Source organism: Kitasatospora sp. NPDC057940, from assembly GCF_042887425.1.
Lineage (GTDB): Bacteria > Actinomycetota > Actinomycetes > Streptomycetales > Streptomycetaceae > Kitasatospora.
Genome location: NZ_JBHVPH010000003.1, coordinates 56,808 through 114,478 on the forward strand (window position 1 = coordinate 56,808; position 57,671 = coordinate 114,478).

Sequence of the window (57,671 nt, forward strand, 5' to 3'; positions counted from 1 at the left end):
TAGGCGGGAACGCCGGACACCAGGTGCTCGGGGACGGACAGGTGGTCGTACCCGAGGGTCTCCGCGGTCGCCGCGAACGCGCGGAGTCCGGCGGGTGACAGGGCCGTCGGGACGGTCCAGCCGAGGCGGAGGGTCATTTGCGGAAGGCCTCCGGGTCGGCGGTGGAGACGAACACCGCACGCGGGCGCTCGGCGGGCAGCAGCTGGGAGTTGAGGAGGTGGCGCAGTGCCTTCTCGCCGCCGGGGAGGGTGCCGGTGACGGACAGGTGGACGTGGAGGACCTGCGTGCCGTCCTCGGTCACCACCTCGGGCACGCAGTGCACGACCCCCGGGATGGCGTGTGCGGCCTGCCGGACGGTGTTCAGCGAGACCTTCTCACCGCGCAGGACCACGAAGTCCGACAGGCGTCCGTGGAAGGTCAGGTAGCCGTCGTCGATCGAGAAGGCGTCCCCGGTGGCGATGGTCCGCGGCCCGAGCAGGACTCTGCTGCTGTGCTGCCCGACCCGTCGCAGCAGGACGGTGCCGGACTCGACCAGCAGTTCGCCCACGTCGCCCTGCACCCCGCGCAGCGACGCGCGCACTCCCGGCAGCGGGCGGCCGACCGAGCCGTGCCGGTGCGCGGGCTCGGCGTGCGCGGCCAGGGTCGACACGCGCGGTCCGGCCTCGGTGAGCCCGTAGGTCAGGTACAGCTCCGCAGAGGGCCGCGCGGCCAGCAGGCGGGCCACCTCCGCCGGTGCGAGCCGGTCCCCGCCGACCGCCAGGGCCCGCAGGCCGCCTGGCACGAGCGCGGCGTCGGCCAGCAGTTGGCGGGCGATCGTCGGGGTCACCGCCGAGTGGGTGACCCCGCGCGCGGCGACCGCCTCGCGGTACCCGGCCGGCGAGAACGGCGGCCCGTCGAGCACCAGTCGCGCCTTGGTCACGTACGCGGCGAGCGCCTGCGCCACGAGGGCGTAGGAGTAGTACAGCGGCAGGTTCACCAGCAGGGTGTCGGCCGAGGTGATGCCGGTGGCCCCGGCGTGCAGGCGGGCGTTGTGCAGGAGCGAGGCCACCCGGTGCACGCACGCGCTGAACATCCCGGAGGTGCCGGAGGTGGACAGCAGGATCTCGCCCGGCCGGTACGGGGTGGCGGGGTGCCCGGTCGGCACGGCGAGCGCGCCGCCCACCGGCAGCTGCGGCCCCGCGCCGGCCAGCCGGGTGGTCACCACGACGCCGGCCCCGACGTGCCCGGCCAGCGCGCGCACCCGCTGCCACGGGGTGCTCGGCGGCACGGCCAGCGGCACCAGGCCCAGCAGCAGCGACGAGAGCAGCACGCGCAGCAGTTCGACTCCGTTGGCGAGGCAGAGCACCACCGCGTCGCCCGGTGCCAGGCCCAGCCCGGCCAGGTCCGCCAGCACGTCGTCCACCCCGGCCGGGGCGCCGCCGCCCGTACTGGCCGGGATCGTCTCGACCCGGGTCAGGAAGTCGGCCACCTCGGACCGGGTGAGGCCGTTCACCGCTCGTCCCGGGCGCTGGTCAGGACCAGGCAGCGGCACAACTGCCCCTCTCCTGGGGCGGGTTGCAGGCCGACCAGGAGCACGTGCCGGGCGTGGCCGTCCGCGAGCCAGCCGCCGAGCACCGTGAACGCGACGGGGGTGGCCCGGTCGGGGTGCGCCGCCAGCAGCAGGGACGGCCCGCGCAGCCCGTGGCGCAGGGCGGGCAGCCCGGCCAGCACGCCCGGGTTCGCTCCGGCGAAGCGCAGCGGCGACACCCGGGACCTCGGCACCGAGTCGGCGATGCGGCGCATCGTCCGTTCGCTCCCGGTCGCGCTCATGACCAGGATCCCGGTGTCGGCGGCGTCGTCGAGCACGGGTTCGGCGCAGTCCGCGAATGCCCGGTCCACGGTCTCGGCGACCAGCCAGGCCGCCGGGTCGGCGTAGAAGGACGGTTTGTTCACCGCGTACTCCTCCGGGTCGTCGGCGAGCACCGTCGCCGAACCGAGCACCCGGGTGCCCCTCGGCACGTGTGTCACGTCCTCACCCCTTCGAACAGCAGGCACGTGTTGAACCCGCCGAACCCCAGCGTCAGGCTCAGTCCGGCGCCGGGGCCGACCGCTCGCGCCGATCCCGCGGCCAGCCGCAGCGGGGCCACCGGATCGCGCAGTCCGAAGACCGGTGGGGCCTGACGGTGGCGCAGGGCCAAGACCGTCGCCACGGCCTCGACGGCCCCGGTCGCGCCCAGGCTGTGGCCGAACGCCCCCTTGGTGGCGAACACCACCGGGCCGTCGGCTCCGAACAGCTCCAGCAGGCTGCGCGCCTCGACCTCGTCGTTGAGCGGTGTGCCGGTCCCGTGGGCGTTGACCACCGCGACGTCCGCGGGTGCCAGGCCCGCGGAGGCCAGGCAGCGTTCGACGGCGCGCAGCACGGCGCGCCCGGACGGGTCCGGTGCGGTGAGCCCGGCGGCGTCGTTGGCCGCGCCGGCCCCGCGAAGCCGGGCGTGCACCCGGGCGCCGCGCTCCCGGGCGGAGTCGGGGTGCTCGACCACCACGAAGGCCGCGCCCTCGCCGAGCAGCATCCCGTCGCGCGCCCGGTCGAAGGCCCGCAGTCCGGTGGGGCTCATCGTGCCCAGCGCGGAGTGCCCGAGCCGCTTGGCCTCGGTGACCACGTCCACCCCGCCCGCCACGCAGACCCGCCGCTCGCCCGAGCGCACCAGGGCGTGCGCGACGGCGATCGCGTCCGACCCCGCGGAACAGGCGGTCATGACGCAGACCGGCGTGCCCGGGTGCCCGATGCCCGCCGCCGCGTCGTCCGCCCAGGCGTGCAGCGTCGGCTCCGCCTCGTCCAGGCAGGCGCCGAAGCTGGTGCCCAGGACGAGGCCGACCTCGGGGTCGGTGGTGGACAGGCCGGCGTCCGCGAACGCGGCGGACAGCGTCCGCCCGGCGAGCGCGCGCTGGCGCTCGCCCGCCCGGGTCCCGTACGGCGGCGACGCGACGACGGCGGCGGCGGTGTTGCGCAGGGGGTGCGGCGAGTGGACGGGCGCCAGCGCCGAGTCGCCCGCGCACAGCCGTTCCCACACCGCCTCCTGGTCCCGGCCCAGCGGGGTGTCCCAGGCCAGTCCGGTGATCACCGGGGTCACCACGGCCGGGCCGCCGCGGGATCGACCTTCGTCCGGCTCATCGCGCCGCGGAACCCGGCGACCGAGCGGCCCTCCACGGTCACCACGGCGGAGAAGGCGAAGGTGGGGCCGGACAGCCGGTCCGCGCGGACGTCGAGCACGACCTGGTCGCCGGGCACGACCGGGGCGAGGAACCGGGACTTGACCGTGCCGACCAGGGTGACCTCGTCGTCGGCGAGCGGATCGCTGCTCAACTGGTAGAGCAGGACGCCGGACTGGGCGAAGGCCTGCATGGTGTGGCTGCCGGGCAGGATCAGCCCCGGGGTCAGGCCGCGCTCGGGCAGGTGCCCGGACAGCGCGCCCATCTCCGCCGAGACGGCGAACATGCTGCGCAGGAACACGCCGGGCTCATGGTCCAGCACCCGGTCGATGAACAGGCGGGGGTGGCGTCCGCGCACCAGGGCCGCGATGGCCGAGGTGCCCAGCGGACGCGCCTCGCGGACCATGACGGGCGGGGGTGCCGTTTCGTTCGGGTGTCGCATCCGGGACGATTCCTCTCAGGGCCTGTCGCAGCGGTGCCGGTAGGGGCACCACGCGCCGGGTGTCGGGGGCGACGGCGGCGAAGACGAGGTCGCCGGCCACCAGCGGGGTGCGGGTGCCGTCCTGCTCCTCCCGCAGCAGACGTACCGCGAGGGCGAACCAGGCCGCGCCGACGTGGTCGACCCGGGTGTCCCCGATGATCACGTCGCGGTACACGGCGCTGTTGAGGTAGGTCACCCGCAGGTCGGCGACCACCAGGTCGACGTCGGCCGCGCCGAACGCGGTCAGGCCCGCGCCGTGCGCTTCGAGGTGTTCGGTGCCCGCGGTCTCCATCAGCGAGGTGTAGCGGGAGAAGTGCACGATCCCGGTCGCGTCGGTGTCGACGTGCTCGACCCGGGTGCGGAACTCCGCGCTCACCACAGGGCCCGGGCGCCTGCCGCCACCCGGTCCACGATCTCGTCGGCCTGCGTCCCGGTGGTGATCAGCGGCAGCACGATCCGCAGGGTGGGGTGGACGTAGCGCCGGCCGCCGGAGCGTCTGCCCGCGCCCGCCATGAACTCCGCGTACACGCCCGCTTCGATCAACTCCCGGCGCAGCGCGCCGATCCGGTCCGCCGCGGCGGCGGTCAGCTCCACGCCGAGCATGACCCCGCTCCCGCGGACCTCGGTGAACACGTCCGGGTGGCGGCCCACCAGGGCGTCGTCGAGACGCTTGGCCAGGTCCACGCCGACGTCGGCCGAGCGTCGCAGCAGCCCTTCGCTCTCGATGTGCTCGATGCCGTCGCGGATCACCGCGCAGTTCGGCGGCCGCAGGTCGGAGGTGGTCACGGCGCCGGAGGAGCGGACGGCCAGCTCCTTGCGGGCGATCACCATCGAGGTGGACACCGTGCCCATGCCCAGGAACTTGCCGATGACGGTGATGTCGGTGGGCACCGGTCCGTCCGCGTCGCGCATGGCGAACCAGCTGCCGGTCTTGGCGAACGTCAGCACCTCGTCGGCCACCAGCAGCACGCCGTCGGCCGTGCACCGCCGCGCGAGTTCGCGCAGGTATCCGGGCGGAGGCGCGAGGATGCCCGCGTCGCCCTGGATCGGTTCGACCACGACGGCCAGCAGCCGGTCGGCGGACTCGGCGAAGTACTCCGTCAGGGCGTCGAGGTCGCCGAACGGGATGTGGTGGACCCGGACGCCGTACGGGCCGGTGGTGTCCGCGCCGGGCAGCCCGGCCCGGTAGTACCTGCGGTTGAGCAGCTGCACCAGCCCGCTGGTCCAGCCGTGCCAGGCGCCGTGGAAGGCCAGGACGGTGTCGCGCCGCTCCTTGCCCGGGCGGTGGGACAGCCGCCGGCCGTCGAAGCGGGACTCCAGCACCAGCCGCAGGGCCAACTCGTTGCCCTCCGAGCCGGAGTTGCGTCCGCTGACGTGGTACCGCCCCGCGGGGAAGTGGTCGGTCCACAGCCCGCCGGGGCCGAAGAGCCGGTCGAGGAGCTCCGCCCGTTCCAGCGAGCCCAGTTCGTCGGTGACGTTGCCGACTCCGGTGCTGCGCGCGAGCGCCGCTCGTACGACGGGGTGGTCGCCGCCCAGGGTGGCGCTGGCGTAGCCGCCGCTGGCGTCCAGCAACCGCAGCCGCCTGCCCCGGTGTTCCCGGCTCAGGTCGACCACGTCGAGGTGCAGGCCGCTGCCGCCCACGCAGGCGAACGGGAGCCGGGTGGCCCCGTAGTGGTTGAGGTGCAGGTCAGTGCCGCGCAACAGCACACCGGTCGGGTCCCCGGGGTGGTCGTCAGCGGTGACCGGGGCCGTGCTCACGCGGTGGCCGGGGGGCGGTCGGCCCCCGACAGCCGCTCGACCAGCGCCAGCACATCGCCGAGGGTGGACAACTCCCCCGCCGCGATGGCCTCGTCGGGGATGCTGATGTCGAACGCCTCTTCACACTGCACGCGCAGTTCCACGAAACCGAGCGAGTCCATGCCGTAATTCTCGCGCAGCCTGTCGTCGAGTCGCATCCGGTCGATCGGCACCTCCACCAGCACCTCGGAGTGCAGAATTCGCTTGATGGTCTGCAAAGGATTCACCAGAACTTCCCCTCTGGGTGGGTTCATTCGAACAGGCGGCGACCGGGCGTCCGGCGTGCGGAAAGGCGAGTGAGATCGCGGAAACGGTCGGGCCGAAAGCGGGCCGACGCCGATCGAAATACAAGGCGGCGTCGGCCATTCACGCTTTATCGAAGCTAGCCGAGGCCTTATCACCTGTCAATGGTCAACGATTTACCCGTCACGCACCTTCGAACACCGGATTCGAGAATTCTTTTGCACGTTAGTTCGACGGCGATTCGGCCATTTCCGGGCGCACGGTCCGTACACCCGCGAAAATCGGCCCGCAACGCGCCTCCCGAGCGGGCCGGCGTCGACGACCGGGCGACAGAATGCACCTTTTGTGAGATTTGAGACGCATCTCCGTCTGGCGCATATGCTTCTTGTCCTGGTGAATCATCCCGAACTAGCCTGAGCTCGTCCATTTGTCTGGAGGACGCAGAGCGCGGGAACGGCGCACCCCATCGGGCTCCCCGGCGGCAGCGTCAGGCCTCACCCCCGGCTCCCTCCCCGTTCACCGCAAGCGCACCATCCGATGGCGCTGACCATTTCTGTCGATAGCGCTGACCATTTCTGCTTCCTGCCGACCGAAGTCCGCCTCCTCGCGCGGCCGTCGGCAGACTCCTTCGAAGGAGCTTCGAAACGCCATGAAAGTCACCCCCGACGCCCTGCGCGGCGTCACCGTGTTCGTCGGCGGCCCGATCCAGCACGCCCTGGTGCCCGGCGGGATGGCCGCGCCGATCCACGATTTCCTGAGACTGACCATCGACCAGTCGCGGCAGGCCGGCGCCACCGTGCTGTCCGCGCACGTGGCCGAACGATTCGGTGCCGACACCGCTTCGTTCACCCCCGAGGAGGTGTCCGTGCGCGACTACGCATGGATGCTCGAATGCGATGTGTTCGTGCCGGTCCTGCCGGTGCTCGACGGCACCCTGCTGCGCACGGACGGCACGCACATCGAACTGGGCTGGGCCAGCGCGCTGGGCCGCCCCATCGTAGGCATCACCGACCAGCCCTTCTCCGAGTCGGCCAGCCACCTGCTCAAGGGACTCGCCCAGGTCGCCGCCGCAACGTTCCTGTCCGCCAAGGAGATCGCCAAGGACCCGGCACTGCTGGTCGACGGCGTGCTCGCGGCGCTGGGCCGGACCAGGGCGGCGGCCTGACATGGGGGCCCCGACCCACCTGCTGGGAATGCACCTGGCCAATCCGGTCGTGGTGGGCTCCGGCCTGCTCACCGACCAGGAGCGCAACATCCGCAGGCTGCTGGACGCCGGCGCGGGCGCGGTGGTCACCAAGACCATCCACCCCAACCCGCCGATCGGCCTGGACGAACGCCTCGTCAGACTGCCCACCGGAATGATCAACAGCACCACCTACTCCAAACGGTCCGTCGAGCACTGGGTGCGCATCCTGCGCGACCTGACGCAGGACGGGCTGCCGGTCATCGCGTCCCTGCACGCCGACAGCCCGACGGAGCTCGCCGAGTTGGCGGCCCGCGTGGAGGCGACGGGCTGCCGGGCACTGGAACTGGGCATCTCCTGCCTCAACGAGGAGGACGGCCTCGACGACACCCCCGAGCGAGTGCACGCCTACACCGCGGCCACCCGCGCCGCGACGCGGGTGCCGTTCTCGGTCAAGCTGGCCAGCGGGGAGGGCCTGCACGCCCGGGCCTTCGCCGCCGCCCGGGCCGGCGCCGACGCGGTGACCATCAGCGACACCCTGCCCGCCGCCGCCGTGCACCCGGAGACCCGCGACCTCCAACTCGGCGGCGTGTTCGGCTACTCCGGACCGGGCATCAAGCCGCTCGTGCTGGCCTCCCTGTGGAAGCTGCGCCGAGCCGGGTTCACCCTCCCCGTGCTGGCCTCCGGCGGCGTGCAGTCGGGCCGGGACGTGCACGACTACCTGGCGGTCGGCGCGGTGGTGGCCCAGATCTACACCGCGCTGCACACCGACATGTACCCCACGCTCGCCCGGATCGTGGCCGAGACCACCGGAACGGGGAACACCGGAACGGGCAACACTGGTACGGGGAACACCGACGCGGGGACCACCGACGCCGGGAACACCGGCCTGGCCCTCGAACCCGCCACCGGCGCGAACCGATCCGGGCAGGTGCGGCCATGACCCCCCGCAGCGCCGGACCGCAGCTGTGCGACCTGAGCAGCGCCGACGTCCTGGCGGTCACCGCCGGCCGAACCGTGGTGTGGCCGGTGGGAGCCACCGAACAGCACGGTCCGCACCTGCCGCTGTCCGTGGACACCGTACTCGCCGAAGCGTTCGCCCGGCAGATCGCCTACGAGCTCAACGCCCTGACCCTGCCGACGCAGTCCATCGCGGCGCGGTCGCTGCCGCAGAGCGGCGGCGGCCTGGCCTTCCCCGGCACCGTCTACGTGCGCGGCCGGTCCCTGCTGGCCTTCCTGGAGGACGCGCTGGAGTCGCTGTGCGCCCTGCCGTGGCGCCGACTGCTGGTCGTCAACGGCCACTTCGAGAACGAGCCGTTCCTCTTCGAGGCCCTCGACGAGGTGGGCCGACGGCCGGCCGCCGCGGGCAAGGAGTTCATCGCGCTGAGCTGGTGGAGCCTGGTCGACACCGACTGGCTCGCCGGGCGGGTGCCGCTCTTCCCGGGGTGGCACGCCGAGCACGCGGGGATCACCGAGACCAGCCTGATGCTCTACCTCCGCCCGGAGCTGGTCTCGCCCGCACGGCCCGACCACGCCGACCCACCCCGCCCGGGGATCTACCTGCACCCCGCCGACGTGGGCCGCACGACCAACCAGGGCGTCCTGTCGAGCACTTCGGGCTCCACCGCCGCCCTGGGCAAGGAGCTCTTCTGGCACGTGGTCTCGGCCGCGGTCGACCTGGTGTCGAAGAACAACGGACTGCTGCACGAGGAGAAGAGATGACCGTACCCACCCTCTGCGTGAGCAACGCCGTCGACACCCTGCGCGACTTCGCCGTCCGCGCCGACGACGTCGACGAGTTGCTGTCGGAGTGCTACGCCCAGCAGGACCAGGCGCTGTTCTGGGGGCCGCTGGACAAGATGCTCGTCACCTACGAGCCGATCGGAGAACTGGACTGGCAGCGGAAGTTCCTGGAGATCGACGGTGTGGTGAACCTCAGCCCGGCGGGCCGCACCGGCTCGCTGTTCGCCGACATGCTCGCCGATCCCGAACTGATGGCCGCCGTGGCCGCCCACGCCGGGCCGGGCCGCAGACTCCGGCTGATCCCGCACACCACCACCGCCGACCTGTGGCGGTTCACCGAGGCCCTGCGCACCCGGTACGACGTGGTGACCGAACTGCCGGAGAGCCCGCCGCAGCAGTCCCTGCGCGACCTGCTGGACACCAAGACCGGCCTGCGCGACCTGGCCACCGACCTCGGCATGACCGACGGCCCCTGCCGCATCCCGCCCGGCACGCACTGCGCCGGGAAGCAGGACGTGCCGGCCGCCGTCCGGGACATCCTCGCGACCGGCACGCCGTGCATCGTCAAGGCGGACCGCGGCGAGGCGAGCCTCGGCCTGCTGATCTTCCGGCCCGGCGACGACGACATCGCCGAACGCCTGGCCGGAAGCACGTTCTACGACGAAGACGCCGTGGTCGTCGAGGAGTTCCTCCACGGCGACATCACCTTCCCGTCCGTGGAGTACATGGTGCCGGCGGACGCCCCGCCCCACCTCTGCTACACGACCGACATGCTGTTCGAGGGCGCCACGCACCTGCGCGGCAACGTCACCGCGCGCGAGCTGCGCCGCGCATGGTGGTACCGCCCGCTCACCGAGGGCGGACTCCGGCTGGCCGAGGAGATGCAACGGCGCGGCTACCGCGGGCGCTTCGGCATCGACGCGATCGCCCGCGACGGCGTCGTCTACCTGCACGACCTCAACGCCCGCCGTACCGGCTCGAGTCACGTGCACGAGTTCGGCGAGCACCTCATCGGCCCCGGCTACCTCGACACCCACGCGGTCGGCAACTACGACTTCTACGGCCTGCCGACCGGGATGTACCTGCCGGAAGTGCTGCGCCTGCTCGGACCGCTCGTGGCCTCGCCCCGACACGCCGACCGAGGTGTGGTCCCGACCGAGCTGACGGACCTTCAAACTGGCAGACTGAGCTGCATGTTCTACGCACCCAGCCTCGCCGAACTGCACGACCTGATCGACCGAGCCAGGACGGCTCTGGACCTCGGCCGGTGAGCAGTACGCTGCCCGTGGTCGGGACGGCCCGGCGCTGGCTGGTGCTGACCGTGGTGCTGCTGTGCTTCCTGCCCGCAGCCGTGGACGTCACCATCCTCACCATCACCGTCCCGACCCTCGCCCACGAACTACAGGCCTCCCCGACCGAACTGCTGTGGGCGGTCGACGTCTACTCGCTCCTGATGGTCGGACTGGTGCTGGTCAGCGGGCCGTTGGGCGACCGGATCGGACACAAGCGGCTGCTGCTGGCCGGACTGGGCGTCTTCAGCGCGGCCTCCGCGCTGTGCGCGGTGGCACCCGGTCCGCCGGCCCTGATCGGCGCCCGGGCACTGCTGGCGATCGGCGCGTCGATGATCATCCCGGCCACGCTGGCGCTGATCCGGCAGACCTTCGGCGACGGCCGCGACCACGCGGTGGCCATCGGGGCGTGGAGCGCGGTCGCCGCCGGCGCCTCGGCGCTGGGGCCGGTGGCCGGCGGCTTCCTGCTCCAGCACTTCTGGTGGGGCTCGATCTTCCTGGTCAACCTGCCGATCGTGGCACTGGCCGTGCCCGCCGTGGCACTGCTGCTGCGCAACGAGGTCGAGTCCGAGCGGCAACCGTGGGAGGCCACCTCGCCCCTGCTCTCGATGGTGGGGTTCCTGGGCTGCGCCTACGCCATCATCGCCTTCACCCACGACGGCGTCGGCATCCCGGAGGTGGTGCTGCCGGCGGCGGGCCTGACCGCGCTGGTGCTGTTCGTGCGACGGCAGCAGCGGATGCCGAACCCGATGCTGGACCTGTCCCTGTTCCGGCTGCCCGGGCTGCGCGCCGGAGTGGTGGCCTCGGTGCTGCCGGTGCTGGTGATGGTCGGCTTCGAACTCCAGCTGGTGCAGTACCTGCAGATCGCCAAGGGGCTGTCGGCGGAGGCCGCCGCGCTGTACCTGATCCCGATGCCGTTGGCCGCGACGGTGGCGGGGCCGGTGGGCGGACTGCTCCTCTCCCGCCTGGGACAACCGCGCGCGGGCGTGCCCGCGGGGCTGCTGCTCGCGGCGACCGGATACGTCCTGGCCGCCTCCGGCACGGTCGTCCCGCTCGGACTGGCCCTGATCGGGTTCGGCCACGGCCTGGTCCAGATGGTCGCCTCGAACCTGATCATGACCACCGCGCCGTCCTCCCAGGCGGGCGCGGCGGCGGGCATCGAGTCCGTCGCCTACGAGGCCGGCGCCGGCCTGGGCATCGCCGTCTTCGGCACGGTCACCACCGTGGCCTACCGGCTGCTCCTCCCCCCGGGCACGTCATCGTCCCCACTCGACGCGGGCGCCTCCCCTGAAACCGCCCAGGCCTTCACCGACGCCTTCCACACCACCACCTGGCTGGCTGCCGCCCTCACCCTGGCCACGATCCTCCTGGCCACCCCGACGCGGACGTCGACGCGGTCCGGCACGGCCACGAACGCCTCGGCTCCCCCGGCCCCACCGGATCCGGGGACGAGCAGCACACCGGGCAGGAGACAGCCGAACAAACGCACCTGACTGCGCGGACGGAGGTCCTCCACGACTGTCCGGCGGGGCGGCGCAGAAGCGGGGTGGCTCAGGGCCCGTGTGCACGGCGGCCCTGGCGGGATGATCCTGAAGAGCAGGGGCAGCGACACGCGAGGCGGCGATGGACACCACACACGCAGCACCGGGAGAGACCGAGGCCTGGGTCGTGGAGCGGCCCGGGCCCGTGGGTCCGGCGCGCCCGGGGCCGTTGGTGTGGGAGCGGCGGCCGCTGTCCGCGCCCGGACCGCAGGAGATCCTGGTGGAGGTGGAGGCGTGCGGGGTGTGCCGTACGGACCTGCACCTGGCGGAGGGGGATCTCGCTCCCCGGATGGCGCGGTGCTCACCGGGGCACGAAGTGGTCGGGCGCGTGCGGGCCGCCGGTCCCGCGGTCGAGGAGTTCACCGTCGGGGACCGCGCCGGGGTGGCCTGGCTGGCCCGGACCTGCGGCAGCTGCGGGTACTGCCGGACCGGGCGGGAGAACCTCTGCCCGGATTCCCGCTACACCGGCTGGGACCGGCACGGCGGCTACGCCCGCCACGTGGTCGCGGACGCCCGCTTCGCCTACCGCCTGCCCGAAGGGCCGCCCGCCGAGGAGCTCGCCCCGCTGCTGTGCGCCGGGATCATCGGTTACCGGGCGCTGGAGCGGGCCGAGCTGCCGTCGGGCGGGCTCCTGGGCATCTACGGCTTCGGCGCGTCCGCGCACCTGACCGCCCAGCTCGCCCTCGCCCGGGGCGCCCGGGTGGCCGCGTTCACCCGGGGTGCGGAGGCCCGACGGCTGGCGCTGGAGCTCGGCGCCGAGTTCGCCGGCGACTCGTACGACCCGCCCCCCGAACTGCTGGACGCCGCCGTCCTGTTCGCCCCGGTCGGCGAACTGGTGCCGGTCGCCCTCGCGGCGCTGGACCGGGGCGGCACGCTCGCGGTGGCCGGCATCCACCTCAGCGACATCCCGCCACTGAACTACCAGCGGCACCTGTTCCAGGAGCGCACGCTGCGCAGCGTCACCGCCAACACCCGGGCCGACGGACGGGCCTACCTGGCCGAGGCCACCCGGACCCGCCCGGTGGTCCACGTGCGCCGCTACGGGCTGCGGCACGCCGACGCGGCCCTCGGCGACCTCGCCGCGGACCGCGTGACCGGAGTCGCGGTGCTCGTCCCGGAGTAGGTGTCCGATTCGCGACGAGCCGACCCGCCGGGCCCCGAGGACGGACCCGTCCCCGGGGCCCTGGGCTCAGGCCTCCACGCCGTAGTACTGCGCGAGGAAGCCGATCACGTCGTCCGCGTGCGGGAGCAGCTCCGGCAGTTCCCGGGCCAGCGTGGTGCGGGTGGCCTCGGCCAGTTCGGGCAGGCCGGTGGCCGCTCCCTTCACGTACGGGTCGAGGCGGCGGACGAGTTCGTAGTTGCTCTCCACATCCAGCTGCCGCATCGCCTTCTCCAGCGGGGGCGCGTCGGCCGGCGGGATGTCGGGCAGGACCCGGCTGACGAAGGTGACCCGGTGCAGGACCCGCCAGCACGGCGGCTTGCGGTCCGACTGGCGGGCCTGGCGCAGCGCCGCCGCGTTGGGGTCGTGCCCGTTCTCCAGCCAGAGGGGGTCGACGACCTTGTGGAAGAAGCTGTCGAAGTGCTCGCTGTCCTCCCCGAGGTAGAAGCTGAGGAAGCGGTAGGCGTCGACCTTGCCGGGCACCTTGACGGGCTGTCCGTCGCGGTCGAAGACCGGGTTGCGGTCGCCGTCGTAGCTCTGGAGGTTGCTGCTGGGCGCGACCTCGACCTCCAGGCCGAAGGAGCGGGTGGCCTCCTTGCCGCGGGCCCGGGTGGTGGTCATCCCGCCGCCGACGGAGGCGTCGAGCTGGGCGCCGATGCCGATGCCGGCGATCTGGAAGGAGGTCCCGATCGAGGTGCCCACCGAGCCGGAGAGCGAGTACGAGCCGGCCGTGGTCTCGCTGACGACGTCGGTGGTCTCGGTGGTCTCGGCGAAGAAGCCCCCGGCGGCCGTCCACACGTAGGTGTTGACCAGGTCGCGGCGGGAGAAGCCCTGCCCGGTCGCGCTGTCGGTGGCGTCCCGGCCGCGGGCCGGCGAGGCGTCCGCGCCGATCGCGCCGCCGAGCACCCGGCCGGCCCGCTGGGCGAGCGGGTCGGGGGCGTGGGTCTCGGTGGAGACGCTGTCGTAGTAGCTGTGCAGGCGCTGCTGGTCGCGCTGGATGCGGCGCTTGAGCGCGTACGCCTCGCGGGGCTTGAAGTAGCTGTACTCGCCCCGGTCGCGGGCCCCCTGGTAGTCGGGGTCGGCGACCTTGCCGCGGGCGTCGAATCCGACGGTGCCGTCCAGGGTGCCCTGCTTGGTGTAGCGCGGGTTGATCGGGAAGGGGACGACGTTCCAGTCCTTGGGGATGTCCGGGTTGGGCTGGATGCGGTAGGCCACCAGCGCGCCGCTGTGCGCCAGGCGCAGCGCGAAGACGTCGGCGGTCTGCGACTGGACGACGGCGAAGCCGGTGTTGGCCGGGACGTACCGCCGCCCGGCGGTGGGGTTGAGCACCCGGCCCGGGTCCTCCCAGTGACCGGTGAGCGAGACCTTGGTGGTCCGGGCGGTGTTCTCGCCCTGGGAGACGGAGGTGTCCTCGGCCCAGCTGTTGGAGAACTCCAGGTTGCCCCGCACGCTCGCCGAGACCCCGCCCTTGGCGATGGACTTGGCGATGCCGAAGCCCAGCGGGGCGGTGATCATCCAGACGTCGACGTCCACCTCGTTGGAGAGCGCGAAGCCGAAGGCGGCGTCCACGCTGCGCTCCTTGGCGGAGGAGAGTGAGCGGACGACCTGTTCGGCCTCGGTGAGTTTGACCGTGGAGGCGCCCTCGAAGGTGTCGCTGCCCGGGTCGGTCAGGCCCGCGGTGAGGTTCTCCGAGGGGATCGGCGGGGCGCCCTCGACGTAGCCGATCAGCTGCGGGTCGAACTGGATCTGGCTGACCCACTCGCTGACCAGCTCGCCGACCTTGTAGCCGGTGACCAGGTGCCAGCGGCCGTCCTGGAGGTAGCTGTAGGCGCGCTTGAGGACGCCGAACGCCTCGCCGCGCGAGCCGTACTGCATGTCGGCGTACTCGGCGACCGCCGGGGCGGCCGAGATGCTCTGGTGGAACGGGGTGCGCAGGCCGGCCAGGGCCGAACGGACCTGGGCGGCGTCGTTGGAGACCGGTGCGCTGGACAGCACCGTGCGCGGGCGGGTGGCCTCCGGGCCGAACTCCAGGTGGTTGCCGCGCAGGCCCTCGTCGCGGACCTGGGCGGTGCGCGCCTCGGTGGAGTCCCGGTCGAACGGCCAGTAGGCGACCAGGTCCTCCTTCTCGCCCTTGAGCCGGGTGAACAGGTTGTCCAACAGCTGCTCGTGGGTGCGGGCGGTGCGCCAGATCCGCACTTCCTCCAGCACGCCCTCGAACGCCTGGGCGGGCTTGCCGCGCTTGAGCACCGCGCCCAGGGTCAGCTGCGCCTCGCTGTTCTCGGCGAAGGCGGCGGTGTCGGGCAGGCCCGGGGTGGCGGGCAGCCCCGGGGCGTCGGCCGGGTCGCAGGCCACGGCGACGCCGTTGCGGTACAGCCGGAAGACGCTGCCGCGCGGGTCGGGGTTGCGGACCCAGCGGGCGCCGCGCAGCCGGGCCGGGTGCGAGCCGGTGGCGTCGGCCGTGGTGCTGCCCGCGTTCTCCTCGAAGCGCCAGTGCGCGACCAGGCCGCGGTCGCGGGCGGTGACGGCGGTGCCGAGCCGGGCGGCGTCCCGGGCCGCGCCCCAGATCCGGACTTCGGCGAGCACCCCGGTCAGCTGCTGGACGGTGGCGCCCTCGCGTGCCCGGCCGAGTTCCAGCGGCGCGTCGTTGCCGCGCGGCCCGGGGCCCTCGTAGCGGCCGGCGCCGATCTCGCGGCCGTCCAGGTGGAAGCGGATGTCCTGCCACTCGCGCACGGCGAGCGACTCGACCAGCTCGACGCTCTGGGTGACCGGCTTGCCGTCGGCGCCGGTGGCGGTGATCTGCTGGGTGCCCTTCTGCTCCTGCATCGAGCGGCCGCCCTTGCGGACCACGGCGATGCGGTGGAACTGCCCGGCCCGCACGCCCTCGGTGGAGGTGAAGCGCACGGCCCGGCCGTCGGGCTCCTCGAAGGCGAACTCCAGCCGCCCGTCGGGGAGGACGGCCAGTCGGTAGGGCACGCTGCCGCCGATGCCGTCGGCGGTGCGGCCCTTGGAGAGCAGGCCCTGGGTCTCGCCGAGGCGGTCGACGCGGGCGAACACCTCCAGGGTCAGGTCGTCGGCGATGTCCAGCGCGTCGTCGTCCGGCACCTCCAGGTGGGCGTCGCCGGTCAACTCGACCGCCCAGGACTGCTGGTAGGCCAGGGCGAGGTGGCTCCACTCGCGCAGCGGGAAGGTCTCCCGGCTGACCACCCGGCGGTCGCCGACGGCCGCGACGGCCCGGCAGCCGGCGTCGGCGATCGGCGCGCGGGCCGGGACGGGCTTCGGCATGCCGCGCAGTTCGGCGTGCCGGTTGTTCGCGGAGCGGTCGGTCAGGACGGCCGGGGTGCCGGGAGCGGGCGCCGTGTACGTCCAGTAGCCGAGCAGCCCTGCCTCGTTGCCGCTCAGCCGCCGCCCCTGGTCGGCCCGCAGCTCGTCGCCGCCGCGCGCCTTGGACCAGAGCCGGACCTCGTCCAGCCGGACGGAGGCGAAGTCGGTGGGCCAGCACAGCACGGTGCCCAGCGAGAGCCGGCCCTGCCCGCGGTACGGGGCGTTGGCGGTGCGCCGGGCGATCTCCTGGCCGTCCAGGTAGATCACCTGCTGGCGGGTCTCCCGCTGGAAGACGCAGGCCCAGTGGTGCCACTTGGTGTCGGAGAACCGCTTGGTGGTGTCCAGGTCGTCGTCGTAGAAGGCGAACGTGAAGAAGCCGTTCTTGCGGAAGCCGATCTGCAGGGTCTCGTTGGCGCGCCCCTCGGTACCGCTGTGCCCGAGCAGCATGTGCGGCCGGCTGTCGACCTTGGTGCGCTGGGCCCAGAACTCCACCGTGAAGTCGCCGTCGCCGAAGCCGAAGGCGTCGGGCACCACGGCGGCGTCGTCCGTGCCGTCGAAGACCAGCCCGGAGGTCGCCTGGGTGCCGAGCAGGCCGAGGCCGTACGGGGTGTCCCCGGCGTTGGCGTGCAGCAGCCGCACCGGACCCTCGACCCGCTCCGGGTTGACCCAGGCCTCCAGGGTGAGGTCACCCGGGGTCGCCGCCCGGGGCAGCTGCCCGGCGGGCAGGGCCAGGAAGCGGCCCTTGCCGTCGAAGGCGTAGGCCCGGCCCGGCATGTCGGCCCGCCAGCGCCCGCCGTGGCCGCGCACCAGGCCGTCCGCGCTGCCCAGCGGCAGTTCGGCCAGGCCCCCGGGGTCGACGGTGATCAGCCGGGAGCCCTCGGCGAGGGCGCTGCCGGGCTGCGAGGACTCGGACCAGCGGTGGTCGTAGCGCACCCGCTGCACGCTCATCCCGGGCTTCAGCAGGGCCTGGTCCGCGCCCGCGCCCAGGCGCAGGGACTTCGACCCGGCGGGGTGGCTGCCCTCGAAGCGGAAGCCGTGGCCGCCGACGGTCACGAAGCCGGGGCCGGACAGCGGGGCGAGGGTGCCCTCGGTGAACTGCACCACGTCGCCGTCGATCCGCAGCACGGTCGCGATCGTCACCGGCTGCTCGGCCGCGCCGTTGACCACGGCGGCGAAGTCCTCGGCCCGGCGCGGCAGGTGCGACCACTTCTCGGTCTGGCCGTCGTGCCGGACGGTGAGGGTGACCTGCGTCGGACCGTCCCCGGCCTCGACGGTGATCGCGGTCGCGGTGAGGTCGGTGTTCGCGTCCCGGGCCGTGAAGGAGACCATCCGTCCACCGGCGGCCAGCTGCCGGGAGGAGCGCAGCACCTGGGTGTCGTAGTAGGCGGCGAAGAACTGGCCGTTGGCGCCCCGGAAGTAGAGCACGACGTTGCCGGTGGCACTGTCCAGCAGGAACGGGCGGTCGCCGGCGCGGGCGAAGCCCAGCAGCGCGCCGGAGCCGCTCAGCCCGGTGCGGTCGACGGCGAGCTGGGGCACCGGCAGGGCGATGTCGTCGGAGCCGCGCACACCGCCGGTGAGCCGGCCCAGTTCGTCCTGCTTGGCGGCGAGGCCGGCCTGCTGGGCGGTCAGGTCGCGGCGCAGCTGGGCGAGCCGGTCCTGCTTGATGGCGAGGAGTTCCAGGCGCTGGGTGAGCTCGGAGATCTGCCGGCTCAGCCGGTCGGTGGTGGGGTTGGACTTCAGCGAGTTGTCGATCCGCTCCAGGATGAGGACGCCCTCGCCGGAGTCCTTCGCCGCCTGGTAGTCGTACTGGACGATGCGGTCGCCCTGGCTGTCCCGGGCCGCGATCAGCTGGTAGCTGTGCCGGGCCACCAGGCTGTAGCCGTTCCAGCCGTCGAGCGCGAAGTGGGTGGCGGCGTTGTCGGCCTCCCGGCGGTACTGGATCAGGGGGATGTCGTTGCCGGTCCTCCGGTTGTCGACGTTCATGTCGAGTCCGGAGTTGACGTTCTTGACGAAGCAGCAGGCGAAGCCGTTGATCGTGGTGCCGGTCGGCTCGAAGGTCCAGATCGTGGACGCGGCCTGCCGGTCGGCGGTGCGCACCAGCGGGGCGACGCTGTCCTTGCGGTCGCCCTGCACCGCGAGGTACTGGTCCTTGCCGTCCTTCTGCAGCTTGAACCGCAGCCGGTAGCGCCAGTAGGAGTAGTCGCTCTCCAACTCGGTGCGCACCTCGGCGCGTTGGCGCTCGACGTCGGGGATCTCGGCGGTCTCCAGCTGGAGGCGGGTGATCTCGGCCTCGGTGGCGGCGATGTCCCGGGCCAGCTTCGCCACCTGGGCGTCCACCTCCCCGGCCGCGTCCACGTTCCCGCTGGACTCCGGCGCGGCCAGCACCGGCAGGGCCAGCTCCTCCGGGACCTGCGCCAGCCGGCCGTCCCGGCCCACGCCGAGGTCCAGGGTGGCGACGTAGGCCTCGTCGGTGGCCTGGCCGGTCACCGGGTCGGGCCCGCCGGTGGTGCACGCCAGCAGCACCCTGGCCTGGCGCTTGACCGGCTTGGACGTCTGGTCGTAGCCGGCGGGTGCGGCCTCCTGCTGGTGGTGCAGCAGCGCCGACAGGCCGGAGACCACCCGGCGCCCGGTGAAGGCGAAGCTGCTGCGGCTCACCCCGGAGTCCTCGCCGACGGGGGCCTCGGAGGTGACCCAGACGGGGCCGCCGCTCAGCTTCGCGTGCCGGCCGTGGTCGGTCTGGTCGTGCAGCGTGGTGCCGGAGCCCTCGTCGAAGCGGTAGTAGACGGCCAGCCCGGGTTCGTTGCCGATCAGACGGCGGCCGCGGTCGGCGGCGATCTCGGCGCCGCTGCGAGGGCGGAGCCAGATCCGCACCTCGTCCAGCTCGCCGCGCCCGAAGGAGCGGGCACCGCGCCCCAGGGTGAGCGGACCGAGGCCGCCGTACGGCATGTCGGTGGTGCGGCGGCCGACCTCGACGCCGTCGCGGTAGACGACCTGCTCGCGGGTGTCCCGGGCGAAGACGCAGGCCCAGTGGTGCCAGTCGGTGTCCGTGGTGCGCTGCGGGATGTCCAGGTCGTCGTGGAAGAAGGCGAAGGTGAAGGTGTCGTCCGGGCGGAAGCCGATGTGCAGGGTGCGCAGCGGGACGCCCTTGGAGGCGCCGTGGCCGATCAGGAAGTCCTCGCGGCCGCCGGTGGCGGTGCGCCGGGCCCAGAACTCGACCGTGAAGTCGGAGTCGGCCAGTTCGAGGGCGCTGGTCGGCAGCTCCGCCGCGTCGTCCACGCCGTCGAAGCGCAGCGCCGTCCCGGCCCGGCCGCCCTCGCCCGCCGCGGGGACCAGCGGACGGCCGGTGAACGGGCAGGCGCCGGGGGCGGTCTCGTGGACGGCGCTCCGGTAGCGCGGGTCCGGGCTGGTCCAGGCCTGTGTGCCCTGGGTGTTGAACAGGCCGTCCCCGCTGCGCTCGACGCTGAAGCCGTCGATCCGGCCGGTGACGTCGTTGTGGGCGAAGATCTGCCAGCGCTCCCGGCCGTGCACGGCGGTGGGCGCCAGCAGGGCGGTGAACCGGCCCTCGGAGAGGTTGCGGACGAAGGACAGCTCCTGGGTCGGCTCGACGAACGGCTGCCCCTCCATGTCCTGCGTACCGAGGCTGTCCTTGGCGGAGTCCGGGCGGCCCTTGTGCCGGCTGCGCCGGTAGCGGACCTCCAGCACCGGCTTCAACTCGCCGCCGGCCAGCACGAACCGGTCGCACAGCAGGGTGGCGTCGACCACCGCGACCTTGCCCTCGCCCCCCTTGGCCAGGTAGTCGGTGCGGGCCGGGTCGCCCGAGGAGCCGGCGCCGTCGGCGAGCCGGAACACCGCGTCGGCGTGGTCGGCGCGCACCGACTGGCGCAGCACGTACACGTGGGTGCCGTCGGACAGGACGTGGAAGGGGGCGGCGGCGCCGAGCCGGGCGGTGCTGGACAGGAACCGGTCCAGCTCCTGGTCCTCCAGCCGCTCCGTCGCGCTCGCCTCGACCCGGCCGCCGCGCTTGACGACGGGCATCCGCACCGCGCCCGCCACCGCGTAGCCGACCCTCGCCACCTCCGTCGGGAAGCGCAACGCCAGCGGGTCCTCCGACCAGTACGCCGCGTCCGCCTCGCCCTTCGCCTCGTCGTGCTGCGACAGGTCCAGGACGCTGTAGACGATCCGCCGTTGGTCGTCCATCGCGAACGCGACCGTACTGCCTTGGTGCCGCACGGTCGTGGTGTGCACGTAGGCCCGGTCGCTGTAGACCTTCGCCAGGTGCTGCGTCTCCGTCAAGCTGCCACCTCATGCCGGGTGGCCGAAGGGCTACCGACGGCCACGCGATCAACACAGAACGTGTCCACGCTTTCACCGGATGTGACTGATCATCAAGACACTTTCGGGCCACGGAACATGACCGATCACGCCATCCGCTCCGACTTGCACACGCGCCCTTATCGTCCTCCTCGGCGATGCTCCAGCAACCGCCCCGAGCCCGCACGACACGTCCGCCGTCGCGTTCACCGCCCCCGCCGCGCTGTCCGGGATGGCTCGCGAGCACATCCGCGACGGCTCCCTCGAAGGCGTTTGAGGTCGGCCGCGCCCTGCGGCTGGCGGGGTCGTCGGGATCGTCCGCGCCCGCCGAGAAGCCCAGGCCGGGGAGCAATCCCGACCTGGGCTTCGGTGTCTTCGGTGTGCTGTCAGCGGCGGGTGGTCATCGAGATCCGGGCGAGGACGGCGGCCGCCTGCGCCGGGTTGGCGCGGAGCCAGGCGGCCAGGTACTCCCGGACGGCCTCGGCGACGCAGGCGCGGACGGGCCCGTTGCCCAGGCGGTCGCGGGTGGCCCCCTCGAACTCGGGGCGATCGAGCTTCACCGACACGACCGCCGTCAGGCCCGCGCCGAGCTGGGCGGGGGTGAAGTCGGGGTCGGACGGGGTGAGCAACTGCTGCTCGCGGGCGTGGGCGTTGAGCGCGGCCGCCAGGCCGTCGCGGAAGCCGAGCTCGTGCGTGCCGCCGCCGGTGGTCGGCCGGCTGTTGGCGTAGCTTGCGACCCGCTCCTCGCGCGAGTCGCACCAACGGAAGGCCACCTCGACAGTTCCCTCCATATCGGAGTACTCGCGCTCGAAGCCGATCACGTCCGGGTGGAGGGGCGCACCCTGCTCCGCGATGCGGTCCCTCGGTCCGCCCGGGAACCGGAAGCGGACGGCCCGAGGCGCCGCGAGGTCGCGGTCATCGGTCAGGGTGATGTCCAAGTCCCGGTTCAGGAAGGCCAGTTCCCTGAAGCGTTCGGCCAGCGCGTCGAACGAGAACTCCAGCGTCTCGAAGATCTCGGCATCGGGCCGGAAGGTGATCGCGGTCCCGTGGCCGTCGGCCGGTCCGGTGCGGGCGGGCGTCGCGACAGCTACGCCGCGCTCGTACTCCAGCACCCAGCGGTCGCCGTCGCGCCGCACCTCGGCCGTCAGCCGGCCCGACAGCGCGTTGACGACGGCCAGTCCCATGCCGAAGTAGTCTGCGAGCAGCCAGCGCCGGTGGCAGGCTGCGCCCCGCAGCAGAGTACGGTCAACCGGCTCTCCAGCACAGGGCCGTCGCTGTGGCCGGCGCGCTCGACCGGGAGGCCCGTGCCGTCGTCGGCGACGCGGATGCCGCCGTCGGCGGTGAGGGTGATCTCGACACGGCTGGCGGTGCCGCTGATGATCTCGTCCAGCGCCCGCTCGGTGGCCTCGAACACCAGGTAGTGCAGGCCACGCTCACCGACCGATCCGATGTACATCCCGGGCCGCTTCCGAACGGCCTCCAGACCCTCAAGAACCACGATCGCGCTGGCGCCGTACGCCTTTGATTCCTCGCTCATGATGCCCCCTCCGAAGGTGCCCGGCAGAGCTCCCCAGCCTAGGAGATTTCCGAGAAAACACCAGGTCAGAGCCAGTTTGAAGAGGCCGCTGATGGGCTCCTGAGAGCCAATCGCGAGCGTCCGGGCGGGACGGGTGCGCACTGCCGCCGCAATCCGGCCACGGCCCTCCGAGGGGCGTCTGCGGCACTGTTCCGGGCAGCTGCGGGGTCACGAGTTTCAAGAATTTTCACGTCCCCCCGATACGGTCGTGGATGACGCCCGAACCGTCCGGCTCCGCAGCCGTTTCAGCTGTCCGGCTTGATCGCGCCGGGCGCGGAGGAACGACGCCGGCCCCGGCGCCGCTGAGCCCGGCGTGCAGCATCTGCCGCTGTCATGACGGGACGCCGAGACGGTGTCAGCGGCCTGTCGTACAGTCGCCACCTGTGACACCGACCCTGATGACCTACGCGGGCACCACGGAGCCCTGCGCACGAGCCGTGTTCCTGCGGCAGTGCTGACGCCGGCAACCTCCCGCCCCCGCCCGGAGGGCCGAACCGCACTGGAGCAACTACGCACGCTGCTCGGGGAACCCTCGTGCTGGGGCCGGGCCAGGCCCGCGATCTGGGATGCCAGTGAGCGGTACCTCGGCTTCCGACTGCCGGCCGACTTCAAGGCGTTCCTCGACCTGTACGGCCCCGGCTCGGTGGACGGTTACCTGACGATCGACCGGCCGATGGACGCCACACCGGCCGAGCTGGAGCGCCACTGGGGACCCCCACCTGAGCGTCCAGCCTGGTACGGCGAGATCGCCGAGGGCTGGTGGGAGGTGGACGAGTCCGACGTCCGATCGGGCGTGCTGCTGCTGTGGGGAGGCGACGAGCACGGCAGCCGGTACTTCTTCCGCGCGGTCGAGGACGATCCCAGCGAGTGGCGGATCATCATCAGCAGTGACGAGGGCGAGTGGTTCGAGACCGCCGGAACGTTCACCGAGTTCCTGGTGCGCTGCTTCCACCGGATCGACCGCCCGGACTTCATGGACTCCAGCTGGCCCGGGCCGGGTGCACGCTACGAAGTCCACGGGTGAGCCCGCGCTCTACTGTCTGACAGGGCCGCTGCGGAGTCTCGACGAATACCTGAGCAGCGGTGTGCGGACGACGACGAGGGCAACCAGCCGGCTCTCACCACGGCCCGTGGCACCTACACCGTCGATCCCGAACCATTCGCTGCCCCGTACGTCGTCCCGAACACCCCCGCCCCTGACGCACCTGCGAACGTCCGCCCCCACCGAACGCCATCTCGCGATTGACAGCGGCGCGTTGTCTCCCCCCGCCCTGGCGACGACGACCTGCCGCTCGCCGCCATAGCCGTCTGGTCGGTCGGTCACCCGACCTGCCGTGCCGGGCCGAAAGCGCCCCGTCGGCCTTCCTCCCCCGTTGCCGCGGACGGCGGGCGGAGGCACACAAGGTGCCTCCGCCCGCCGTCCAGCGCGGGCTCGGCCGTTCAGCGGCGGAAGCCGCGGTGGGGGGTCTCGGGCCTTGACGTTCCCCAACGGTTCGAACCAGGAGTGCGCGCGAAGGCTCCTCACACCGAGCCGCCGGTTGGCGTCGCCGTCGGGGTCCTCGATGCCGTCGAAGCGGGAGCTGTAGAGCACGAGGACATCGGTGTCCTGGAAGAACATGTCCGTGCAGGCGCCGAAGTCCGCACTGAACGCCTTCGAGACTACCTTCGGCGGCCGACTCTCCATCGACCGCCGGTAGTACAAATCAACCTGAGTTACACCGTTGGCTGCACACCCGGACGGTACGACTCGATCGTGTGGAACAGCGCGAGGACGAGCGAGTAGGGCCGACGCCCATCGGCAATGGTTGCGACCGCGCATGAATGCGCGGAGCGCGAGGGCCGGCGGTGTCTTGCTGTGGCCTGGCGCTCCGCGGGTGGATGTGTGGTGTGGGTCGCGGTCAGCTGTCGTAGCCGCCGTGGGCGGGGGGCTCCGGCGTGTCGTAGTCATCGGGCTGGCAGTGGTCGCCGGGGTGACCGTCGTCGCCGCGGTGACCGTGGCAGTGCGGCTTCGCGGTGTCGTGGGCGGTGATGCTGACGCCAGCGGCGGCGTTGTCGACGGTCAGGACGAGTGGGCCGAAGACACGGTCGGCGGGGAGGTGATAGCCGGCCGGGGCTCGGGTCTCTTCCCAGTAGTAGGTTCCGACGGGAACGTTGCGGGTGCAGGTGCCGTCCGTGCCGGTCACGCAGGGCGCGCCGATGCTGGTGTCGGGATTGGTACCCGTGGTCTGGAGCCCGGGAGTGCCGTTGGTCTCCTTCCAGAGCTGGAAGGTGGCACCCGCGAGGGGGGCGTGGGTGTCGGCGTCCTGCTTGAGGACCGTCACGTCGCCGGTGACGACGGCGCAGGGCATCCAGGTGAGGGTGGCCTCGCCGTTGCCCTGACGGGCTCCGGTGACGAACACGGCGTTCGCGGGGCCGCTGCTGGATCCTCCGCCGCCGCCTGCGCCGCTGTTGGAGGCGGTGGGGGACGCGGCCCCGCCGCCGCCCCCGGTGGCCCCCGCGCCTCCGCCGCCGCCCGCGCCACCGTGGGGGTCGAGGATGCTGTTCCCGCCAGCGCCTCCGACCGGTCCGACGGCCGGGCTGCCGTTCTGGCCGTTGGGGTCGGTGTGGGGTGCGTTGATGCCGCCCTGCCCACCCTCGCCGCCGGGCCTGCCGGGCTTGCCTTCGTCGTCTCCTGGGAGCCCCTGGCCCGGCTCGCCCGCTTGGCCGGCGTCCCCGCCTCCGATGGCGGCGGAGAAGAACGACGCGCCGCCTCCGCCGCCTCCGCCTGCCACGACCAGAGGTGTCGTACCGGTGCCGACCGTGGTCCGGCCCCCGCCTCCGCCGGCGGCGATGCCGGCGATCTGGCCGTCCCTGACGTAGGCGCCGCCCCGGCCGCCCCCGTTGTAGCCGCCCTGGGTGTGTTCCGGATCGCCGTAATCTCCGGGGTGTCCGGCACCGCCCACGTTCACCGTGAGGACTTCTCCCGGTGTCACGTCGAACACCGCCGATACCTTCGCCCCTCGGCCACTCGGGACGCCGTACTGGCCGTCCCCTCCGGCGGCCCCGAACGCGTCGACACTCACCGCGCACACGCCTTCAGGGACCGTGACCTGTTCAGGCGCCCCGGTGAAGGTGAAGGTGGAGCTCTGCGAAACCTGCCGCGCAGCGGGGTCCGTGCCCGCCGGAGCGGGAGCCGGGAACACGGCCATTGTGGTCAGTCCGGCGACCAATGCCCGTCCCGCGAATGAAAGGTAATGTCTCATAAAGGAAGAATCGAACACGGGGGCAGGCGGCGCGCGATGGGCATACACCAGGCAGCCGAACGATGCACTCGGCAGGGGTGAGCCCCCGGACTGTCCAGCGCCCGCCGATTGTCATCGCCGCACGTCGAACCGTAGACAGCCCGCGCCGTTGTTCACCGAGAGTCACCTCGGAGGCAATGATGAGCAATGCGCCGGCTCACAGCCGATGAAGTCGTTCCGAAGCACTACGGGGTTGCCTGATCCTCTTCCTGCACGGGCCGCTCCCCGCTACTGGGGAATGACCTGGACTGACCGCCACCGCCCTCGCTCCGTCGGCGGTCCCGACTGCATCGCGAGACTCGGCGGGCAGTGAGCAAACTCAATCCACCAACGGCATCGACAACCCGCCGTGCCCCGGCCTACAGCGTCAACACTGCGGCGGTGTAGGGGGCAAGCGGAAGGGCGCAGGCTCCCTGAGCGCATTCGTCGGCAACGACATCCGCGTCATGGGCGGAACCCTCCGCGTCTCCGGCGGGATCTGGGAGGCCAACCACATCATCGCGGACAAGATCATCATCCAGGGCAACGCGATGTTCGTGGGCAACAACCGGTTCATCGGCAACGTCTACGTCGAGGACATCGACGCGATCGCGGGCGAACTGGAGAACCTCCAGGCCTGCACCGACCACTTCCTGTCGGACTACGCCGCGACCGAACGCGACGGCGAGAGCGCACTCCACCCGCGCGCGACCGGGATCCACACCTACAACATCACCGCGGCCGGCGAGATCCCGGTGCACGACAGCTTCACCTACCTCCACAGCACCTGCGCGAAGATGCTGAAGGCGAACGACTTCAGCTACTTCAGCGCCGTCGCGACCGCGCGACACCCCCGCGCCAACCTCACCTCCAACCCGGTCATCCTGTACGGCGACCTGAAGGCCATGTCGGGCGAACTCAAGAGCTGCCGCACCAAGATGAGGGCGACGAAGAACCGCTCCGGCGCTGGACCCGCCCTGCGGGAGCTGCTCAACTGCTCGAACGCGGTCGTGCACGACGAACTGTGACACCAGACCGGCGGATCGCCCGTACCGCCGAACCCGGCGATGCCGTCCCCGTCGTGAGCCTTCGGATTGCTCCTGCAACACGCACTCCCGGTCATCGCCGTGAACACCGAACGGCTCAGCGGCCTGCCGGCCACGGATCAGGCTCCTTCGCCAGGGGCTCGCACCCTGTGCGGTCGGCGGCCTGCGCCCGGGATACGGGCCGGGGACGCTGCGTAGAGCGCGGCGACGCCGGCCCGCGCACGGCCGGCCAGGGGGCGACCGGTCGGTCGGAATCAGAGCCCGGCGCGGTAGTCGACTCCGTCGAGTGTCAGGAACGCCACGACTGTGCTGGATCTTCTGTCGGTGACTGTTCGCGTGTCGCTCGGCGGGGACCCGCCCGGAGTTTCCCGGGCATGGTTTCCTGGCCGAGGCAGCGAGCCGACGGTGACACGGGAGGCCAGGTGGCGGGTCCGGGCGGGTTCCCCTCGCGGGGGGTGTGGCGGCGGCCGGCATTCCGGTGGGTGGACGTGCTGGTGGTCGTGGCACTGGTCGCGTTCCTGTACGGCCTGCTGCGGCTCGCACCGTCGCTGAACGCGCCGTTCCTGCCCAGCACGGCTCCTGACACGGTGTCGACGGACCCGGCGAACCTGCCGTACTACGCGGTGCGCTCGCTGGTGCGGATGTTCGCGGCGCTGGTGGCGTCGGTGGTGTTCACCTTCGTGTACGCCACCGCCGCGGCACGGCTCCGGCGGGCGGACAAAGTGCTGCTGCCGGTGCTGGACATCCTGCAGTCCGTGCCGGTGCTGGGCTTCCTGTCGGTGACGGTGACCGCGTTCATCGCCCTGTTCCCCGGCTCGATCCTGGGCCTGGAGTGCGCCTCGATCTTCGCGATCTTCACCGCGATGGCCTGGAACATGACCTTCGCCTTCTACTACTCCCTCGTCTCCCAGCCCAAGGAGCTGGACGAGGCCGCGCGGGTGATGCGGCTGACGAAGTGGCAGCGGTTCTGGCAGCTCGACGTGCCCTCCGGGATGATCCCGCTGGTGTGGAACGGCATGATGAGCTTCGGCGGCGCCTGGTTCTTCCTCGCCGCCTCCGAGACCATCAGTGTCCTCAACCACCGCTACGCGCTGCCCGGCATGGGGTCCTACGCCGCGGCGGCCATCGCCGCCGGCGACCTGGGCCAGGTCGGCATCGCGATCGCCGTGATGGTGGTCATGGTGATGGGCGTGAACGTGCTGTTCTGGCGGCCCATGGTCGCCTGGTCGGAGCGGTTCCGGGTGGAGGAGTCGGAAGCCGCCGAGCGCCCCCGCAGTCTGATGCTCGACCTGTTGCGCCGTTCGAGCGTCCCCGAACGGCTCGGGCGCCCGTTGGTGCCGATCGGCCGCGTGCTGGACCGGGCGAGCCGGCCGTTCGGGCTGGCCGAGCACCCGATCGGCGGGTCGGCGGCGCGCGAGCGGACGGGGGACGTGTTCTTCGCCGGTGCGGTCAGCGTGCTGGTGCTCTTCGGGGCGTGGAAGGCGTTCGCCTACGTCAGGTCCACGGTGGGGCTCGCGGAGTTCGGACACGCGCTGGCCCTGGGAGCGGCGACCTTCAGCCGGGTGGTCATCCTGATCGCGTTCGCGACGGTGGTGTGGGTGCCGATCGGCGTGTGGATCGGCATGAACCCGCGGGTGACCCGCTTCGCCCAGCCCGTGGTGCAGGTCCTGGCGAGCTTCCCGGCGAACTTCGTCTTCCCGTTCGCCACCGCCGCGTTCGTCGCGCTGGGCATCTCGCTGAACGTCGGCGCGATCCTGCTGATGGCGCTGGGCGCGCAGTGGTACATCCTGTTCAACGTGATCGCCGGCGCCTCGGCCATCCCCACCGACCTGCGCGAGGCGATGACCACCTTCCACGTCGCCGGGAGGCTGAAGTGGCGCACCTTCATCCTGCCCGCGATCTTCCCCTCCTACGTCACCGGTGGGATCACGGCGGCCGGCGGGGCGTGGAACGCCTCCATCGTCGCGGAGGTCGTGACCTACGGCTCCCACACGCTGACCGCCACCGGCCTCGGCTCCTACATCACCGAGGCCACCGCCACCGGGGACTTCCCGAAGATCCTGGTCGGCATCGTGGTGATGAGCCTCTACGTCGTCGCCCTCAACCGGCTGTTCTGGCGCCGCCTCTACCGCATCGCCGAGACCCGCTACTCCCTCTGACCTTTCGTACCAGCGAGCGAGGCAGGACCCGTGACCACCGACCACCCGCGCACCCCCGGCCCCCGCCCGACCGGCGCCACGATCGTGTGGGCCGAGCGGGTGACCAAGACGTTCACCACCCCCGACGGCCGGGAGCTGCCGGTCCTGGACGACATCGGCTTCCACCTGGCGGAGGGCGAGATCGTCGCGCTGCTGGGCAAGTCCGGCTCCGGCAAGTCGACCCTGCTGCGGTGCATCGCCGGGCTGATCGCCCCGTCCTCGGGCACCGTCGCCTACCGGGGCGAGCCGCTGACCGGTGCCAACCCGGGTGTGTCGATGGTCTTCCAGTCCTTCGCCCTGCTGCCCTGGCTCACCGTGCAGCAGAACGTCGAACTGGGCCTGCACGCCCAGGGTGTCGGTGAACAGGAGCGGCGCGAGCGGGCGCTGAAGGCGATCGACCTGATCGGTCTGGACGGCTTCGAGTCCGCCTACCCCAAGGAACTGTCCGGTGGCATGCGCCAGCGCGTCGGCTTCGCCCGCGCCCTGGTCGTCGAACCGGACGCGCTGCTGATGGACGAGCCGTTCTCCGCCCTGGACGTGCTGACCGCCGAGAACCTGCGCAACGAACTGGTCGGCCTGTGGGAAGGGCATGAGGCGCCGGTCAAGTCGATCCTGATCGTCACCCACAACATCGAGGAGGCCGTCCTGCTGGCCGACCGCATCCTCGTGCTGGCCGCCAACCCCGGCCGCATCCAGGCCGAACTGCGCGTCGACCTGCCCCGCCCCCGCAACCGCCAGGACCCGCACTTCGAATCCATCGTCGACACCGTCTACGGCATCCTCACCGGCCGGGAGGAGGCTGCCGTCGCCGCGGTGGAGCCCACGACGACCGGTGGTGCCGAGCGGCCCGCCCCGACCCCGACCAGCGCGCCGCTGCCGGAGGTCAGCGTCGGCGGGCTGGCGGGCCTGCTGGAAATCCTCGTCGCCCGCGGCGGCGAGGACGGCCTGGCGGAGATCGCCGACGAACTCAACTTCGAGATCGACGACCTCCTGCCGCTGGTCGACGCCGCCGAACTGCTCGACCTCGCGCGCACGGACGGCCCCCGCATCCGCGTCACCGACGCCGGCCGCGAGTTCGCCGCCGCCGACATCCTCACCAGCAAGCAGCTCTTCGCCCACCACGCCGCCAGCCGCGCCCCGCTCGTGCGGGCCATCGTCCAGGCCCTGGCCGCCACCGACGGTCACACCCTGCGCGAAGGGTTGTTCCTCGACCTGCTGCGGCGCGGTTTCTCCGCCGAGGACGCACGCCGCCAGCTGGACACCGCCATCGACTGGGGCCGCTACGCCGAACTGTTCGACTACGACTCCGGCGACGGCGAACTCACCCTGGAGCCCGGCGCGCAGGACGCCCTGTAGGCGAGGTGCGCGCCTCAGTCCGTCCGGTGGGCCGCCGCGTCGGCGAGCAGGCGGACCACGTCGGCGGGAAGGCTCAGGTGGCGCGCGATCCAGCCCGGCGTCGTGGCCGTGGGTGACGAACACCCACGCGGCGTAGAGCGTACTGAGACTGGGCGCGGGCCCAGCAGCAGCGGCCGGACCGCCTCCATCGGGAAGCCCTCCAGGCTGTGGGCGGAGGCGTCGGGTCCTTGACGCGCCACTGACGCGTGGTCAGGCCAGGGCCTGGTGCTTCGTGTCGCCCGCCTCCAGGTGTCGGTGCAGGTCGCCGGCGCCCGGCTCCGGGGAGAGGCGCGGGATGACCTGCTTGGTGCGTCCGGCCCGCACGCCGTTGCCGATGATGACGATCTCGGCGAGCTCGTGGACCGCGACGACGGCGGCGAGGCCGAGGATGCCGAGGAGGGCGAGCGGCATCAGGCCGATGATGGCCGCCAGGGACAGTCCGACGTTCTGGAGCATGATCCGCCGTGCGCGGCGGGCGTGGTCCAGGGCCTGGGGCAGGTGGCGCAGATCGGTTCGCGCTCCTCTGCGCCCTCCGCGGTCTTCTTGTCGTCGCCGCTGCCGCAGGCGTCGCTCATCGGTCGCCTCCGGTGCTGTCCGGGGCGGGCGCCGCCGGGGTGCCGTAGGTGGGGCAGAGGTCGACGGCCTCGCCGGTCGCGGCGAGCAGCCGCTCGGCCGAGGCCAGCAGGTCCAGCAGTTCCGGACGGGCCAGGAAGTACAGCGAGGCCCGGCCCTGGGGACGGGAGTCGACCAGGCCGCAGTCCCGCAGGCACGCCAGGTGCGCCGACACGGTGGACTGGGCCAGGCCCACGCAGCTGACCAGGTCCACGACCTTGGCCTCGCCCCTGGCCAGGCGCATCAGGATCGCGAGGCGGGCCGGGTCGCCGAGGGAGCGGAAGAGGGCCACCGCTGCCGAGGGCGCCCCGCACGAGGTGGTGGCCGCAGGCCCGGCCCCTGCACTATTCATCGTCACGAGACGATGATAGCTATATGCGTCGATACCATCGTCCTGGACAGTGCATGCGAACGCACCTGAGGCGGGCCGCCGACCGGGGACCCGCGAACCTTTCGGGCATCGCCCCTGCGGCGCCGTCGGTCGGCTGACATCTGACGGGGCGGCCCGAAGGAGCGGACGACCGGTGAGGATCGTTGCCATGACCTACGTGATCGAAGCTGCTCACCCGGCCGACTCCGCGCAGTTGGGGCCGCTGCTGCTGAGGGCCTGGCTCCAGACATACCCCAACCCGGAGGCGGGGATCGACGAGGAGTGGATCCGTGAGCATCGCGGCTCGTCGGCCACCGCCGAAGGCATCGACCAGTGGCGGGAGTTCATCGAGGCAGCGAACCGGCAACCGGACCTGTTGTTCTGCCGCGTCGTACGCTTTGGAACCGAGATCGTCGGCGTTCTCTGCGGGCGCCGCGGCGAGGTGGTCACCCTCGGACCGATGTATCTGCTGGAACACGTCCAGGGCCAGGGACTCGGGGGCCGCATGATGACCGAGTTCCTCACCTGGGCCGCAGCCGCACCCATATGCCTGTGGGCCACCGACTACAACGACAGCGCGGTCCGCTTCTACCAGCGCCACGGATTCGAGATCACGGGCGAGCGAGAGCTCTGGCAGGGAAGGCTGCCCAACCTCCGTATGGCCCGCGAGGCCACACCCAGCCCCAACCACAGCTGAGCGATCCGACGGGGCAGCAACCGCCTCGACGGTCCGGCGCCGTCCGGCAGCGCGAGGCCGCACCCACGCGGGGAGCGTGGGTGCGGCCGTGGGGTCGCGGGGTCGTGCGGCTACGGGGCTCAGCGGGTGCGGCGGCTCCTCAGCAGCAGGAGCGCGCCCGCCGCGACGGTGGCGAGCGCGGAGAAGCCGACGAAGGGCAGGACCCGGCCCATGTTGCTGCCGGTCTCAGGGAGTTGGCCGCCGTGTCCGGGCGGAGGGGTGTGGGTCGGGCTCGGGCTGGGCGCCGGGCTGGGGCTCGTGGTCGGGCCGGGGCTCGGCGAGGACGTCGGGCTCGGGCTGGGACTCGGGCTGGGACTGGGACTCGGGCTCGGCACGGTCACCGGTACTTCGGCGCGGCAGTGCGCGTCGGTGGAGCCGGGGCGGCAGTTGTTCCCGAAGGTGTCGGAGGAGACGGTGTTGCGCAGGACCGCGTCGGCGGCCAGCGGGGAGCGCACGGTGACGGAGTAGTCGATGGTCGCGGTGGCCCCGACGGGCAGGTCCCCGCTCCAGGTCAGCGTGGTCCCGGCGGACTGGACCTGCCCGCGGTCGGCAGTGGCGTCGTTGTTGTACGCGGCGGAGTCCAGCACGCCCGACAGGTCGTCGGTGAGGGTGACTCCGGGGGCGTCGGTCTGGCTGGTGTTGGTGACCTGGATCCGGTAGTGGACGGTGTCACCGGGCTTGGCCGTGCCGGGGTCGGCGGTCTTGGTGACGGTGTAGGCGGGTACGGCGGCGACGGTGTTGCGGACGGTGTTGCTGGTGCGCTCCTGGGCCCGCTGGGTCTGGCTGCCCTGGAAGTGGAGGGTGGCGGTGTCGTCGAGGTGGGTGCCGACGGCGGCCGAGGCGTCGACGGTGACCTGGAAGGCGACGTCGGCCTCGGCGCCCGGGGGCAGGTCGGGGACGGTGCAGGTGACGGTCTGTCCACTGGCCCGGCAGGCGGGGTTGGAGGCGGGGACGAAGGTGGTGCCGGCCGGGATCGGGTCGGTCACGGTGACGTCGGTCGCGGTGTCGAGGTCCGTGCTGCTGCCGTCCTGGCGGCGGTTGGTCACCGCGAAGGTGTAGGTGATGGTCTCGCCGGGGCCGACCAGGCCGGGCGGGTTGTCGTCGGGGCTGCCGGGCGGGGTGTTGGCCTTGGTGATCCGCAGGTCGGGTTCGAGGGCGTCGAGGGCGAGCCAGGCCGCCTGCGGTTCCAGGGCGTCGCCGGCGCCGCTGATCCGGACCAGGGCCTGCTCGCTGCCGGCCGGGATCTTGCCGGTCACGTCGATCATCCGGGCGTCGTAGCCGTAGTTGTTCATCGGGTCGGGGTCGCGGGTGGTGATGTTGGTCCCGGTGCCGTCCGCGGCGACGTGGTCGATCCGGCTGGTGAACGCGTTGTCGGTGCCGACCCCGTTGGGGCCGGGCATCGGCAGGAGGGTCAGGTTCTCCGGCGTGGAGCCGACGGCCAGGGTGTCCCCGGCGATCGGCGCGTCGCCGTCGCCGACGGTGATCCCCATGGTGGCGCGCGGGGCCGTGGTGGCGGGGGTGCGGATGCCGCCGAGCGTCAGCGTGGTCGAGTTGTCCGGGTCGCGCAGCAGCTGGTAGCCGTCCCAGACCTGGAGGTAGCGCAGCGGCTCGGCCCGGTCCTCGTACGCGACGACGAGTGACCAGCCGCCCCAGCAACCCACGTTGTTGCCACCGTAGTTCTGCGCGGAGGAGCGTCCGCTGCACGCCTGGATGTCGGCGACGGTGTAGCTGCCGGGGCCGGCCGCCCTGACCTCGGCGGTCACGTCCTTGACCGCCCCGCCGGCCAGCAGCGGCTCGGGCGGGTTCCCGCCGACTTTCTGGTCGAACCAGTCGTAGGTATCGGCGGTCACCTGCTGGTAGCCGCTCGCGCCCGGGACCTTCCAGAAGACCTGGTTGCCCTTGTCGATGTCCCCGGAGGTGCCGTTGGTGCTGGTCCCGGTCGGGTTGAACTGCCAGTACAGGCGGGCGGAGAGGACGTTCGCCCCGGCCGGCAGCAGCAGTTGCGCGGAGGCGGCGTTGGGGCCCGGGGCGTTCGGGTCGACCTTGATGAACTTGGTCCGCCCGTTGTTCGAGCCCTCGGTGTCCGAGCAGACCGTGCCGTCGCTGTCGTCGCAGGTCAGCACCGAGTTGGAGGCCATCGTGAGGTTGCCGTGCGCCAGCAGGTCGACCACCGGGTCCGGCCCGATCGGACGCTGCGTGCCGGCTCCCCGCGGCTTGGGCTCGGCCGCCTTGGCTGCTCCGGTCGCCGGTTTCGCAGCCGACTGGGCGTGACCGGGCCACGGCGCCCCCGCGGAGGCGGCCGGGGCCGGAACGGTCAGCGCGGCAGCGCCCGCACCGAGCACCACCGCCAGCAGCGCGGACAGGACGTGCGGCGGGCGCGGCCGCAACCGTCGGACAGATGGCACGGGAACCTCGATGTCGGGAGACGGCACGGACAGCAGGACCACGTACCTGCGCCGACCCGGATCCAAGCCCGACGGGTGGTTTCTTCACCTGCCCGGCGCAGCACCGGTGGCCGGAACGCCCGAGATGTGGCCGCTCGGGCCTGCCCGGCGATCGGGGGCCCCACTCCCCTCCCGGGGACGCGACGACCCGCCCCGGCCCTACGGTGTCCGACGCTCCACGCCGTCGAGCAGCAGGCCGAGCCCCAGCTCGAACCCGCGGTCGTCGAGGCCCGTGGCACCGCCGCCGCGGGCGAAGGAGCCGTCCAGGGCGTCCGCGAGCGCCGGGTACTCCGGCCGGTATGCGGCCGGTGCCCGGGTGAAGCCGGCCGTGAAGGTCTCCATCGCGGAGCCGAGCACCAGGTAGTCCAGTGCCGCGGCGACCTCCGCCGCGTCCGCGGGGCCGAGACCGGCCCGGCCGAGGAGGGCGAGCAGTGCGTCGTAGCCGCGCAGCGCGCTGGCCGCTTCGACGCGGCGGCGGGCGAGCAGGGCGATGGTGTTCGGGTGCCTCAGGAAGACCGCGCGGTAGCCGCGCGCGTACGCCGCGAGGCCGGCCCGCCAGTCGGGATCGCCCAGCGGTGTGTGGTCGATCTCGTCGTTGACCAGCTCGGAGACCGTGTCGACCAGCGCGTCCTTGCTCTGGATGTGGTTGTAGAGCGAGGCCGCCTTGACCCCGAGCCGCTCCGCCAGCGCTCGCATGGTCAGGCCGTCGGGGCCGTCCTCGTCCACCACCTGGAGCGCGGCGAGCGCGATCCGCCCGCGGGTCAGCAATGCCTTGGTAGGTCGGCCCACCGAAAATTCCCCTCTTCCGCTCTCCGTGTCCGGGGGCTATCGTGCCAGACCAACAGCAGTTGCTAACAAAGTTAGTTTTACCTGGAGGGCGCAGCCCGTGGCCGAGAACACCCCCACCGATGCCGACCGGCTGGCCGCGCTCGGCTACCAGCAGGAGCTGCGGCGCAGCCTGACCGTGCTCGGAAACATCTCCATGGGCTTCGCCGTCGTCTCCCCGGTCGTGGGGCTGTACGCCGCCGTACAGGTCGGCATGAGTGTCGCGGGCGGGGCCTGGGTCTGGGCGCTGCCGCTGTGCCTGCTCGGGCAGTGCCTGGTCGTCGCCGTCTACTCCGAGCTCGCCTCGCAGTGGCCGCTGGCCGGCGGCGCCTACCAGTGGGGCAGACGCCTGGCCAGACCGGCCGTCGCCTGGCTGAGCGGCTGGATGTGGCAGTTCGCCGTGATGTTCGGCAACACCACCGTCGCCTACCTCGCCTCGCCCTGGCTCTTCGCGCTCTTCGGCACCGTCCCGACGCCCACCGAACAGGTCCTCGTCTCGGCCGGCTTCATACTCTGCTGCACCCTGGTCAACGCCTACGGCATCAACCTCCTGCGCTGGTTCGTCAGCCTGGGCATCGCCGCCGAGGCCGTCGCCTCCGTCCTGGTCGGTCTCACCCTGCTGTTGGTCTTCCGGCAGCACGGCTTCTCCCTGCTCACCGACTTCCTGAACGCGCCGAAGGGGCTGGGCATCAGCGACACCGGTGCCCTGCTCGCCGCCGTGGCCGTCGCCGGCTGGGCCTTCATGGGCTTCGACGCCTGTGTGTCGACCGCCGAGGAGACCAAGGACGCCGCTCGACAGGTCCCCAGGGCGATGTGGTGGTCGCTGCTCAGCGTCGGACTCGTCGTCATCCTCAACGCGGTCTCCGTCGAGCTCGCCCACCCCGACCCCGCCGCCGTCGTCGCGGCCAAGGACCTCGACCCGGTCACCACCGCCGTCACCCACGCCTTCGGCGGCTGGGCCGAGAAGCCCTTCGTCCTCGTCGTCCTGATCAGCTTCACCGCCTGCCTGATGGCCTCCCAGGGCGGCGCCGCCCGCGGCCTCTACTCCCTCGCCCGCGACGACGTCTTCCCGTTCTCCCGCCACGTCCGCAAGGTCAACCGGCACAAGGCACCGATCGGCGGCCTCGTCGCCGCCACGGTGGTCAGCTGCGCCGCACTGGTGCTCGGCCTGAACACCTCGGCCATCGGCAGCCTGATCACCTTCGGCAGCGCCGCCATCTTCGTGCCGTTCTTCCTCCTCGCCCTCGTCGCCCTCATCGCCCGCCTGCGCGGCACCTGGAAGCCCGCCGGAGCGGTCGACTACGGACGTCTCGGCACCCCACTCAACGTCCTCGCGGTGCTGTGGACCGGCTTCGAACTGGTCAACATATGCTGGCCGCGCACCATCCTCGCCCCGGCCGGAGCACCCTGGTACCAGATCTGGGCGGCACTGCTCGGCGTCGGCACCGTCACCCTCGCCGGCCTCGCCTACCTGCTCGCACGCCGCCCCGACCGCCGCATGGCCGACACCGACCAGGAGCACCCGCGCACCGACGAACTCGCCCCCGCCGTCCTGTAGCCGGCGTCGACCCGGCCGGCACCGCTCGGCCGACGCGTGCGAAGCTGCATCCCACCCCCCGGGCGGGGTCAAGTCCCACCAGCGGCCCAGCGCCGCACCTTCGAGGCCGAACGCCTCGGACCGTTCAACCGAAAACCCTGGAGGCACCCGCATGACACGCGCACTCGACGTCGTCGAGACAGATATCGCCGACCTGCGCGCGGCGTTGGAGAAGGGCGAGACCACCGCGGTCGGCCTGCTCGACGCCTACCTCGCCCGGATCGACGCCTACGACCGGCCCGGCACCGCCACCGCGCTCAACGCGATGGTCGTGATGAACCCGCACGCCCGCGCCGAGGCCGAGGCCTCCGACGCCCGCCGCGCACGCGGCGAGACCCTCGGCCCCCTCGACGGCATCCCCTACACCGCCAAGGACAGCTACCTCGCCGAGGGCCTCACCGCCGCCGCCGGCTCACCGGCCTTCGAGCACCTCGTCGCCCAGCGCGACGCCTTCGCCATCGAGCGCCTGCGCGCCGGCGGGGCCGTGCTCATCGGCCTGACCAACATGCCGCCGATGGCCAACGGCGGCATGCAGCGCGGCGTGTACGGCCGCGCGGAGAGCCCGTACAGCGCCGACTGGCTGACCAGCGCCTACGGCTCCGGCTCCTCCAACGGCTCCGGCACCGCCACGGCCGCCTCGTTCGGCGCCTTCGGCCTCGGCGAGGAGACCTGGTCCTCGGGCCGGGCCCCCGCCTCCAACAACGCGCTGTGCGCCTACACGCCCAGCCGCGGCGTGATCTCGGTGCGCGGCAACTGGCCGCTCGTACCGACCATGGACGTCGTCGTCCCCCACACCCGCACCATGGCCGACCTGTTCGAACTGCTCGACGTCATCGTCGCCGACGACCCGGACACCCGCGGCGACCTGTGGCGCGCACAGCCCTGGATCCCGCTGCCCGCGCCGTCCCAGGTCCGTCCGGCCTCCTACCCGGCGCTGGCCCCCGCGGACGCGGCAGCGGCACGCGCGACGCTCGCCGGCCGGCGCGTCGGCGTCCCCCGGATGTACATCAACGCCGACCCCGACGCCGGCACCAACCCCGACGGCGGCATCGGCGGCCAGACCGGGCAGCCGATCGACACGCGCGCCTCGGTGATCGCCCTGTGGCAGGCCGCCCGCCGCGACCTGGAGGCCGCCGGCGCCGAGGTCGTCGAGGTCGACTTCCCCGTGGTGACCAACTACGAGTCCGACCGCCCCGGCGCGCCCTCCCTCCTCACCCGAGGCCTCGTCAGCCGCGACTTCCTCACCCACGAGATCCTCGACCTCTCCGCCTGGGCCTGGGACGACTTCCTGCGCGCCAACGCGGACCCCGCACTGGCGGGCCTCGCCGACGTCGACAGCGCACTCATCTGGCCCAAGCACCCCGGCGAACTGCCGGACCGCTACGCCGGCTTCGACGACGTGATCGCCGACTACCCGCGGCTGGTGCGCGACCGCCCCTACGCGTCGCTCACCGAGATCCCCCACCTCGAACAGGGACTGCGCGGGCTCGAGGAGACCCGCCGGATCGACCTGGAGGCGTGGATGGACGAACTCGGCCTGCACGCCGTGGTCTTCCCCTCCGTCGCCGACGTCGGTCCTGCGGACATGGACGTGAACGAGGCCTCCGCGGACCTCGGCTGGCGCAACGGCGTCTGGGTCGCCAACGGCAACCTCGTCCCCCGCCACCTCGGCATCCCGACGGTCACCGTACCCATGGGCACCATGGCGGACACCGGCATGCCCGTCGGGCTGACCTTCGCCGGCCGCTCCTACGACGACAACACCCTGCTCCAGCTCGCCGCCGCCTTCGAGACGACCGGGCAGCGCCGCACGGAACCGCCGCGCACCCCGCGCCTGCCGGTCGGCTGACGGACAGCCGGGGACAAAGGGGTCGCGGGTCCACAACGTCTCCCCGCGACTTCGCGCAACGAAAGGCCGCTTCCACCAGAAGGTGGAGGCGGCCTTTCCGGCCTTTTGCGTGCTTGCCGAACTCCGCACCGCACGCAGCGAAACGTCTCCTCTCACCCTAAAAAGCTCATGTCAGTGACCGTTCCTCTTTGCAGACTCCGCTGCGCCGCCACAGAGTTGCCGGAGCTGCTCCTCCAGCTCGCGGGCGAACCGAGCGCGTTGCGCTGTCGCGACGAATAGTGCGTGTCGCAAGCACCGCGTTCCCCCAAGGGGCCGTCGCGCCTCCCATGCTGGGGCGGATGCCGCTCCACGTGGGCGGGTGGAGCTCGATGAGCCGGACGGAGACTGCTGATGAGTGTGCTGGAACGCGTGGACGAGAGGGTCCTGGCGGTGGAGGGGGACGACGAGTCGGACGTCTACCCGGACGACCGGGAGTGGGTGAACGCCTGCATCCAGCGCATCCGCGGCGAACTCGCGCCCAAGGAGACGGCGGTGAACGAGATTCCGCTGCCCCCACAGCTCAACGGGTTGAAGCTGTACATCAAGCGCGAGGCCGACCAGCCGTCCGGCAGCCACAAGCACCGGCTCGCGGCGGCACTGCTCACCCACGCCCTGGCCAGCGGTTGGCTGGCGAAGGGCCGCCCCGTGGTGGAGGCGTCCAGCGGCTCGACGGCCATCTCCGAGGCGTGGTACTGCCAGAGGCTCGGCATCGACTTCTACGCGGTCGTGCCGAAGACCACGGCCCCGGAGAAGCTGAAGACCATCGAGCAGTACGGCGGCACCGTGGTCCCGGTGGCGGGTGACATCGTCGAGTACGCCCGCCGGGTGGCGAAGCGCTACGACGGCCACTTCATGGACCAGTTCACGTACGCGGAGCGGGCCTACGACTGGCGTGGCGACCACAGTCTCGCGGCGGAACTGCTGAAGGGCCTGCCGGACCTGGACTGGTTCGCCATGGGCGCGGGCACCGGCGGCACGACGACCTCGATGGCCCGGTACGCCCGGTACACGGCCAAGAAGCTCCGGGTGTGCGTGCCCGACCCGGAGCACTCCGCGTACTTCGACGGCTGGTACTGGCAGGACCCCACGGTGACCGACCAGGGCTCGCGCATCGAGGGAATCGGCCGGCCCAGGGTCGAGGCCTCGTTCGTACCGACCACGGTCAACCGCATGATCCGCGTCGCCGACGCGGCGTCGGTCGCCACCATGCGCTACCTCTCCGACCGGACGGAGCTGGGCATCCACGCCGGGCCCTCGACCGGAACCGGTGTGTTCGCCGCGATCCGGATCCTGCTCGGCATGACCGAGGGCCACCACCTCGGAAGCGTCGCCACCGTGATGTGCGACCCGGGCGACCGCTACACGAACGAGTACTACAACGACGCCTGGCTGGCAACGCAGGGGATCGTCTACAAGCCCTGGTACACCACCATCAAGGACTTCTTCGAGAACGGCGTCTGGACCCCGCCCACCTCCGTTCCCCCCACGCCCCGCCCCACGACCGTCCTGTGGAACATCTGACGGCCCACACGCCGACGAGCGGGCCCCGGAACGGCGGTGGAGCCGTTCCGGGGCCCGTTCGCGGACTCCTGTCGCAATCGGGGCCGGCTCCCGGCACCAGCGGGACCACCGCGCGGACCGTCGCCGACGAGAAGCCCGAGTTGACTGACAGTCATGATTCCGGGACGCGGGGGCCGGTAGGCCTTTACGGTGAGCAGGCAACACCTCACAAGCGGTGCCCTGTTCGGGGACTTTGACCAGATCCGGGGGGATCATGGCGTACTTCGTGGAACTGCCCGTCGGCTCGGTGAGCGACGGACAGGACGTGGTCCGGGTGGAGATCGAGCAGGTCGGGGAAGGGCTGGTGCAGGTCGCCCGGCCCGGGCAGGTGGTGGCCCGGGCGACCCGCTCGCTCGGGGACATGCTGGCCGGCGTGCGTCCGGTCGCGCAGAACTTCGTCGAGGGGTTCCGGGACCTGGCGCACGCCCCGGACGAGATCAGCATCGAGTTCGGCCTGTCCTTGTCTGCCGAGGCCGACGTGGTGATCTCCAGCACCGCCGCGGAGGCCAACTTCAAGGTCTCGCTCACCTGGAACCGGCAGACCACCGAGGCGTCGGCGCCTCCGGCGGCCTCGGATCCGGCCTAGTGTCCACGTCCCGCGCCGACGCCGTCGACGGGGCCGGGCCCGACGCACTGGCGTCGGCCGTCGTACGCGTCCATGACCGTCGAGGTGTCCCGGTCGGCCTCGGCTTCCTGGTGACGGCCGATCGGATACTGACGTGTGCGCACGTGGTGTCCGCCGCGCTGGGCCTCCCTCCGGGAGCCGAGCCGGACGCCGACGCCCGCGTCGAGGTCGACCTGCCGTTGCTCAGCGACCCGCTCACCGACCCGCTCGCCGACCCGCCCGCCGACCCGTCCGCCGTGGCTGGCGGCACCGGCGGTACGCGCGTTCCCACGACCGTTGAACGGTGGGCGCCCGCCCACCCGCACGGCGCCGGGGACGTGGCTGTGCTGCACCTGTCCGCCCCGCTTCCGGGCGCCCGGCCGATCCGCATCGTGGAGTCCTCCGACGTCTGGGGACACACCGTGCGGGCGTACGGCCTGCCGAGCGGCCGCCCGGGCGGTGTCTGGCACTCCGGCGTCCTGCGGGCCCGGCAGGCCAACGGGTGGATCCAGGCCGACCTGGCCGCCAACGGCTACCGGGTCTCCCCGGGGTTCAGCGGCGGCCCGGTGTGGGACGAACAGCTCGACGGTGTCGTCGGCATGATGGCGGTCGCGGAGACCGGCGACCCCCCATCCGGCTACCTGATCCCCGCCGAGGGCCTCGCCTCCGTGTGGCCGCAGCTTCGCGAACTGGCGCTGCCTCCGTCGCCGTTCCGGAGTCTGCGCCCGCTTCAGGAATCCGACGCCCCGGTCTTCCACGGCCGTCGGGCGGAGACGGCCGAAGTCACCGCCCTGGTCGCCCGGGAACGGTGGACCACCCTCGTCGGCCCCTCCGGTTCGGGCAAGTCCTCCCTCGCGATGGCCGGCGTCATACCCCGCCTGCACTCCCAGGGCATGACCGCCGTGGTGATCCGGCCCAACGCCGGCGCCACCCCGCTGTCCGCGCTCGCCGCCGCGCTCTCTCCGCTGCTGGAACCGGATCTGACCGAACTGGAACGCCTCGAACGCCTTCCGGCGCTCACCGGCCTGCTGCGCGCCCAGGGGCTCGGAGATCTCGCGGCCCTCCTGCTGTCCCGCCTCGGCACCGATCAACTGATCGTCGTGGTCGACCAGTTCGAGGAGTTGCTCACCGGAACCGACCCGGCGGCCGTCGACGAGCTGGCGGCCGTGCTGTTCGGCCCGTCGCTCCCCCAGGCCGTGCACGTGCTCACCACGCTCCGGGCCGACTACCTGGAGACCGCACTGGCCCATCCGAGCCTCGGCCGGGCCTGCAGCCGACAGGTCTACGCGCTGGGTCCGATGACCGGTGACCAGCTCCGGGAGATCGTCACCGCACCGGTGGCGGCGATTCCGTCGGTTCGCTACGAGGCCCACCTGGTCGACCGCATCCTGACCGATGCGGGCGGTGAGGCGGGTGCCCTGCCGCTCCTCGGCTTCACCCTCGACCTGCTGTGGAAGCGTCAGGCGGCCGGGGTCCTCAGCCACCGTGCGTACGAGGAGATCGGTCACGTCAGCGGAGCCCTCGGCGAGTACGCCGAGCAGGCCTGGGACAGACATGTCTCCGCCGGGGACGAGCCGGCCGCCCGCAGGCTCTTCACCCGCCTCGTCCGCGTCCCCCTCGGCGCGCCCGGTGCCACCCGCCGGACCGTTCCCCGCCAGGAGCTCGCCGAGGACGAATGGCACATCGCCCAACGTCTGGCCGGCACCCGGCTCCTGGTCATCGACCACAGTGCCGAGGGCGTCGAGACCGTCGAACTGGCCCACGAGGCCTTGATCACCGCCTGGTCCCGGCTGCGCGACTGGGTCGGCGAGGACCGGGCGTTCCTGGAGTGGCGGGAGTCCGTCCGGCACGACCGCCAGCGCTGGGACCACGCCGGTCAACCCGCCGACCTGCTCCCCACCGGGCCCACCCTCGCCACCGCCCGCACCTGGCAGCGCGAGCGCGGCGCCGAGCTGTCCGAGGCCGAACGCACCTACCTCGAACTCGCCAGGCGGCACCAGCGGGCCCGCGGCCGCCGGCGCCGCACCTTCCGGACCGCCCTCGTGGGGGTGATCACCGTCTCCCTCGCCCTGGGCGTCCTGTTCGCCACGGCCCGCCGCGATGCCGCGGAGCGCCAGGCCGACTCCGACTCCCGCGCCCTCGTCCAGGCCTCCCAGGACGACATGGCCTACGACCCGGTCCGGTCCGTGATGATGGCCCTCGCCGCGTACCGGACGAAGCCCACGCCGGAGGCCCGGAACCAGCTGATGCGGCAGTACCTCCTCCGGGCCGGCGCGGACTCCCTGTTCTCGGGCCTGTCCGGCACCGGCGGGACGTTCAGCACCAGCCGGGACGGTGACGTCGTCCTCTCCCGCGACGCCATGGCCCACGTCGTCCTGTTCGTCCGCGGCCGGGACGGCACCGTCCACAGCTGGCCGGTCCCGGCCGGGTACGCCTTCTACCTGATGGTCTCCCCGGACGGGCGCCGCGCCGGATTCGTGACCGACGACGGGACGGGAGGCTGGTTCGACGTCGACAAGGAGAGCCCCACGCCCATCGGCCAGGTGCACCAGCTGCCCCGGGTGGACGGGGCCATGCAGATCTCCGCGGCTCCTGCCGACGCGACCGCGATGTCACCCGACGGGCGCTACATCGCGGTTCCGACCCGCGACAGCCTGGTCTGGTGGGACCTGGAGGCGGGGACGATCGCCGGCCGCGTTCCCGCACCTCGGGACATCGGAAGCGGGCTGTGGTTCGGCTCCGACGGGCACTCCCTGCTGGTGAGGACCAGCAACGGTGGTACCGGACTGGCCTCCGTGGACATGGCCGGCGGTGCCGCGCGGACCGTGGTGGCGCCTGCTGACCACCAAGGGGTCCTGCCCTCCGGGGACCGGACCACCGTCGCCGTCGTCCAGACCCGAGACCCCGGACAGGGCAGTGGCACCAAGACCACCGTGCGACTGATCCGGGTGTCCGACGGATCCGTGGTGGGGAAACCGTACGAAACCACGGAGACGATCGCCCCGGCGAGCGAACTGATCGCGGCGAGCGCCGACGGCCACCGGATCGTGATCAACGAAGCCGCCAAACTGACGCTCGTGGACCTCGACCGGGGAAAAGCCGTCGCGTTGGTGGACGAACCGGGCCGCCTGTACGAGCACGCGTCCGTTCTCCTCTCCAGCGGCGGGAAGGAGTACCTCGCCGGTCAGGGACGGAGCTCCATCTCCTACACCGAGATCCCCGCGGGCGAGGAGGACGCGACCGCGGCCGACACCGTCCACCTCAGCCGGGACGGCAGAAAGCTCACCCTCCGCCTGACGGGCGGCACCGACCTCGAACTCCGCGAGCCCGGGCTCACCCCCGGAAGGCTCCTGACCAGAACAGCCCTGCCACAGCCCGCCTGGAAGGGCCAAGGCGACCGCCTCATGTCCAACCGGGACGACACGCTCATCGCGCTCCGGGACGGCCCGAACACCGTCTCCGTCCGTGACGCCTCCACGCTACGAGCGGTCGCCCGCATCACCGTGGCACCACCGCCCCAGGGCGACTCGGCAGCCGAGGACTTCAGCTACTTCTTCGACGGGGCCGACCGCCTGGTGACGGTCTCCGGCACCCGGATCCAGCAGTGGGAGGCCAGGACCGGCGTCCGGTCGGCGCAGTTCGACGCGGCCGCGTTCCACCCCCGGGCCGACAAGCCCGGCACGCCGCAGATGTACGTCGGCCCGTACTGGCAGGAGGGAAAGCTGACCGTGGTCGTGCACGACGACCCCGTGATCCGTGTCGTCGACATCGGCACCGGCCACACCGTCACGTCGCTGAACCCGGGCATCACCGACCTGATCGCGGCCCGGTTCGACGAGAGCGGCCGCTACCTGGCCGTGCTCCGCCGGAACAGCGTCATCGAACTGTGGCGGCTCGACCCCCTGCAGAGGGAGATCGGCCCCCTCCCCACCACCAGCACACCGGGCCAGAACTCGGCCATCACCCGATTCGTCGACGCCCAGGGCCGTTTCATGGTCGCGGCCAACAACGCCGTCCGCATCTACCAGGTCGGCGGCCGGCCTTCCGTGGACTCCTACGACTTCCGCAACGTGACCGACAACAGTCTGCAGGAGCCGCTCACGTTCCTGGACGCCACCACCGACGGGAAGACCCTCCTCATCCGCACCGAGAACGACTACGTCCACCGGATCGTCCTCGACCCCGACGCCTGGCAGCGGAGCCTGTGCCGCATCATCGGCTACCGCTCCTTCACCGCCGACGAACGACGCACCCTGCCGGTCCGGGTACCCGACCGCCCCCTCTGCCTTCCCCCCAAGCCCTGAAGCTGCGGACGGCGCCGGACTCGACCCGGATCTGCGCGGTGAACGCACAGATCCGGGCTTCCACCCGCAACGACTCCGGACGGTAGCCGGCGTTCTCGGGCGTGCCGCGGGCTGCTGCCGGCCGACCGCTGTGCCCCGATTGGCGCAAGCCGGTATCCGGCGAGACGATGCGAGAGGCCCAAGGCATCGAGAACTCGCGACCTACGGCGATCAGGAGGAGACCATGACGACGGCCAAAGACATCATGCACCCCGGTGCCCACTGGATTACCAAGAGTGACACTCTCCAGCATGCGGCGAAGCTGATGCGCGAGCTGGACGTGGGCGCGCTACCCGTCGGCGACGAGTCCAACAGCGAACGACTGTGCGGAATCGTCACCGACCGCGACATCGTCCTCAAGTGCGTCGCCCAAGGCCTCGACCCCAGCGAGTGCAAGGCCGTGGACATCATCGAGGGCACCCCGCGATGGATCGACGCCGACGCCGACATCCAGGACGTGCTCCACGAGATGGAGAGCCATCGCATCCGCCGGCTCCCGGTGATCGAGAACAAGCGGATGGTCGGGATGATCAGCGAGGCCGACCTCGCCCGGAACCTGCCGGACGATCAGGTCGCCGAATTCGCCGGTCACGTCTACGCCTCGGCCGGGTCGCGGCGCTGACCGTGAGGCCAGCCCCCGCCCGGGAAATCCATCCGGCCCGCGCGGTGGACGAGATCCACCGTTCAGACCCCGACCGCCCGCCGCCTCACTCCGGCTGCGGGCGGTGGTTGTGGAACAGGACGATCCCCTCCACCAGGCCCTTCTCCACCACCGCCGAGTTGTCCTCCAGCTTCAGCCACTCGAGTGCGTCGGCACTGGTCGGGGTTTCGTCGACCAGCCCGTAGGAGGACAGGTAGCCCGCCACGCGTTCCAGGAGCACGCTGTTGGGGATCGGGATCCCCGGCCCGAAGGCCTTGAGGGGATCCCGGCCGGCGGCACGGTAGCTGTCCATCGTGTGGAACTCCCCGGCGAGTCGACTGCGCTCGGGCGTGAGCCGGTCCCCAGGGATCGTCTTCAGGATCGCCGAGAGTTTCCCCTGGCTCTTGCTGTAGCCGTCGCCCATGGCGAGTTTGAGCGCCGCGGCCGCCTCTTCGCCGAACGCGCGCAACTCGGTGGAGATCTTCCGCTGCGCCATCGACTGCGGCTTCTCCTGGGACTTGAAGCGACCGGTGACCGAGTCGAGCGCGTGCTGCATCTCGTGGGTCACGGTCGCGGCGAACTCCCGTAGTTCGAGCGGTGAGGCGTTGTCCTTGGGCGGGGTGATCCGCAGCGTGCCGCCCTCTCCCTCGTTGCTGAGCGCGAACAACGCGCGCGCACCCCTGATGTCCGTCTGCTCGTCGATCTCGATGGTGATGGCGGACTCCTCCAGGGCCTTGAACAACTCCCGGTAGGGGACGCTGAATCCGCCGCCCTCCTGCTCGCCGGACGCCTGCTGGAGCAGTTCCGCGAAACGGTCCGGCGAGAGGTGCTGCCGTGACCAGTCGGCCTTGGCGTAGGTGATGGCGCGCTGCACGACCGGCTCACCGGGGCGGGCAGCCGGCCCGACGGTGGCCTGCGGGTGACCGCACCCCGCACCGTGCTGGTGCCTGGACCGCTCGATCACCCGCGAGACCGCGGCGTTGCCGATGCCGCGTTGCAGGGCGAGGACCGTCTGCGGAGACCCGCCCCCGAGGCTCAGCCCCAGCCCGTCGGCCGCCGGAGCGGCCTTGCGCGGCAGGTCGCGGCGCCGCTGCGGCTCCGACGGCTTGCCGGGGTCTTTCGCGTGCATGGGGAACCCCTTCGGAGACGCGACAGGTGTTCCCTCTGACATATCCGGCCGGGCTGTCGTCGCGCAGCACAACGGACGATCGGGCACCGATCTCTGCTCCAAAGGGCACACGAGGGCCGGGGTACGCACCCGTGCCACCCACCGAGCCGACCCGCGGCCCGGCCCCGCTCCCACCGAATGCCGTCACCCGAGGTCGAACAGCAGGGTCGTACCGGAGTACCGGGCAGTCAGATGACCGATGCGGCACGCGCGAGTGTGACGGCACAGTGGGGCCACCCGACGAGCAGACATGTCGGGACCACACCACGGGAGTTGTCACCTTGAAGAAACTGTCGGGCAAGCTGACGAAGACGGCGGGCGCCCTGGGCCTCGCCGTGGCCGCTCTGACCACCGTGTCGGCCTCCCCGGCCATGGCGAGCACCTCCGCCACGGCCGGCTGCACCAAGACCTACCACTACGACAACGTCCAGGTGCAGGTCGACAATTGCTCGGAGGGCTGGGTCTGGATCTTCACCGATCAGGGCCACTTCTCCAAGGGCATCGTCCATGTCACGACGAGCTGGAACGGACCCGAGGCAGGGGTGCTGGAGGCGGAGCGGGGCAAGGCCGTCGCGGACAAGTTCAAGCCGAAGGTCTCCAGCATCGTGATCTGCGGCCTCCAGGAGTACAGCTGGTCCCCGCCCACGTGGTGGACCTTCTGCGGCAACCCGATCACGGTGTGACCGCCCAGCCGTGATCGCGGCGGTGGTCCGTCGACGGTGTCGACGGACCACCGCTACGAACGACGGGCAGGCCCCGGCGCGGCGCCGTGTTCAGGGGGCCGCGAACAGCCGGGGGAAGCCCGGGGCCAGCCACGGCCGGCGTCCCCAGGCGAGCACCTTGCCCCGGGCGAGGGCGCCGGTGGCGGTGCAGCGGCCCAGCGCGATGAGGAAGAACGCCACCGGGCCGGTGAGGATCGTACAGTCCGGGCGGCGCGGCGGCTCCTGGCTCACCACGGCGGCACCGTCCGTGAAGGTCACCGCGAAGCCGCCCAGGCCGCACACCCGCAGCCGGTAGCAGGCGCTGTGACCGGCCGAGGCGCGCGCGTCCACCACCCGGGGCATCGCCGTCCGCAGGAACGGCATCGTCAGCTCGACGCGGTGCCGGTCGATCGGGTGCGGCCGCCCGAGCGCGACGGCGATGTCGTAGAGGTGGCCCAGCATGTGGGTCAGCAGGTAGGCGCCGAGGGTGTCCACGTCCATCGGGCCGAGCGGGGTCAGCACCGGCTCGGTGCCGGCACGGGCGCCGGCCGCCGCCGTGAACTCCCTTGCCTGCCGGGCGATCTCCCCGGCGAGCACGGTCAGGTCCCGCTCCGGCCGCCTGGCCAGCGCGGCCTCGTTCGCGGCGGCCAGCGAACCCGCAGTGCCGTCCCCGTACGGCCGTTCCTCGCCGGCGGCCAATGCGGCCATCAGCTCGTTGGCCATCGCCAGGTGGGCGGCGGCCTCGCCGACCGTCCACTCGGCGCCGGGTATCGGGGTGTCGCCGCGGCCGCCGGCGAGCAGGGCGACGGCCTCGTCGCCGACGGCCGTGACGGCTTCGAAGAGCGCGGGGCGCGCGGCACCGGGGACGTGCTCGGGGAGCGGGAGGGTCATGGTGGTGAAGACTGGCCGACCCCCGCACCGCTGTCCAGACCCGCGACACGTCCGGTCCGGCCCCGACCGTCGCGGCCCGTCTGGACGACGGGAGCCGGCCGGCCCGCTACCGGGCCCCGCGGGCCCTACGGTCGGCTGAAGCCGTGGCTGCGCTCCACCTTCGCCACGTGCAGCGTGTAGTTCTGGTACCACTCGGCCTGCCCGCGCTGCTGCGCCGCGCGGTGCTCGACGTTGGTCCGCCACTCCGTGAGGGCGTCGGCGTCGCGGAAGTACCCGACGGTGATGCCCAGGCCGCCGGGGGTCTGGGCGTGGTCCATCCCCAGGTACCCGGGGATGTCCTTCACCAGGTCTTCCATGCGCGCGTTGGTCTCGCTGTAACCGTTCTGGTTCTGGGTCCGCACTGCCGTGAAGACGGCCAGGTAGTAGGGGGGTTCATGGGCCGCTATGGGCACGACAGGCGCTGCGGAGTGATCACTCATGGCGCCACCGTAAGGCGGGACGCGCCGAATGATCCAGCTCTTTCCTGAACGGCTGACGCGCCTGGCGTCCTCGTCCCGGTGTCAGCTCCCGGAGGTGGCGGCGGGGGCGAGCGCGGTGTCGTGGCCGCCGGATCCGGCCGAGGTCTAAAAGGTGAGCGTGATGCAGCCGTCGCCGCCCGCGGTGCCCTCGGTGCCGTCCTCGCCGGGAGTCTGGGGGTCGTCGAAGTTGCCGACGTAGTCCTGGCCGTCGCCGCCGTCCCCGCCGTCCCCGCCGTCGCCAGTGCCCGCGGGGCAGGTGGCCGGCACCGGAGCCCCCGCTGCACCGCCTTCGCCACCTTCGCCTCCCGTGCTGCCGGGGACGGTGACGCCGACGGTCGCCGGTGTCACGTCGGCCCCTTCCTCACCGGCGGCGCCGGGGTCACCGTCGGATCCAACGGTGCCACTGGGCCGGCCGCCCTCGCAGGCGGACGCGGGGTCGGTCCCTCCGCCGTGGCCTCCCTCGCCCCGGGCGCCGCCGAGCACGCTGCCCGTGCCACCGCCACCGGGCCGTGACCCGCCGTCCACGAGTGCCAGGACGGCTCCGCCGCCGGTGAGGGCGGACCGGCCGCCGGCGCCCCCGTCGCCGCCGTCGACGCCCGGGTCGGCCTCCTCCCCGCTGGCGCCTCCCGCCCCACCGGCTCCGCCGGTGCCGACGGTGAGGGTCAGCACGTCGCCGGGGGTGACGGCCAGGGTGCAGGTGACCCGGGCACCTCCGCCGCCGCCTCCTCCCGCCCCTCCCCCGCCGCCGCTCTTGAAGAGGCCGGTGCCACCACCGCCGCCCCCTCCGCCGCCCCCGGCACCCGCCGCGACGAGGGTGACGGTGATGCCGGTGACACCGTCCGGGACGGTGAACGTGGCGTCGGTGGTGAAGGTCCGGGTGGTCGCGTCCCGGGCGGGTGCGGTGACGCCGGCGGGCAGGACCAGCGCCCCCGCGAGGCAGCCGGAACCGAGGGCGGCGCGCACCCTCCGGGGGCGGGCAGGCCTCACGCGGGTTCCGGCCGTCACCCGATCGTCGTAGCTCATGCTCAAACAGTGCTGTCGCCGCGGTCCTCCCGCGACGCCGGAGGGGGGATCGGGTGACCCGGCCCGTCCGCGGCGGGGCACCCGCACCGGCCGCCTGGCCGCCCCGTCCCGCTGTCCGGGTGAGACACGGAGTGCGCCGGCGGCGCAGAAATACCGGTTGATCGAGCACAGACGATCCTTGGCGCCAAGGCAAGACACCGATGAACAGGAAGAAGGGCACACGATGAGGCGTCTGATGGTGGCGGCGGCCGCGGGCGGGTTGCTGGCCGTGGCGATCCCGGGGGCGGTCGGGTCCGCGCAGGCGACGGAGGTCCTGGACAACCTGACCTGCACCGGGCCGGTGACGCTGACGTTCAGGAACCCGGTGACCGACGACGCGGTAGCGAACTCGTACACGGTCGAAGGCAGTCTCAACGACTGTTACAGCGCCGCCGGAACCAACTCGGACGTCGACCACGGCACGATCTCCTCGGTCGGCACCGGGACGTTCTCCTGCGTGTCCTTCCATCCCTTCTCCGGAGCGACGACCTTCACCTGGTACGACGCCGACAACCTGCCCCTCGGCCGCACCACCGTCGCCTTCCACGGCGGGGAGAAGGGCAACTCGGGCGGCAGCGAGGTGACCAACGACGAGACCGGCATCACGGACGCGACCAGCACCCTCCTGCCCCTCAACAGCTACCAGGGCAGCTTCGACCTGTCCGGCATCACCGGTTCCTGTGACACCGGAGTGACGGCCCTGACCGGGAACCACGAGGTGGACTTCAGCCTCGCCTCCCTCTGAGCGCACAGCACGCGCTCACGAGCCCCCGGGCACCGTCCGACGCCCGGGGGCTCGCCGTTCGGGCCGGGCGCCCCGGGCCGCACCCGCCCGGGGGTCAGCTCCGGCGCAGGGCGAGGACGACGTTGTGGCCTCCGAAGCCGAAGGAGTGGCTCAGCGCCGCGTCGATGCGCTGTCGGCGCGCCGTCCCGGTGACGCAGTCGATGTCGAACTCGGCGAGGTCGGGGGTGAGGTTGGCGACCGGCGGTACCAGCCCGTGCTCGACGGTCAGCACGGTGAGCGCCGCCTCGATCGCGCCGGCCGCGCCGAGGCTGTGGCCGAGCACGCCCTTGGGGGCGGTGACGCTGGGCCGGTGCGGCAGGGTGCGGGCGATCAGGCCGGCCTCGGCGGCGTCGTTGAGCGGGGTGGAGGTGCCGTGGGCGTTGACGTGGTCGACGTCGCCGGTACCCAGGCCCGCACTGCGCAGCGCCGTGCGCAGCGCCTGTTCCGCACCGGCGGCGTCCTGGGGCGGCGCGGTCGGGTGGTGGGCGTCGTTGCTGGCGCCGTGTCCGGCGAGCACGGCGCGCGCCCGGGCGCCGCGCGCCTTCGCGTCCGCGGCGCGCTCCAGGACGAGCACGGCGGCGCCCTCGGCCAGGACGAAGCCGTCCCGGTCGGCGGCGAACGGCCGGGAGGCGCCCGGTACGTCGTGCCCGCGCGCCGACAGGGTGCCCATCCGGTGGAAGCCGGTCGCCACCAGCGGGCTGAGGGCGGCTTCGGTGCCGCCGGCCAGGGCGAGGTCGCAGGACCCGGCGACCAGCAGGTCGTGGGCGACGGCCAGCGCCGTGGCACCGGAGGCGCAGGCGGTGGCGCAGGCGAGGGTGGGGCCGCGCGCGCCGAACTCCTGGGCCACCTCGCCGACGGCCATGTTGCCGATGACCATCGGGATGAGTGTCGGCGAGACGTGGGCCGGCCCGCGCTGGTGGAGTCGGCGCAGCTGGTCCTCCCAGTGCGGCGCGCCGCCGAAGCCCACCCCGAACACGACGGCGACCCGGGCGCCGTCCCACCCGTCGGTGACCAGGCCCGCGTCCTGGACGGCCTCCCGGGCCGCGAGCAGCGCGAGCTTGCCGAACCGTCCGATCCGCCAGGCCTTCCTGACCCCGACCACGGTGTCCAGGTCCATGGCGGGGATGCGGCAGGAGAACGTCACCGGGGCGCCGTCGAGCTCGGGGTCCGGTGCCGCGGTGGGGGTTCCGGCGCAGACCCGCCGCCAGGTCTCCTCGGCGCCGACCCCGGCCGGGGTGACGAGCCCCAGGCCGGTGACGGCGATCTCGGGGCGGTTCACGCGACGGGTTCGGTGGCGTCGCCGAGCCGGGCCCGGACGATCCGGGCGACGTCGCTGAGCGTGCTCTGCCGGCCGGCGTCCTCCTGGCTGATCAGGATGCCGAACTCGTCCTGGAGCACGAAGGCGAACTCGGCCAGTGCGAGCGAGTCGACGTCCATCTCCTCGAACGTGGCGTCGGGGCCGGCGGCGTCGGCGGATACGCCGAAACGCTCGACGAGCAGGGCCCGGGCGGTGTCGCAGACGTCGTGCACGGAGAGCGTCGTGTCCATAGGGGTGGTTCCTTTCCGGAGTGTGAGGGGCGGGCTCAGCCGCCGGTGGTGCGGTGGTGGCGGGTGAGCTCGGCCATGGCCTGGTCGAAGGTGGTGGGCGGCTCGAAGCCGAGGTCGCGCCGGGCCGCCGTGAGGTCGAACCAGTGCGGCCGGGTGAGCTGGTGGAGCAGGAACCGGCTGAGACCGTGGTCGGTGTGGCGGCGGAGCACCGTCGTCGTGGCGTCGGCCAGGACGGCGGCGGCCAGGGCGACGGGGTAGGGCACCGGGTGCCAGCTCGCGCGGCGTCCGGCTGCCGCGAGGAGCCCGGTCACCACCTCGCGCAGCGGCCGGGGTTCGCCCTGGGCGATGAAGTAGGCCCGTCCGGCCGCCGGGTGGCCCGGTCGCAGCCGGTCCAGTGCGAGCAGGTGGGCGTGGGCCGCGGTGGCGAGGGGGCAGGTGTCGACGAGGTTGGTGCCGCGGCCCGGCATCAGCAGTCGCCCGCCTTGGGTCGCCCGCAGCAGGGCGGGCAGGAAGTGCGGGTCGCCGGGCCCCCAGATCAGGTGGGGGCGCAGCGCCGTGGTGGCCAGGTCCGGGCCGTTGGCGGCGAGGACGGCCGCCTCGGCCTGGGCCTTGGTGCGGGGGTAGGCGGCCGAGTGGCGCCGGGGCCCGGGCCGGGACTCGTCCGCTCCCGTGACGCCGCCCTCGGGGGTGAAGGCCACGCTCGCGGTGGAGGTATAGACCAGTTGGCGGATGCCGAGGGCACGGCAGGTGGTCAGCACGTGCCGGGTGCCGTCGACGTTGACCGTGCGGTACGGCCGCTCGGGGCCCCGGACCCCGGCCAGGGCCGCGTTGTGGATCACCGCCTCGCACCCGGCGAGGGCCCGCCGGACGGTCCGCGGGTCGGCGATGTCGCCGAGGTGCTGGCGGACCCCGAGCCGTTCCAGCTCCGGACTCCAGCGGCGGTGCAGCGAGACCGCGATGTCGCCGCGCCCGGCGAGGCGGCGGCACAGTTCCAGGCCGAGGAAGCCGCTGCCCCCGGTGACCAGGACCCTCATCTCCCGCCGCCCAGCACGCCACCTGGGCGCAGCCGGCGGCGGGCCCAGCGGGCGAGGCGCTCGCGGTCGACGCGCGAGTTGTGCCTCGGGTCGGTGGGCAGCCGGCGGTGGAGCAGGACGGTGGCGATCCGGTGGCCGCCCGGCACCGCCGACAGGGCGTGCCGAAGCCCCTGGAGGACGGCCGTCCCCGAGCTGGCCGCCGATGGCGCCAACTCCACGCAGAGCACCGGCCGTTGACGGCCCGCGGGCCCGAGGCCGATCAGTGCGGTGCGGCCGATGCCGGGCACCGCGTCGGCGATCCGCTCGACCACGGCGGTGTCGAGCGCGAACCCGGCTCCGTGCACCCGGTGCGCGGAGCGCCCGAGGAACCACAGCCGGCCGCTCTCGTCGAGCCAGCCGAGATCGCCGGTGCGGTGCAGCACGTCCTCGCCGCTGCCGACCTTGGCGGCCGCGTTCGCTCCCGGGCGGGCGTGGTAGGCCCGGCTGACCTGCGGGCCGCCGACCGTGATCTCCCCGTAACTCCCTTGCGGCACCGGCCGGTTGTAGGAGACGGGGCCGACCGGCACCAGGACGTGGGCCGTGATGCCGGGCACCGGGCGGCCCAGGCAGACCCCGCGGTGGGCGTGCAGCGGTTCCGCGTGCGCGGCGGCCAGTTCGGCACTGTCGATCACGCTGACCGGCAGGCACTCGGTGGCGCCGTACGCGCTGAGCAGCGTCGCCTCCTCCGGCAGCGCCCGGCGCAGCGCACGCACCAGCCGTTCGGACAGCGGGGCGCCGAAGGAACAGGCCAGCCGCACCGGGGCGAGCGACAGGCGGCCGTGCTCGCACTCCCCGGCCAGGGCCCGCAGCACCGCCGGGGAGGCGCACACCACCGAGGTGAAGTGTTCGGTGACGGCGCGCGCCAGTTCGGCGCCCCGGGTGCGGGCCGGTCTGAGGTGGTCGATGGCCGGGACGACGGTGGTGGCGCCGGTGGCGGGCCCGAACAGGGCGAAGGGCAGGAACCCGGCGAGCAGCACCTCGCCCGGGCCCAGCCCCAGCAGCCCGGCGATGGAACGGACCTGGGCGGCCAGCTGGCGGTGGTCGTACTCCACACCCTTGGGCACTCCGGTGGAGCCGGAGGTGAAGGCGATCAGCGCGAGCGAGGCCGCGGGCGGCGGGCTCGGCCACGACGGCTCCGGCCGCTCAGCCTCCGTCTCCGGCTCCGGCCGACGCGCGCGCCACGCCCGCCGCGCGCGGCCCGTGAGCAGCGAGACGGTGACGTACGGGCGGGCCCAGCCGAGCAGCAGCCGGGCCAGCTGGGCGAGCGGGTCGCCGATGAACACCTCGGGCCGCGTCTCGTCCAGACAGGCCCGCAGCGCCGGTCGGGGCAGCGCCGGGTCGATCAGCACCGGCACCGCGCCGAGGGCGAGCAGCCCGTACACGGTGGTCACCAGGTCGTACGGGTCGCGGGCCATTACCACGGCCTTCTGCCCGGCGCGGACACCCGCCTCGCCCAGTTCGCGGGTGCGCGCGCGGCAGGCGGCCTCCAGCGTCGCGAAGTCGACGGTGTGCCAACGCCCGCGCGGAGCGGGCCAGGCGAGCGCGGTACGGTCCGGTTGCAGGTCGGCCCAGCCGGCCAGCTGGGCGGCGAGGGTCTCCGGCCAGGCGTCCTGCTCCCTGGTCGCCCCGGGGACCGCGCTCACCACCGCAGTGCCATGACGCCGACACTGGTACCGCTGGCCAGGCCGAGGAGCCCCACCAGGTCGCCCTCGCGCAGCCGGCCCTGCTCCTGCGCGAGGACCAGTTGCAGCGGGATGGTGGCGGTGGCCACGTTGCCGTAGTGGGCGAAGGTGGGAATCACGGCCTCCTCGGGGATACCGGTGGTCGAACAGAGGGTGCGGGTCATGGCCGCCGAGGGCTGGTGGACGCAGAACAGCGCACAGTCGGCCACGTCACCGATCAGTTCTTCGGCGGCCTTGACGGCCTGCTCCCGCAGCCCCGCGAACGAGGCCGTCAACGCGGCGTCGTCGACCTCCAACTCGTGCATCCGGCCGGTGGCGTACGGGCTGCGCAGTACCGCGCTCGGCCACGCGGCGGGGTTGGCGAAGAACCGGCTGCCGAGGATGCCGGGCCGTTCACTCGCCTCGACCAGCACGGCCGCCCCCATGTCGCCCAGCGTGAGGCTGGCCATCGCCGATGCGAGCCGGCCACGGTCCGGGACACGCCAGCGGGTGAGCCGGCTGGACGCCTCCCCGGCGACCACCAGCACCCGCTGGTAGGAGCCGAGCCTGATCAGTGCGTCCGCGCTCTCCAGCGCGCTGAGCACGCCGTTGCAGGCGTTCATCAGATCGAAGACCGGTGCCGTGACACCGAGCTTGGCGGCCACCACGTTCGCGGTCGCCGGCTCGTCGAGGTCCTTGGTGATCCCGGTGTACACGAGCAGGTCGATCGCCTCGGGCGGGAGGCCGGCGTCCTCCAGGACGGCGGCACCCGCCCGGGCCGCCAGATCCGAGGGCAGGTCCCCCGGCGACGCCACGCAGCGCTCGCGCAGCCCGAACATGTGCTCCAGCAGTCCCGCCGGCAGTGCGGCCCCGGGGCTCTGCCGGCGCAGCTCCTCCTCGATCTCGCGGGAACTCTGGCGGGCCTCGGGGACATGGACCCGCACGAGACCGATCCTGCTGTGGGGCGAGGGCATGGGCACCTTTCCGTGACAGTTCGTCATCGCGTGGACAGGAAGCGCCGAAGCGGCCTGATCAGGGACTCGCCGACGTCCTCCAGGACGAAGTGGCCCGCGTCGGCGAAGGCGTGCACCTCGGCGTGCGGGAGTCTGCGCCGCCACTCCCGCAGGACGAGCGGGGTGAACACCGGGTCGCGCAGGCCCCAGCCGATGAACACCGGCAGCGCGGCGAGGTCGGCGCTGTCCCCGCCGGGGTCGACCAGGGACCAGGCGGGGTCCGCGCCGCTGCGCGGGATCTGCCGCAGGAAGTCCCGCACCGCGCGGCGCTGCCACGCGCTGCGGTACGGCCGCAGGTAGGCGGAGCGGACTTCGGCGGACAGCGGTCGGACCACCCCGGCCCGCAGCGCCGCCCTGGGGAAGACGTTCAGCAGGTGCGCCGCCTCGCCGAGCGGCCGGACGTCGCGCAGCAGGGCCAGCGAGCGCGGCAGACGGTAGCCCTCGGGCCAGCGGAAACCCACGCTGTTCAGCACGACCAGCTTCGTGACCAGCCCGGGGTGCCGCCTCGCCCAGGCCAGGCCGATCGGCCCTCCCCAGTCGTGCACCGCTAGGGTCCAGCCTGCCGACGACGCCCGGCGCTGCTCGATCAGGTGGGCCGCCAGCGCGTCGAGGTGCTCCAGCCGCTGAGCAAGCGGAATCGGACCGGCACCGGTCCTGCGCTGGGAGAGCCCCATGCCCAGCTGGTCCGGCACGACGCAGCGGAAATCCCCGGCCAGCCCGGTGATCAGACGCCGCCACAGATATCCCCACGTCGGATTGCCGTGCAGCATGAGCACGACGTCGCCGGATCCGTGGTCGACGTAGTGCAGTCCGGACCTCTCCTCACGCCGCCAGTGCTCCGCACCCGGAAAACCGGGCAGGCGGTCCGCGGCCGGGGCGCGTCGGCCGCCGGGCGGGAGGGGTGGACTGGGCAGCACTGGGGTCTCCCCTTATCCGCTGGGCGGCCCGGCGGGCCGACACCGAAAAGGTCTGCCGCAGAACGTAACCCGGCGCCGACGGAAGACCCGGCAAGTACACGCCGCCGTCCCCCGAGTGCCCGACGGCAAAGATCGTTCACGATCTGTGGTAGCAAAAAGGCGACTTCGCAGGAAATCCCGGGTGCACGGCGACAGGCGGATCGATATCGCACCGCGAAGGCGAATCCGGCCCAGCCCGAATCGCACGGCAGTCATCCGGCGGCGATTCCGGCACAACAGTTCGCACACATAAACAAAGGAGGGGCCGACTCAAGCTCTGAGACTCCCCCGACACCGGACCGGGGCGCGGCAGGTGCCGCGCCCCGGTCCCTGCTGGGAGCGGCCCCGGGTCAGCTCGGGGAGCCGGACCAGATGACGTCCTTGCGCAGCCGCCCGAGACCGTAGTCGAACTGGACGGAGAACCGGTCGGCCGCGCTGCCCGGCAGGGCGTACGCCGTCAGGCCGGTGGCCTCCTCGCCCGGGGCCAGCGAGCCCTTGAGGATCTTCATCCGTCCGCTTCCGTCGATCAGCGTGAAGACGAGGTTGCCCTTGGCGTCCCTGATGGTGGGCAGCCCCGAACCGCTGAGCGAGACGTTCTCCGACCCGGTGTTGACGACGGTGATCCTCACCTGGATGATCTTGGCGTTCTTGGGGGTGTCCGACACGCTGTCACTCGGAACGTACGGCGTCGGCGCGGCCATCGTGACCTTCAGGCCGTCCGCGTAGGTGTAGGACTGACCGAACGACAGGCGCCGGGCCCGCTCGTCCGCGGCCGTCGTCTCCTGCTCGGCCTCGGCCCTCCTGCGCTCGGCCTCGATCCGCTCCCGCTCCCTCGCCGCCCGCTCGTTGTCGGCCTGGGTCGCGGCGTCGGCGCGAGCGCGCGCGGCGTTCTCCTCCGCCCGCCGCTCCTCGTTGGCCGCCTGCACCCGCGTCACGACGAACACC

General features: G+C 72.6%; 46 protein-coding genes (2 of these 46 cut by a window edge). 19 read left to right on the plus strand and 27 right to left on the minus strand.

The window, feature by feature from the left end; genetic code table 11:
• The 8 genes in view from ACFVTF_RS06210 to ACFVTF_RS06245 are tightly spaced (at most 5 nt apart) and all read right to left on the minus strand, a layout consistent with a single transcriptional unit that may run on beyond the window.
• Nucleotides 1-137, minus strand: the 5' end (the start) of a protein-coding gene (locus ACFVTF_RS06210) for a TIGR03619 family F420-dependent LLM class oxidoreductase (RefSeq protein ID WP_387809732.1). Its footprint begins 676 nt before the window's first position; 137 of the gene's 813 nt are visible here — the first part of the coding sequence; it begins with the start codon at nt 135-137; the stop codon falls past the left edge of the window.
• The gene (locus tag ACFVTF_RS06215; protein WP_387809735.1) at nt 134-1,492 is read right to left on the minus strand and encodes a class I adenylate-forming enzyme family protein; all 1,359 of its coding nucleotides are present in this window, start codon (nt 1,490-1,492) and stop codon (nt 134-136) included. The genes ACFVTF_RS06210 and ACFVTF_RS06215 overlap by 4 nt, the downstream gene beginning before the upstream one ends.
• A complete protein-coding gene (locus ACFVTF_RS06220) occupies nt 1,489-1,998 on the minus strand; it encodes a polyketide synthase (RefSeq protein WP_387809738.1) in 510 nt (169 codons plus the stop codon). The genes ACFVTF_RS06215 and ACFVTF_RS06220 overlap by 4 nt, the downstream gene beginning before the upstream one ends.
• A 5-nt stretch (nt 1,999-2,003) precedes the next feature.
• Complete coding sequence (locus tag ACFVTF_RS06225) at nt 2,004-3,101, minus strand: beta-ketoacyl synthase N-terminal-like domain-containing protein (protein WP_387809741.1); 1,098 nt, start codon at nt 3,099-3,101, stop codon at nt 2,004-2,006.
• A 5-nt stretch (nt 3,102-3,106) separates the two neighbouring features.
• Nucleotides 3,107-3,511, minus strand: a complete 405-nt coding sequence (locus ACFVTF_RS06230; protein ID WP_371523196.1) for a 3-hydroxyacyl-ACP dehydratase FabZ family protein — start codon at nt 3,509-3,511, stop codon at nt 3,107-3,109.
• Nucleotides 3,498-4,046 carry an acyl-CoA thioesterase gene (locus tag ACFVTF_RS06235; protein WP_387809744.1) on the minus strand — a complete coding sequence of 183 codons (549 nt, stop codon included), beginning with the start codon at nt 4,044-4,046 and terminating at the stop codon, nt 3,498-3,500. Before ACFVTF_RS06235 ends, ACFVTF_RS06230 begins: the two co-directional genes overlap by 14 nt.
• Complete coding sequence (locus ACFVTF_RS06240; RefSeq protein ID WP_387809747.1) at nt 4,043-5,428, minus strand: aminotransferase class III-fold pyridoxal phosphate-dependent enzyme; 1,386 nt, start codon at nt 5,426-5,428, stop codon at nt 4,043-4,045. The genes ACFVTF_RS06235 and ACFVTF_RS06240 overlap by 4 nt, the downstream gene beginning before the upstream one ends.
• On the minus strand, nt 5,425-5,694 hold the full coding sequence (locus tag ACFVTF_RS06245) for an acyl carrier protein (RefSeq protein ID WP_244293790.1): 270 nt from the start codon (nt 5,692-5,694) through the stop codon (nt 5,425-5,427). The genes ACFVTF_RS06240 and ACFVTF_RS06245 overlap by 4 nt, the downstream gene beginning before the upstream one ends.
• A gap of 665 nt (nt 5,695-6,359) precedes the next feature.
• Here ACFVTF_RS06245 and ACFVTF_RS06250 point away from each other — a divergent pair.
• The 6 genes from ACFVTF_RS06250 (at nt 6,360) to ACFVTF_RS06275 (ending at nt 12,589) form a co-directional block, all read left to right on the plus strand.
• On the plus strand, nt 6,360-6,875 hold the full coding sequence (locus ACFVTF_RS06250; protein ID WP_331743686.1) for a hypothetical protein: 516 nt from the start codon (nt 6,360-6,362) through the stop codon (nt 6,873-6,875).
• 1 nt (nt 6,876) lies between these two features.
• Complete coding sequence (locus ACFVTF_RS06255; RefSeq protein ID WP_387809750.1) at nt 6,877-7,836, plus strand: dihydroorotate dehydrogenase; 960 nt, start codon at nt 6,877-6,879, stop codon at nt 7,834-7,836.
• Nucleotides 7,833-8,615 carry a creatininase family protein gene (locus ACFVTF_RS06260; RefSeq protein WP_387809752.1) on the plus strand — a complete coding sequence of 261 codons (783 nt, stop codon included), beginning with the start codon at nt 7,833-7,835 and terminating at the stop codon, nt 8,613-8,615. The genes ACFVTF_RS06255 and ACFVTF_RS06260 overlap by 4 nt, the downstream gene beginning before the upstream one ends.
• Entirely contained in the window at nt 8,612-9,907 is a 1,296-nt protein-coding gene (locus ACFVTF_RS06265; protein WP_387809755.1) for a hypothetical protein, read from the plus strand. Before ACFVTF_RS06260 ends, ACFVTF_RS06265 begins: the two co-directional genes overlap by 4 nt.
• Nucleotides 9,904-11,418, plus strand: coding sequence for an MFS transporter (locus ACFVTF_RS06270; RefSeq protein WP_387809758.1), 1,515 nt, complete (start codon nt 9,904-9,906; stop codon nt 11,416-11,418). The genes ACFVTF_RS06265 and ACFVTF_RS06270 overlap by 4 nt, the downstream gene beginning before the upstream one ends.
• 130 nt (nt 11,419-11,548) lie before the next feature.
• The gene (locus tag ACFVTF_RS06275; RefSeq protein ID WP_387809761.1) at nt 11,549-12,589 is read left to right on the plus strand and encodes a zinc-dependent alcohol dehydrogenase family protein; all 1,041 of its coding nucleotides are present in this window, start codon (nt 11,549-11,551) and stop codon (nt 12,587-12,589) included.
• 66 nt (nt 12,590-12,655) lie between these two features.
• On the opposite strand, the gene ACFVTF_RS06280 is transcribed toward ACFVTF_RS06275, so the two are convergent.
• The 3 genes from ACFVTF_RS06280 to ACFVTF_RS06290 form a co-directional block, all read right to left on the minus strand.
• A complete protein-coding gene (locus tag ACFVTF_RS06280) occupies nt 12,656-20,239 on the minus strand; it encodes a LamG-like jellyroll fold domain-containing protein (protein ID WP_387809763.1) in 7,584 nt (2,527 codons plus the stop codon).
• A 404-nt stretch (nt 20,240-20,643) separates the two neighbouring features.
• On the minus strand, nt 20,644-21,441 hold the full coding sequence (locus tag ACFVTF_RS06285) for a hypothetical protein (RefSeq protein ID WP_387809766.1): 798 nt from the start codon (nt 21,439-21,441) through the stop codon (nt 20,644-20,646).
• A complete protein-coding gene (locus ACFVTF_RS06290; protein WP_387809769.1) occupies nt 21,402-21,794 on the minus strand; it encodes a hypothetical protein in 393 nt (130 codons plus the stop codon). Before ACFVTF_RS06290 ends, ACFVTF_RS06285 begins: the two co-directional genes overlap by 40 nt.
• 490 nt (nt 21,795-22,284) lie before the next feature.
• Here ACFVTF_RS06290 and ACFVTF_RS06295 point away from each other — a divergent pair, with 490 nt between their 5' ends.
• Complete coding sequence (locus ACFVTF_RS06295; RefSeq protein WP_387809772.1) at nt 22,285-22,857, plus strand: SMI1/KNR4 family protein; 573 nt, start codon at nt 22,285-22,287, stop codon at nt 22,855-22,857.
• Nucleotides 22,858-23,731: 874 nt separating this feature from the next.
• On the opposite strand, the gene ACFVTF_RS06300 is transcribed toward ACFVTF_RS06295, so the two are convergent.
• A complete protein-coding gene (locus ACFVTF_RS06300; RefSeq protein ID WP_387810748.1) occupies nt 23,732-25,075 on the minus strand; it encodes a prealbumin-like fold domain-containing protein in 1,344 nt (447 codons plus the stop codon).
• 485 nt (nt 25,076-25,560) lie between these two features.
• Between ACFVTF_RS06300 and ACFVTF_RS06305 the strand changes: the two genes are divergently transcribed.
• From ACFVTF_RS06305 to ACFVTF_RS06315, 3 genes are all read left to right on the plus strand, one after another.
• Nucleotides 25,561-26,121 (plus strand): hypothetical protein, encoded by a 561-nt coding sequence (locus ACFVTF_RS06305; RefSeq protein ID WP_387809775.1) that lies wholly within the window; start codon nt 25,561-25,563, stop codon nt 26,119-26,121.
• A 500-nt stretch (nt 26,122-26,621) separates the two neighbouring features.
• Nucleotides 26,622-28,298, plus strand: a complete 1,677-nt coding sequence (locus tag ACFVTF_RS06310) for an ABC transporter permease (RefSeq protein WP_387809777.1) — start codon at nt 26,622-26,624, stop codon at nt 28,296-28,298.
• 30 nt (nt 28,299-28,328) lie between these two features.
• A complete protein-coding gene (locus ACFVTF_RS06315; protein WP_387809780.1) occupies nt 28,329-29,693 on the plus strand; it encodes a nitrate/sulfonate/bicarbonate ABC transporter ATP-binding protein in 1,365 nt (454 codons plus the stop codon).
• Nucleotides 29,694-29,942: 249 nt separating this feature from the next.
• Here the strand turns inward: ACFVTF_RS06315 and ACFVTF_RS06320 are convergent, their stop codons facing one another.
• Together ACFVTF_RS06320 and ACFVTF_RS06325 are read right to left on the minus strand one after the other, a co-directional pair.
• Complete coding sequence (locus tag ACFVTF_RS06320) at nt 29,943-30,188, minus strand: hypothetical protein (protein WP_387809783.1); 246 nt, start codon at nt 30,186-30,188, stop codon at nt 29,943-29,945.
• Nucleotides 30,189-30,303: 115 nt separating this feature from the next.
• The gene (locus ACFVTF_RS06325; RefSeq protein ID WP_387809786.1) at nt 30,304-30,702 is read right to left on the minus strand and encodes an ArsR/SmtB family transcription factor; all 399 of its coding nucleotides are present in this window, start codon (nt 30,700-30,702) and stop codon (nt 30,304-30,306) included.
• A 181-nt stretch (nt 30,703-30,883) separates the two neighbouring features.
• On the opposite strand from ACFVTF_RS06325, the gene ACFVTF_RS06330 reads away from it, so the two are divergent.
• The gene (locus ACFVTF_RS06330) at nt 30,884-31,411 is read left to right on the plus strand and encodes a GNAT family N-acetyltransferase (protein WP_387809789.1); all 528 of its coding nucleotides are present in this window, start codon (nt 30,884-30,886) and stop codon (nt 31,409-31,411) included.
• A gap of 119 nt (nt 31,412-31,530) precedes the next feature.
• Here the strand turns inward: ACFVTF_RS06330 and ACFVTF_RS06335 are convergent, their stop codons facing one another.
• Nucleotides 31,531-33,855 (minus strand): LPXTG cell wall anchor domain-containing protein, encoded by a 2,325-nt coding sequence (locus ACFVTF_RS06335; protein WP_387809791.1) that lies wholly within the window; start codon nt 33,853-33,855, stop codon nt 31,531-31,533.
• 198 nt (nt 33,856-34,053) lie between these two features.
• Entirely contained in the window at nt 34,054-34,683 is a 630-nt protein-coding gene (locus ACFVTF_RS06340; protein WP_387809794.1) for a TetR/AcrR family transcriptional regulator, read from the minus strand.
• 97 nt (nt 34,684-34,780) lie between these two features.
• Between ACFVTF_RS06340 and ACFVTF_RS06345 the strand changes: the two genes are divergently transcribed.
• From ACFVTF_RS06345 to ACFVTF_RS06370, 6 genes are all read left to right on the plus strand, one after another.
• Nucleotides 34,781-36,277: an APC family permease gene (locus tag ACFVTF_RS06345; protein WP_387809797.1), complete on the plus strand. Its 1,497-nt coding sequence runs from the start codon at nt 34,781-34,783 to the stop codon at nt 36,275-36,277.
• Between the two features lie 151 nt (nt 36,278-36,428).
• Complete coding sequence (locus ACFVTF_RS06350) at nt 36,429-38,165, plus strand: amidase (RefSeq protein WP_387809800.1); 1,737 nt, start codon at nt 36,429-36,431, stop codon at nt 38,163-38,165.
• A 390-nt stretch (nt 38,166-38,555) separates the two neighbouring features.
• Nucleotides 38,556-39,725, plus strand: a complete 1,170-nt coding sequence (locus ACFVTF_RS06355; RefSeq protein ID WP_387809803.1) for a PLP-dependent cysteine synthase family protein — start codon at nt 38,556-38,558, stop codon at nt 39,723-39,725.
• 253 nt (nt 39,726-39,978) lie between these two features.
• Nucleotides 39,979-40,350: a CU044_2847 family protein gene (locus tag ACFVTF_RS06360; RefSeq protein ID WP_380369261.1), complete on the plus strand. Its 372-nt coding sequence runs from the start codon at nt 39,979-39,981 to the stop codon at nt 40,348-40,350.
• The gene (locus ACFVTF_RS06365) at nt 40,350-44,672 is read left to right on the plus strand and encodes a trypsin-like peptidase domain-containing protein (protein ID WP_387809806.1); all 4,323 of its coding nucleotides are present in this window, start codon (nt 40,350-40,352) and stop codon (nt 44,670-44,672) included. The genes ACFVTF_RS06360 and ACFVTF_RS06365 overlap by 1 nt, the downstream gene beginning before the upstream one ends.
• A 223-nt stretch (nt 44,673-44,895) precedes the next feature.
• Complete coding sequence (locus ACFVTF_RS06370) at nt 44,896-45,333, plus strand: CBS domain-containing protein (RefSeq protein ID WP_331743739.1); 438 nt, start codon at nt 44,896-44,898, stop codon at nt 45,331-45,333.
• 85 nt (nt 45,334-45,418) lie between these two features.
• Here ACFVTF_RS06370 and ACFVTF_RS06375 read toward each other — a convergent pair whose 3' ends face one another.
• Nucleotides 45,419-46,480: a hypothetical protein gene (locus ACFVTF_RS06375; protein WP_387809809.1), complete on the minus strand. Its 1,062-nt coding sequence runs from the start codon at nt 46,478-46,480 to the stop codon at nt 45,419-45,421.
• 320 nt (nt 46,481-46,800) lie between these two features.
• On the opposite strand from ACFVTF_RS06375, the gene ACFVTF_RS06380 reads away from it, so the two are divergent.
• A complete protein-coding gene (locus ACFVTF_RS06380; protein WP_387809811.1) occupies nt 46,801-47,202 on the plus strand; it encodes a hypothetical protein in 402 nt (133 codons plus the stop codon).
• A gap of 90 nt (nt 47,203-47,292) precedes the next feature.
• On the opposite strand, the gene ACFVTF_RS06385 is transcribed toward ACFVTF_RS06380, so the two are convergent.
• From ACFVTF_RS06385 to ACFVTF_RS06395, 3 genes are all read right to left on the minus strand, one after another.
• Entirely contained in the window at nt 47,293-48,111 is an 819-nt protein-coding gene (locus tag ACFVTF_RS06385; protein ID WP_387809813.1) for a maleylpyruvate isomerase family mycothiol-dependent enzyme, read from the minus strand.
• A gap of 125 nt (nt 48,112-48,236) precedes the next feature.
• A complete protein-coding gene (locus ACFVTF_RS06390; RefSeq protein WP_387809816.1) occupies nt 48,237-48,590 on the minus strand; it encodes an antibiotic biosynthesis monooxygenase family protein in 354 nt (117 codons plus the stop codon).
• Between the two features lie 144 nt (nt 48,591-48,734).
• Nucleotides 48,735-49,652 carry a hypothetical protein gene (locus ACFVTF_RS06395; RefSeq protein WP_387809818.1) on the minus strand — a complete coding sequence of 306 codons (918 nt, stop codon included), beginning with the start codon at nt 49,650-49,652 and terminating at the stop codon, nt 48,735-48,737.
• A 223-nt stretch (nt 49,653-49,875) separates the two neighbouring features.
• Between ACFVTF_RS06395 and ACFVTF_RS06400 the strand changes: the two genes are divergently transcribed.
• A complete protein-coding gene (locus ACFVTF_RS06400) occupies nt 49,876-50,436 on the plus strand; it encodes a hypothetical protein (protein WP_387809821.1) in 561 nt (186 codons plus the stop codon).
• 94 nt (nt 50,437-50,530) lie between these two features.
• On the opposite strand, the gene ACFVTF_RS06405 is transcribed toward ACFVTF_RS06400, so the two are convergent.
• The 7 genes from ACFVTF_RS06405 to ACFVTF_RS06435 form a co-directional block, all read right to left on the minus strand.
• Nucleotides 50,531-51,754 carry a beta-ketoacyl-[acyl-carrier-protein] synthase family protein gene (locus ACFVTF_RS06405; RefSeq protein WP_387809824.1) on the minus strand — a complete coding sequence of 408 codons (1,224 nt, stop codon included), beginning with the start codon at nt 51,752-51,754 and terminating at the stop codon, nt 50,531-50,533.
• The gene (locus tag ACFVTF_RS06410) at nt 51,751-52,023 is read right to left on the minus strand and encodes an acyl carrier protein (protein ID WP_387809827.1); all 273 of its coding nucleotides are present in this window, start codon (nt 52,021-52,023) and stop codon (nt 51,751-51,753) included. The genes ACFVTF_RS06405 and ACFVTF_RS06410 overlap by 4 nt, the downstream gene beginning before the upstream one ends.
• A 35-nt stretch (nt 52,024-52,058) precedes the next feature.
• Nucleotides 52,059-53,057 carry an NAD-dependent epimerase/dehydratase family protein gene (locus ACFVTF_RS06415; RefSeq protein WP_387809830.1) on the minus strand — a complete coding sequence of 333 codons (999 nt, stop codon included), beginning with the start codon at nt 53,055-53,057 and terminating at the stop codon, nt 52,059-52,061.
• Nucleotides 53,054-54,739, minus strand: a complete 1,686-nt coding sequence (locus ACFVTF_RS06420; protein ID WP_387809838.1) for an AMP-binding protein — start codon at nt 54,737-54,739, stop codon at nt 53,054-53,056. The genes ACFVTF_RS06415 and ACFVTF_RS06420 overlap by 4 nt, the downstream gene beginning before the upstream one ends.
• Nucleotides 54,736-55,701, minus strand: a complete 966-nt coding sequence (locus ACFVTF_RS06425; RefSeq protein WP_387809841.1) for a 3-oxoacyl-ACP synthase III family protein — start codon at nt 55,699-55,701, stop codon at nt 54,736-54,738. Before ACFVTF_RS06425 ends, ACFVTF_RS06420 begins: the two co-directional genes overlap by 4 nt.
• Before the next feature lie 53 nt (nt 55,702-55,754).
• Nucleotides 55,755-56,687: an alpha/beta fold hydrolase gene (locus ACFVTF_RS06430; protein ID WP_387809844.1), complete on the minus strand. Its 933-nt coding sequence runs from the start codon at nt 56,685-56,687 to the stop codon at nt 55,755-55,757.
• A gap of 389 nt (nt 56,688-57,076) precedes the next feature.
• On the minus strand, nt 57,077-57,671 hold the 3' portion of the coding sequence (locus ACFVTF_RS06435) for a DUF4190 domain-containing protein (RefSeq protein ID WP_387809846.1). It continues 284 nt past the right edge of the window; 595 of the gene's 879 nt are visible here — the last part of the coding sequence; the start codon falls outside the window, past its right edge; it ends in the stop codon at nt 57,077-57,079.

Excerpts from the sequence above, each read along its gene's own strand:
- ACFVTF_RS06250 (WP_331743686.1), top strand. The coding sequence starts at position 6,360 with ATGAAAGTCACCCCCGACGCCCTGCGCGGCGTCACCGTGTTCGTCGGC.
- ACFVTF_RS06255 (WP_387809750.1), top strand. The coding sequence starts at position 6,877 with ATGGGGGCCCCGACCCACCTGCTGGGAATGCACCTGGCCAATCCGGTC.
- ACFVTF_RS06260 (WP_387809752.1), top strand. The coding sequence starts at position 7,833 with ATGACCCCCCGCAGCGCCGGACCGCAGCTGTGCGACCTGAGCAGCGCC.
- ACFVTF_RS06265 (WP_387809755.1), top strand. The coding sequence starts at position 8,612 with ATGACCGTACCCACCCTCTGCGTGAGCAACGCCGTCGACACCCTGCGC.
- ACFVTF_RS06275 (WP_387809761.1), top strand. The coding sequence starts at position 11,549 with ATGGACACCACACACGCAGCACCGGGAGAGACCGAGGCCTGGGTCGTG.
- ACFVTF_RS06285 (WP_387809766.1), bottom strand. The coding sequence starts at position 21,441 with ATGGGACTGGCCGTCGTCAACGCGCTGTCGGGCCGGCTGACGGCCGAG.
- ACFVTF_RS06290 (WP_387809769.1), bottom strand. The coding sequence starts at position 21,794 with ATGAGCGAGGAATCAAAGGCGTACGGCGCCAGCGCGATCGTGGTTCTT.
- ACFVTF_RS06300 (WP_387810748.1), bottom strand. The coding sequence starts at position 25,075 with ATGAGACATTACCTTTCATTCGCGGGACGGGCATTGGTCGCCGGACTG.
- ACFVTF_RS06305 (WP_387809775.1), top strand. The coding sequence starts at position 25,561 with ATGGGCGGAACCCTCCGCGTCTCCGGCGGGATCTGGGAGGCCAACCAC.
- ACFVTF_RS06320 (WP_387809783.1), bottom strand. The coding sequence starts at position 30,188 with ATGCTCCAGAACGTCGGACTGTCCCTGGCGGCCATCATCGGCCTGATG.
- ACFVTF_RS06330 (WP_387809789.1), top strand. The coding sequence starts at position 30,884 with ATGACCTACGTGATCGAAGCTGCTCACCCGGCCGACTCCGCGCAGTTG.
- ACFVTF_RS06350 (WP_387809800.1), top strand. The coding sequence starts at position 36,429 with ATGACACGCGCACTCGACGTCGTCGAGACAGATATCGCCGACCTGCGC.
- ACFVTF_RS06355 (WP_387809803.1), top strand. The coding sequence starts at position 38,556 with ATGAGTGTGCTGGAACGCGTGGACGAGAGGGTCCTGGCGGTGGAGGGG.
- ACFVTF_RS06360 (WP_380369261.1), top strand. The coding sequence starts at position 39,979 with ATGGCGTACTTCGTGGAACTGCCCGTCGGCTCGGTGAGCGACGGACAG.
- ACFVTF_RS06370 (WP_331743739.1), top strand. The coding sequence starts at position 44,896 with ATGACGACGGCCAAAGACATCATGCACCCCGGTGCCCACTGGATTACC.
- ACFVTF_RS06375 (WP_387809809.1), bottom strand. The coding sequence starts at position 46,480 with ATGCACGCGAAAGACCCCGGCAAGCCGTCGGAGCCGCAGCGGCGCCGC.
- ACFVTF_RS06385 (WP_387809813.1), bottom strand. The coding sequence starts at position 48,111 with ATGACCCTCCCGCTCCCCGAGCACGTCCCCGGTGCCGCGCGCCCCGCG.
- ACFVTF_RS06390 (WP_387809816.1), bottom strand. The coding sequence starts at position 48,590 with ATGAGTGATCACTCCGCAGCGCCTGTCGTGCCCATAGCGGCCCATGAA.
- ACFVTF_RS06395 (WP_387809818.1), bottom strand. The coding sequence starts at position 49,652 with ATGAGCTACGACGATCGGGTGACGGCCGGAACCCGCGTGAGGCCTGCC.
- ACFVTF_RS06400 (WP_387809821.1), top strand. The coding sequence starts at position 49,876 with ATGAGGCGTCTGATGGTGGCGGCGGCCGCGGGCGGGTTGCTGGCCGTG.
- ACFVTF_RS06410 (WP_387809827.1), bottom strand. The coding sequence starts at position 52,023 with ATGGACACGACGCTCTCCGTGCACGACGTCTGCGACACCGCCCGGGCC.
- ACFVTF_RS06415 (WP_387809830.1), bottom strand. The coding sequence starts at position 53,057 with ATGAGGGTCCTGGTCACCGGGGGCAGCGGCTTCCTCGGCCTGGAACTG.